This window comes from Candidatus Zixiibacteriota bacterium, from assembly GCA_036480375.1.
Lineage (GTDB): Bacteria > Zixibacteria > MSB-5A5 > GN15 > JAAZOE01 > JAZGGI01.
In genome coordinates, this window is record JAZGGI010000012.1 from 1 (window position 1) to 57,671 (window position 57,671).

Below are 57,671 nucleotides of genomic sequence, written 5' to 3' on the forward strand. Positions count from 1 at the left end.
GTTTAAGACCATCATAGATACGATTCGGCTCATTCTGACCGTATCTGACGACCAACATTCACAATGGGAACCAAGTCTGATAAATATCTAACAACCAAATCGAAAACAGGTGTTTTTCAACAAGCCCCATTGGGTGGGAATTCCTCGGGGTATGAACCTGATTGATAGGTAACAGTTTGAACCGGGCAGATAGGTAACAGGTAGTATAACGGTATAATCGAAGGAGGTTTGATTATGCCGTGGAACGGTGGCCCGTCTGAAAAATAAGCGAAGCGTTTTTCAGGTGGGTTCCCGCATAAACATCAACAATTCTCACATTCATTAATCATTGATTCCGATATTATCCTCATTTGTATAATGGAACAGGCGCATAAACCAAACACACCCGGCCCTGCGGGCACCCTTCTTGAGACAGGCAAAAGCCTGGTTGGGGAACAGGCGTTACCTGTTTTGAGAGTTGCTGGTCATTATTTATCGCAAGAGGCGGGTACATAGCGCGACAGTTGAAAACAGGCTCCGCCTGTCGTAATCACCACCGAGTTGATATGACCAAAAACGTTAATATGAGGAAACAAACCCATTTTCCTACAGCAAGCCGTGAGCCACTCGCTGGTTTTTTTTGTTGAATAATTTTTTGTGTTTATGGTATAAAAATATATCAAAAAAAATGGAGGGCTGGATGCGAAAAAAACAAAGTCTTTTCAAAATTATTTTTATTATGACTGGTTTGGCAGCCTTGCTTTATTGTTTTCCTGCAGCACCATGTATGGGCGAAAAAAAAGCAGATGATTATGGACTATGGATGAAAAAGCCTCAGAGCGAATGGCCGCAAATAACAATGATAAACCAAATCGAATACACAGACAATAACCACCCCATTGCCGGATGTGGTTTTCTGTTAGATACGGGAAATGAGATTCTGGCAGCTACAGCTAAACACATCCTGGTTTATTTTAAGTCCGAAAGCATGAAGTCGGTTGCTTTTAACAATACACTAAAGCTCTGGAAGATGTTTCCAAAGAACAATCCCGATGATGTAGTAATAGTGGATAAATTGATTAATGAGAATCCAAAAGAGCCTCTGGAACATATACCGCCGGCAAAAGACTGGTTGTTATTCACTATTAAAAAGAAATCTCAAAACATTCAGGCTCTCAAATTCCGAACCGGCTCTATGCAAGAGGGCGAAACAGTGTATATCATTGGCTGGCGTTATACCGATAAGGATTGTCCGCAGGTAGTTTATGAGGGTAATTTTGTGCGATCAGAGGATGGATCATTTCTTATAACCACAAAAGAATTATCTGACAATACTATGCCGGGATTGAGCGGCTCGCCTGTGATCGATTCTAACGGTTACTTGATTGGTCTTATGTCTCAAAAGGCTAACAAGATGGAGAGGCCATCTTCTATAGACTATCCTAAAGAGATATTGGAGGAAAGAAAAAAGACTAAGGAGTAAAGAAGCTAACTCTACGAATGTTTGTTACTCAGCTATCTAAATATTCCGCATGGATGCAAGCGTGCGCTGGCATGACATCGAACTGGTTTAACGACAACCCGAGGGTTATCGCTACAACTGCAATTGTTACCATGATTAAACCCAAATTTCGTTAAACAAAAAACCCATAGATGGAATAATCATCCATGGGTTTTTTAGCACAAAATTTCAATGTTTTAATTGCTATACAAAACCAAATCGGGTGTCCAATCGCAGTGGCCGGGGCCGATTTCGCCGTTGTTGTAATCATCGAGGATCGATTTCCAATCATTGACCATCTGCTGATCTTCTTTGGATAAATCACCCCAGTCATTCCAATCGTACATAGCGAGAAACTCATCGGTATCGGAGATGACATCGGCAACATCCGAATCGTCGGCGCCGTTAGCGATATTCAATTTGGCCGCCAAAAGCTGGGCGTATAATTTGGCGATACCGTTTTTGGGCGCGCCGTAAACATGCTGAATCAAAACATCGACCGCGATAGTATCGGTCGTTACGGCCAGACTCTTATCGCCGTCGTCGCTTCCGAGCCATATCGGTAAATATTGCGTCAGCACATCATCCTGGGGGCCGAATCCGGCATGGTTCTTCCAGTAACCCTTGCTATAGGTACAGCCCGGATCGACTTCTTCCATATAAACTCCGGCATCAACGGAAATATCCATCTGGCCCGCTTCCAGGGTCAGGCACATGGTCCATCCGGTTTCGGCATTGATTACATCGCTATCCAATTCGTCGTCGGTGCCCTGGTCGGCCGGACTGAAAACATAGCCATCCGGCAGAACAAAGTGGACAATATATTCACCCGGCTCCAGGTCCGGAAAACCGTAATAACCGCCGGTATCGGATATGGTTTGCGCCAGAACATTCATACCGTCACAATCGAGCAGATTAATTGTCATGTTTTCATAACCCGGCTCGCCTTCGTCCTGAAGTCCGTTCTGATTTTGATCGTTCCAGACATAATTGCCCAGCATCACTGTCTGCTCGAAGACGGGAACATCAAACATAAGCAGGCTTTGCATTTCGGCTTCGGTTTCGGAGATATAGCCGGTGCGCAGGCCTTCACTCATTCCGTAATTCATATCTGGCTCTGACGCGAAAACATATGTGTCCATCATCGGCATCATGGTGTCGCAGATTATTTCGGAGCCGGTATTGTAACACACGACTAATATCGGTTGATTAATCGAACTCTCACCGCTCGCAAAAACAGTTAATGAATTTTCGGCAATATCCTGATCCAGCAATAATCCGAAATTATCATACATGCCGGTTGACCATCCGTTGACAAGGTCGGTAACATCGACAATCTGCCAGCCTATCATATTGACCGTGAAAGTCCCCTTAACCTCCGGAGCATACGCGCCCGCGTAGCTGTTCCAGGTAGCGGACATTTCATCCCAGGATGAAGTGACGCGATGAATATTGACAGTCTGCATGGACGGCATGATGGCGAAAATATGCAATTGCGCCGATTCCAAAACAGCGTCGGCCGGCAACAGGGCGTTTTCGGCGGTCATCAGAGGAGAATTTACAATATTATTATCCTCCGAATTTTGATTTGAACAGCCCGCGATCAACGCTGCAGCAAGGCAAAAGATTAATCCTATCCCCACGTACATTTTCATAATTAATAACCCCTTTCGTATAATCTACTATTAATTGGCGTACTTAATACCAATTGTTTATACGTTTCATTTATTTCAAACCGTTGTCTATTCTTAACGTCGGTATCGCAGTATTATTAAAGCTTTGGCCGTAGTCAACCTTAATATACTTCGGCTGTATTGTCAGCGCAAATTAAAAGTATTTGCGGGTAAATGGAACCTGTGCAATTATTGAACACAAATTGTTATTAAAAAACCCACCCGTTTTATCAGGCGGGTTTCCAAAAATTTGATTCACTATTTTTTCTTATCTCGTATTCTTTCGGCCTTCGTCGGCATTACCCAATCACAATGCCCCGGGCCAATATCACCGTTGTTGTAATCATCGAATAAAGTCTTGAGATCGATAACCATGTCTTTGTCTTCTGAGCTGAGATTTCTCCAGTCAGTCCAGTCATACATCGCCAGGAAAGCGTCTGCCTCAGCCACGGCGTCACCGAGATCGAAAGTGTCGGAACCATCGGCAATATTCAATTTGGTGGCCAATAGCTGGGCGTACAGCTTGGTAATTCCGTTTTTTCTATTGCCGTAGGTTTTCATTGAGAGAATGGCGACAGCCATAGAAGCATCGGTGACTTCCAGACTCTTGTCGCCGCCCGAATCACCCAGCCAGATCGGGAGATACTGAGTTACGACATCATCCTGAGGGCCAAAACCGGCGTGAGTTTTCCAGAATCCGATTGTCAGGGTACAACCCGTGTGAGGCGGCCAATAAAGACCGGCGTCAACCGTAAGATTAACTTCGCCGGCGGCCAGGGTATAACACCCGGTCATCCCGGTTGAGGGATCAGCATCGCTATCTTTGGCGTCATCGGCGCCCTGATCCATCGGGCTAAAAGCGTAACCTTCGGGAGCGACAAAATGAACGCTGTAATCTCCGGGTTCAAGATCGGTAAAGAGGTAGTATCCATCGGCGTTAGTTGTCGTTTCAGCCAGTATATTGCCAAAACAATCCATCAGATGAACAGTGATTCCCTCAATTCCCATTTCGCCTTCATCCTGAACGCCGTTGATATTTTCATCTCGCCAGACATAATCACCCAAAGAAGCGGTTTGCTGGATCTCGGGAGTTTCAAAGGCAAGGAGGGTCTGTTTTTCGGTTCCGGAAACCCATCCGGCCAAAATTTCAGGATTGGTGCCATGATTTCGAGATGGGGCGATTTCCCAGATGAATGAGTCGCCTATAGTTTCAGAAGTTTCGCAAACCGTGGCATCACCGGAAGAGTAACAAATATCGAGATAAGGGTGATTGGCGGCGTTCTCACGGCTGCTCATAGTGATTCTGTCATAATCAGTCTGATCCTGTCTGAGCAAAACACCAAGATTTTCATAAGTTTCCGTCATCCATCCGTTGACCAAATCGGTTACATCTACAGAATACCATCCCGGGGTTGTAGCGGTAAAGGAGCCTAAAACGGTAGCGTCATACGCTTCGCCAAAATTACCCCAGGTCACAACATTTTCTTCCCAGGCGCCGGTAATGCGGTGCAGATAAGTTGTTTCGCCATTTGGCCAATCGACATAGACGTACAGTATGGCTGATTCATAAACGGCCCCGGCCGGAATAGTGACTTTTGATGCAGCCAGTGAAATCGCGGGCTCATTACTCGGTCGGACTATACCGGGATCATCCTGACAGCCTACTAACATAATGGTCAACAATGAAATGCAGACCAGAATTTGCGCAATTGTTTTCATAACAGTTGATTCCTTATGCTAAAATATATCTATTTGATTATATTTATGTCTCCAAACCAATTCGACTTATGAGTCCAATGACATATTAAATGCAAATCGAATACCGAGATTGAGATTTTTATTGACTTAATATTGCCATTGCCAAACACTATAATCAATACGAAGGAACGCCCGAAATTTGAGAGATTTCATTAATCGACATCCACTTGCCTTTGTGCTTCTTATCGCGATTCTGATCCGATTACCGGCGGTAATATGATCGCAGGGATATATACATTCCGATGATCATTTTGATACAGTCGAGGTTTAGTGCATAAAATGAATCCAAAACATAATCCGTCGTTTAAAGCGATAATTTATAGACGAACAGACATTTTATCACAACAAGAAAAGATATGTCCCCGTATTTAATTGTGACGAGATAAAACGACATAAACCAGCGCCACGGTCAGACCTTCAGGTCACAAAGCGAATTAGTATGAAAAGTTGTGACCCCGTCCGGATTGGCGCTGGTTTTTTATTGGATCAAATGCTTGTCCAGAAAGTTCTTGATGCCGTTTCTATAGTGGCTTCCCGAAGAAAGAAATCCCTCATTATGGCCGCCCGATATTTCGAGAAATTCCTTAGGCTCATTAGCCTCCTCAAAAAGCTTTTTCCCCAGGTCATAAGCGACCAGGTCATCGTCGGGGCTATGAATAAATAAAACCGGTGATTTTATGTCCTTAATATATTCCCCGGAATTATAATCAAATCGAGCTATCAGCCTGACAGGGAGATAGGGATATAATTTGGCGGCGATATCCGGAATTGAGGTAAAAGAAGATTCAACAATTAATACTCCCAGATTTTTTTCGCGGGCCAGCCAGCAGGCAACAGCGCCTCCCAATGACCGACCAAAAACAATTATTCTTTCAGGCGGGACATTCTTTTCCTCAATTAAATAATCCCAGGCTGCTTCGGCGTCTTTATATGTGCCCTCTTCGGTTGTTCTGCCTTCGCTTTTGCCATAACCGCGATAATCGAAAATCAATACCGATAAGTTTAATCGATTGAATAGTTCGATAGTCTCAAGACGATGAGAGATATTCCCGCCGTTGCCATGGCATAAAATAATAGTTGCCCGTGATGAATCGGTGGGAACATACCAAGCGTTTATCTTGACTCCGTCATTGGTTGTTAAATATAAATCTTCGTATTCGAGGTTAGCTTCTTGAGGCGTTACGGAAATAGTATACGAGGGGAAGTACACCATTTTATGTTGCATAAAATAGACAAAAATCAAAATTATGAGATACATAACAACAATGGTCCCGAGAATAGTCAAGAACATACGGCGCACGGATATCCTTTTTAATCCCAAATGTGTATTTACGGGTCAAGTTAGTGAATTATTATAATATTGTCAACCGGATGTAATCTTAGGTTTTGGGGATGTTTGGACATGGGTTGCGATTGATTCCGATACTAAGCTGGCGGCCTCATGGTTTGTCGGCTTACGGGACGCTCAACACGCCAGAATATTCTTGAATGACCTAAAAGACAGGCTCGCTAATAAGGTACAATTAACAACCGACGGCCTTAGAATCTATTTAGATGCCGTTGACGATGTTTTTGGAGCCGACGTAGATTATGCAATGCTCATTAAGCTCTACGGCAAAGAAAAGGTCGAAGCGGGCAGATACAGCCCTCCAAAATGCGTCGGGGCAAGAAGGCAATCACTTATAGGCAAGCCGAAAAAAAAGCACGTTTCAACATCTTATGTCGAACGCCAAAACCTGACTATGCGAATGAGCATGAGACGGTTTACTCGATTAACCAATGGATTCTCTAAAAAGATTCAAAATCTTGAGTTTGCGGTTGCCCTACATTTTATGTATTATAACTTCTGCCAGATTCATCGGACTCTAAAAGTTACCCCAGCTATGGAGGCCGGAATAACTAAAAGACTTTGGGATATCGAGGATATTGTTAAGCTTTTGGAGGAAAAAGAGTTAAATTCCGTTGCTTTAAACTAAACTACTTTTTTATCTATCTCGTTAAAGTCAAGTCCTTTTTCTTCTAACACTTTGTTTCTCAAATAGATTCCAAGAACAATTATCATGTCCTCAATGGCCATACCTTCCCTGAATAGATAGTCCTTTATGAAATTAAGGCGCTTATCATCTTTAATCCCTTCAATAACCAACTTTGCCGCCTCTTGAACATCATAAGCAGTTTCGGGATGTGTCATCTCAAGTTTAGATTTAAACTCTTCAAAGTTCTCATCGATAAACTTTTTCCCGCCACTATCGGCCAATACTATTTTACCCCGATCACTTAAATCAATTGGGCTCCCCCTACTAACCAGTGGCTCTCTTTCCTTCAAAGAGGTTGTGCAGGAAACCGCCATATCTCTAACTTCTCTCAACTCAGTCTTAACCTCTTTGAGGTCGTCACAAGCATTATCAACTTTATTCTTATATATCCCAATTCTAAATGAAGATATAAGAAGCGCGATAAGGGCGCTTATAACAACGCCAGCAATGCTAACTACAATTGGTTCCATCATAGTTCCCTAAACTATATCATCATGACAAATTAGTCAATACCTTTAATTATGAATGATACGTTTGTTTTCTGTTAATCGTTCATTTTAAATATCGGCAAAACTTCTTTCTTGCTTAAATCCGGTTTTTGATCAATTTTTTTTCAAACTGACCCACTACCTAATCTTATGTTTTTAAGTTGACGGAAACATTGAACGAGTTTAGTTTTCAGAACATGAAAGGAATGATCCTTAGTCTATCGGTTTTGGCGCTTTTGTGCGGTCAAATTGTCGCGCAAGACTCTGCTCCCGATAAGGAAATCTGTATTACCTTCGATGATTTACCGATTGTGCGGGTGCATGATCCGGTAAAGCGGATGATGATGACTGATGAGATTTTGATCGCACTTGAAGAATTTAAGGCTCCGGCCGCCGGATTTGTCGTCGGTGATAATATCGAAGGCCACTGGGATATTCTCGAATCGTGGCTGGCCGCCGGGCATATTTTGGGAAATCATACTTATATGCATTCAGACCTTAATGATTTGCCCCATAAATTATTTATTGAGGATATCGGACGAGGTCATCAGGCTATCGAGAGTCTGCTCAAAAAGCATAAACAAAAGGGCCGTTATTTTCGCTATCCCTATCTTCATTATGGTCGCAATCATACGATAAAAAAGGCGATAATCGATTATCTGGATGAACAGGATTATATAACCGCCCATGTTTCGATCGACACCGATGATTTCGTATATAACCTGCAATTTGAAAAATTATACGAATCCGCCGATTCGGTAGAGATAATTCGCCTCGGCAATGAATATATCGATAACATTCTGGAGCGGCTGGAGGACGCCGAAAAACTGTCTCAGGATATTTTGGGCCGACAAGCAAAACATATTTTACTTCTTCACGCCAATCGATTGAACAGTTACTTTCTTTATGATTTACTTCTTGAGATAGAAACCCGGGGATATAAATTCATTTCACTTGATAAGGTTCTTACCGATCCTGTTTATACTCTACTGGAGTCATATACCGGACCAAAGGGATTGTCATATTTTGAAAGATTGGCCAAAAGCGATCCCGATATGCTTCCGGCCAAAGAATAGAATAGTTTATTCTTTGAAAAATACCACTTCGTTGACATAACATATTAGATTTCAAAAATCATATCCAACCTGTTGAATAATACTATAGTCACCTAATTTAATCTTGTATTTTTAGACAGGTTAGTATGCGAAATTAAGTGATAAATTTCACAACGAAACTTGACTTTGAACCGGCATTATTAGATATTGTTATCGAAAGACCCGGGAGGCGCAACAGAAGATATCCGGGGCAGCTTTCATTAGTTGAGTTGGTGTATGGCATCAGTGACGTTGACCGTAGCCAATTACGAAGGTAACGCCGTTTTGGATATAAAACATCTCTCTATTACCAGGCAAATAATTATTATAGTTGGCGGTTTCGGCAGCGGCAAAACCGAAGTTTCGGTAAATCTGGCCAAATACTTATACGCCTCGAGCCATCAACCGGTAACCCTGATTGATTTGGATCTGGTAAATCCTTATTTCCGGACCCGCGAAGCGAAAGACGAAATGAAGGAATTGGGGATTGATCTGATCGCTCCCGAAGGCGGGAAATTTTATGCTGATTTGCCGATTTTACTTCCCCAGGTTCGGGGGTTGATTGAGAATCATGAGGGACTTCTGATATTTGACGTGGGGGGAGACGCTCAAGGGGCAAAGGCATTGGGTTCGCTTTCGGATTTATTTGAAGATAGTTCCTACGAAATGCTGATGGTCTTAAACAGCCGACGTCCTCAAACGTCGAGTCGTAAGTCTGCTCTCGAAACGGTGAAGCGAATTGAGGCGACCTCACGGTTGAAATTCACCGGTTTGATTTCCAATAGTCACATGATTGATGATACCGATGCCGATATTGTCCGCGAAGGATATGACCTGAGTTTGGAAATCAAAAAGAAGACGGGTCTGCCGATTCGTTTTGTCAGTTTTAAAAAAACGTTAATTGGCTCTATGGACCTCGGCGATTTTAATTGCCCGATTCTGCCGTTAACCCGATCTTTATTGAAACCCTGGGAACGAAAAGAAGGTTATTCCCGAGAAGAAAATCAATAGCGAAGGGAACGCGATTTATGCCCGGTGTAAGAATAGATAAAAATTACTGCAAAGGCTGCGAATTGTGCGTTGCGGCCTGCCCCATGCAGATATTGAAAATGTCAAAAGATATTAATCTCAAGGGTTATTTTTATGCGCGGTTGCATGAACCGACTAAATGTATCGGCTGCCGTATCTGCGCCATAATCTGCCCCGATGTGGCGATTAATATATTGACCCACGGAACTCACTTTGCCCTATTTGAATATTAACGGAGACAAAAATAGATGGCTAAGAAATTAATGAAAGGAAACGAGGCGATCGGAGAGGCTGCCATTGCGGCCGGAGCGGTAAATTACTTCGCTTATCCGATAACGCCTCAAAGCGAAGTCGCCGAGTATCTCTGCTGGCGATTACCCGAGGTCGGTGGCGTGTTCGTTCAGGCCGAATCGGAAGTTGCCGTCGGCAATATGCTTTTAGGAGCGGCGGCGACGGGGAAACGAATTTTTACGACTTCCTCAAGCCCGGGAATAAGTTTGATGCAGGAGGCCTTATCATATATGGCGGGGGATCATCTGCCGGTGGTGATTGTCAATATCATGCGGGGCGGCCCCGGTCTCGGTGGAATTTTGCCGGCCCAGTCCGATTATAATCAGGCCGTCAAAGGCGGCGGGCATGGCGATTATCGCGTGATAGTCCTGGCGCCTTCTTCGGTTCAGGAAGCGGTTGACCTGACAATTCTGGCCTTTGATTTAGCCGATAAATATCTCAATCCGGTCATGATTATCGGTGACGGAATGATCGGGCAGATGATGGAATCGGTTGAATTTCCCGAAAAATATCGGGCTCAGAACAATCCCGATGACGCCGATTGGACGTTGACCGGAGCCGACGGACGTGAAGCGCGGATAACTCGTTCGCTGTTTTTAAATCCCGAAAAATTGGAAGATAATAGCTTTTTACTGGATAAAAAATACAAGAAGATTAGAAAAAACGAACGCCGCTACGAACTTTATAAAATGTCTGAAAAGACCCGGTTGATGATTGTTTCGTATGGTACCATGGCCCGAATTTGTCAGACCGCTATTGACGAATTAGAAAAAGAGGGGATTCATGTCGGCCTCTTTCGACCCATTACTTTATTCCCCTATCCCGAGCAGGAAATTTACGCTGAAGGCACCAAAAAAAATATTAAGAAAATTTTAACGATTGAGATGAGTACCGGACAGATGGTGGAAGATGTCGAGCGGTGTATCAAAGGTAAAAAACCGATTGAGTTTTTTGGCCGGACGGGCGGAATCGTTCCGACTCCCAATGAGGTCAAGGATAAAGTTCGCCAGATGCTGCGGATAAAAAAGAAAAAATAATATCGAGGACATCATGTCAAATTCGGAAACGACAGTATTCAAACGGCCCGAGTCGCTGAGTGAAAATATTACTCATTATTGCCCCGGGTGCACCCATGGCGTCATTCACCGCATCGTCGCGGAATCATTGGATGAGTTGGGCGTTAAGGGCAAATCGGTCGGCATTGCGCCGGTGGGCTGCTCGGTATTGATATACAATTATTTTAATATTGATTTTCTGGAAGCGCCGCACGGTCGAGCGCCCGCTGTGGCAACCGGCTTTAAGCGGGTTCGACCCGACATGATAGTCTTTACTTATCAGGGCGACGGCGATTTGGCATCGATCGGTATGGCCGAGATAATTCATGCCGCCAATCGAGGAGAGAAATTTACGACAATCTTCGTCAACAATGCGATTTACGGTATGACTGGCGGGCAGATGGCGCCCACGACTATGCCGGGGCAAAAGACGACGACATCTCCGGCGGGGCGCGATGTTAATCTGGCCGGGCATCCAATTCGGATGTCGGAGCTGTTGGCAACTTTGAAAACCCCGTCGTTTATCGCGCGTACTTCGGTACATTCTCCTATGCACGTTATAAACACCAAGAAGATTATTAAAAAGGCGTTTCGTCTTCAAAAAGAGAATAAATGTTTTTCATTAGTCGAAGTGCTCTCGACCTGTCCCACCAACTGGGGAATTCCGCCGTGTGACGCGACCGAATGGGTCGCTTCCGATATGGAGCCGTATTATCCTCTGGCGATTTATAAAGATTATATTGAGGGAGAGAATTAATCATGACCGGGCAAATTGAAGTCGTATTCGCCGGATTCGGCGGGCAGGGTGTTATGACGGCCGGACAGCTTTTGGCCTATACGGCCATGGAGGAAGGTAAAAAAGTTTGCTGGATTCCTTCCTACGGACCGGAGATGCGGGGTGGCACGGCCAACTGCACCGTCGTGGTTTCCGACATTAGCATCGGATCGCCGATTATAAACAATCCCATGTCGGCCTGTGTTTTTAATCGTCCCTCTCTTGATAAATTCGCGCCGCTTCTCAAAGAAAACGGTTTGCTGCTGATAAATAACTCACTGATTGACGTAACGTCCGGACGGGGTGATTTAAACGAACTCTTGGTGCCGGTTAATGATATCGCTATTAAGGTCGGGAGTCCGAAAGTAGCCAATATGGTCATGCTGGCGGCCTTTGTCGGAGCGACCGATATCGTGAAATTCAAATCTTTGAAAGATATGTTTACTAAAAAAATGGGAAAGAAAAAAAGCCTTCTTGAGATTAATCACGCGGCTCTCGATGAAGGCCGCAAATTGGGGAAGAGAATAAAGGTTTAAGGAAATATACATGTCCAAACGCACAGCCAGGTTGGAGACAATTTTAGATCGTAATCCGCGAGATCCGTCTTCGTTAATTACCGTTCTTCAGGATATACAAAAGGAATTTCGTTATTTGCCGGTTGAAGTACTGTCCGATGCCGCCCAAGCTCTCAATGTTCCCTTAAGCAAAATATTCAGCGCTTCTACTTTTTATAAGGCATTCAGCCTTACGCCTCGAGGCGAGACGATTATCAGAATTTGCAAAGGAACCGCATGCCATATCAAAGGCGCCGATTTGCTATTGGAGCAATTGGAGTCCGCTCTTAACATCCGCGCCGGTGAGACAAGTTCGGATTTGAAATTTACGGTTGAAGTCGTCAATTGCGTCGGGGCCTGCGCCATGGCTCCGGTTATGATGGTTAATAACAAATATCATGGACATGTCAGGGTTGACAGGGCGGTCAGATTGGCTAAGAAGGGTTGAGATGCGAATAGGTACGATAGATAAATTGGATAAATTCCGGGCGAAATGCGAAAGGCAATTTAAGGCTCAAAAGAAAAAGATTATAGTTTGCCTTGGGCCGGGCTGCCTTGCCTCCGGCTCCGATAAAATACTCGATGAATTCAAATCGGTATTGAAGAAGAAAAAAATCAAAGGCATAACGGTTGAGACGGTCAAAAAAACCGGGTGCCATGGGTTTTGCGCCTGCGGCCCGCTGGTGGTGATTGAACCGGAAGGCATCTTTTACGCCAAAGTTAAAAAAATACACGTGAAAGATATTATAGAAAAGACTCTTCTCAAGGGAGAGATAATTGAGAAATTACTTTATACTGATCCGCATAAAAAGAGTAAAAAATACACTGACTATAGATCGATTCCTTTTTACAAATATCAGACACGGATTTCGCTTCGTAATCTTGGCCTGATAGATCCCGATGAAATTACCGACTATATCGCCGCAGGGGGGTACGCGGCTCTGGCAAAAGCTCTCACAAAAATGAAGCCCCAAAAAATAATCAATGAAGTCAGTAAATCGGGGTTGCGCGGCCGAGGCGGGGGCGGGTTTTCTACCGGACGAAAATGGGCCACCTGCGCCAAAGTTGATGATGAACCGCGTTTCGTGATTTGCAATGGCGACGAAGGCGATCCCGGCGCCTTTATGGATCGATGTATTATGGAAGGCGATCCCCATTCGATTCTGGAAGGTATGATAATTTGCGCTTTTGCCGTCGGGTCGCATGATGGATATATTTATGTTCGTGAAGAATATCCGCTGGCGGTCGTCAATCTTCAGCGAGCTATCGAAGCCGCGAGAGAACTTGGTTTGCTGGGCGAAAACATTCTGGGCACCGGGTTCAGCTATGATATAAAAATAATTCGTGGTGCAGGAGCCTTTGTCTGCGGCGAATCTTCAGCATTGATGAAATCGGTAGCCGGAGAAATTGGCGAACCTCGCGCCAAATATATCCGTTCCGTCGTCAAAGGCGTCTATGATAAACCGACCGTGCTCAATAATGTCGAAACGTTTGCCACCGTTCCGGTCATAATCGAAAAAGGCTCAAAATGGTTTGCCTCGATCGGCACCGAAAAAAGCGCCGGCACTAAGGCATTCTCATTGGCCGGAAAAGTACGCAATACCGGATTGATTGAAGTGCCGATGGGAATGACCCTCCGAGACATAATCTATAAAATCGGCGGTGGAATTGAAGAAGATCGACAGTTTAAAGCGGTACAGACAGGCGGTCCTTCGGGTGGATGTTTGCCTGAAGGCAAAATTGATTTACCGGTTGATTTTGATACCCTGACAAAAGCCGGTTCGATGATGGGTTCAGGCGGTATGATTGTCATGGACGAACGCACCTGCATGGTCGAACTGGCGCGATATTTCCTCGATTTTCTGGTTTCTGAATCATGCGGCAAATGTGTTCCGTGCCGGGAAGGCTTGCATCAGTTACTAATCTTATGTACGAAGATTACCAGGGGTAAGGCGTCGGAAAACGATCTGGACTTGATGGAAAAATTATCGAAGGTTATCCAGGTCGGCTCACTATGTGGTCTGGGCCAGTCCGGTCCCAATCCATTTATGAGCACGGTTCAGTATTTTCGTGATGAATATCTGAGTCATATCACTGATTGCAAATGTCCCGGGCGCTCATGCCGAGCGCTTATTACTTACACGATAAATGACAAATGTAACGGCTGTGTCGCCTGTATTTCGGTATGTCCGGAAAAAGCAATCACCGGAGAAAAAAAGAAATTGCATGTTATCGACCAGGATAAATGTTCGCAATGCGGTTCCTGCGAAGTGGTGTGCAAATATGACGCGATAGATATTACTTGATGGGTGTTTTATGTTGAATATGCAAATAAATGGAAAGATGGTTAAAGCCGTAGAAGGCGAATATATCCTGAATACAATTAGGCGTGAAGGGATTGATATCCCGGTTCTGTGCGATCATAAGGCATTGGAACCATGTGGAGCCTGCCGCCTGTGTATGGTGGAAATTTCAAAGCCCGAATGGGATGGGTGGACCAGGCATGTGACTTCCTGCTTGTATCCTGCTGAAGAAGGCTTGATAATAAATACGCATACACCGCAAGTGACGGAAATCCGCCGCACTATTCTGGATTTGTATCTGGCTCGATGTCCCAATTCGGATGTCATTCAAAAAATGGCGGGTGAGTATGGGATACAAAAAACGAGCTTTGAAACTATTCCCGACGGCGATAACTGTATTATGTGCTACGCCTGTACTCGGGCCTGTGAAGTCCTTGGCAAAAGCGCTATATCGGCCGTTCAGCGTGGCCCGGATAAAGCGATCGCTCCACCGTTTGATAAAGAGCCGCCTGATTGCATCGGATGTTTAAGTTGCGCTCATGTATGTCCGACCAATGTAATCGAATGGAACGAAAGTAACGGTACCCGGACGATTTGGAATAAGAAATTCGAGATGATTTCTTGTGCAAAATGCGGCAAAACGACAACGACCCGGGAATTTGCCGAATATATCATCGAAAAGCGGGATATACCCAAAGAGTATTTTGATATCTGTGATGACTGTAAACGAACGGAGCTGGCTCAAAAAATGGGCCGTCTCGTTGACGGGGCAAAGGAGGTGGCGATATGATTACTTACAGATTTATCGTCAATCCTTCGCTATGCACCGGATGCCGTACTTGCGAGCTGGCCTGCGCTTTTACCCATACTCAGGATCGCAAACCGGGGAGGAGCAGAATCTATCCGATTGCCTACGGCCCCGACAAATATGTTCCGGTCGCCTGTTTGCAATGCGATGACGCCGCCTGCGTTAAATCATGCATGTTTGATGCCTTAAAGCGCAACGAAATCACCGGCGCGATTGATCTCGACCGTGAACGGTGTGTCAAGTGTATGGCCTGCGTTGCGGCCTGTCCCTTCGGATGCGCCCTGGCCGACGACGTCCACGACGAAGTCGTAAAATGCGATATTTGCCACGGGACTCCGGCGTGTGTTCAGTTTTGCCCGACCAAGGCGCTGGAGTATAAAAAAATAGGTTAATACATTCTCTCAGACCTGGTAAAACAATAACTCATATAAAACCGATTGACAATCAATCGGCTTTTTATTCGGATAACAAAAATATCGTCTTGGTTGACTAAAAAGCGAAATCTTTTTATATAGGTACATTAAAGGGTGATAAATATTGCATTTGTGAGGTGGTTTTGTGATACGATATAGATTCATCGACAAGAAGATCATAGCCTATTTATTTCTATTTGTATTGGCCCTTTTGTTTTTTGGAGGCTGCGAGGAAGAGGAATCGGAAAATTTAATACCTAAGTATCAGGACTGGGCTATCAAAGGGCATGGCCATTTTATTTTCCACATTTCCCCGAAATCAAGATGGACTGCCAAATACAAAGAAATTTCTGAGGGTTATGAAAAGTTCTTAAGAGAAATATGCGTCCTGCTTGAAATGCCCATTCCCAATGATACGATTCATATGTATATCTATAATCCCGGTAAAGAAGCGAAGGAGATAACCGGTCGAGAAACACCCTGGTCAAATAATACGGAAATTCATTGGGGAGATAAGTACCCTTACGGGTATGAATTGACCAAATTCCTCCTGAGAAAAAAGGGGATCAAAGACGGCAAATTTAAAGCAATGAACGAAGGTGTTCCTTTTCTTTTGGATTTTTCTTCAAAAAATTATCATGATAAAACCAATCGCAGATTCAATTCGGGTACTCTTGTCAGCCTGTCAGGTCTGGGCGATAACAATAAACTCGATTCTCTCGATTTTGCGACCAGGCGAGCCGAATCGGCGTCATTCTGCGGTTTCATAATGTTCAATTATGGTCTGGATCGATTATTCATGATCCATCAGACTTCCGCCGATTGGAAGGACGCGATTGAGACTATCTTCCAAATGCCGATTGAACGGTTTGAACAGTTGTGGCTCGATTTTGCCCGCGAAAACAGTAACGATCCGGAAGGTCTGGTTGAGGATGATCCGGACCCGGATATGCGGATAATCAGGAATGAATAAAAAAGAATCGGGGATGATCGCACACACCTTTTAGAGGAAACGGATGAAAAAAATTGCGCGAATTCCCGGCTACGGAAATTTTAAATATGACGGACCGGATGACAGAAAAATTTAGGCGTTAAGTTTTGAACCCGAACGACAATTATATTGTATAAATTATTAAGAGCGACATATCAGGTCGGACGAGTAAATTTCCCCAAAGGAGTAATTGTGAAAAAGATATTTCAACCCGTGTTTTTCATCATTTTTATTCCAATCTTATTGATTGCATGCGGCCCTAAAACCGGCTTAGATTTAAGCGATGGCAAATTATGTAATCCGCATTCACTCGAAATCGATTCCACCGGCAGTCATTATACGCGTATCGCCTGGAATCCGGGATGTCCGGGAGTTCGTATCATGCGGGGATTTAATATCTATCTTTCACCGACTCCGATCGTAAGCGAATATTCAGGACATGAGTTACCTGAATCAATCAAACCGTATAATAACGAAACCTATCCGGGCGATCCGGAAGGAAATGAAAAACATGAAACGTTTGAATTTAAAGACTTACCACTGGCGGAAAGATATTACGCTCATGTCAGGGTGATTAACAGCGATGGCTCATTATCTTTGCCGTCTAATGAAATCGAAATCGTTCAGATGCCCCAGGGAATTATGACTTTGGGCGTATCATATTCCGGAAATAACGAGGGGTTTAGCTTTGAAAATGACGCCTATTGCGGAACTGATGATGTCGAGAATGACCTCTATTTTTATTCAAAGAACGGTTCCGATTATCTTTGTTCGCCAGCCCGAATCAGCGCCGTAAACCGAGCCAATAAAATATATTTTCTGGGACAGGGCGAATCTTTGGGCGATGTCTCAAACATTTCATCCAGGGGAGAGTCAGTCCAAAAAATCGCGATGATCCCCGGAGAAATATTCGTCATTGAAACCGAAGACGGATACTTTGCCAAATTACGTTTGATACGAATGACGGGTTCAGGAGATTATCGAACGGCCGTGTTTGAGTATTTCTATCAGGCTCCGATCAAAAAAGGGGTAGCTTAACCTCAGACGTTTGGGAATAAAAGAAAAAGATACGACGTTACTCCTGCTTTCATGCCTTTTTGCTCCGGCGGTTCTGCGCCGGAATTCAAATATCTAATATGCCATGCTGTTTTAATATTGCCAGCATGGCTTTGGCATGCGAGCCGTGCCAGTAAATTCGTTTGCATTTCGGACACTGGCGGAAATTATCGTGATGCTCATAAGTATAAGGATAAATCAGATTTTTTATAGACTCTTTTGTCACGGATATTGTTGGTATGTTATCTTCAAGGCATCTCTTAAAAAACTTCTCTTTATCTAATATCAAATTAAAGTTCGAAATAACCTGCTTTAATTGCAGCGACCACTGATCGTATTCTATCAGCAAAAATTCGCGAACAAGGGTTTTCTCGATTATTTTTCTGTCGCGCGTAAGAATGGTCCTGTTTTCATCAAGAGAAATTCCAATTAAACGGCTGTTGGAAATATCATTTTCATACATCACATCACAACCGACCAATCGAAGATACCTGGCCAATTTCCCCAGATTGTCGTCGCATATAAATTTCATATTACTTTCAGGATTTGGTGTTTCAGATAATATAATACACTTCGCCAAATATAATACGAATTAAGCTGTTGGATTTATTCTCAATGTAAAATTTAGAAATGACTATTTATCGGAATTATTTTTCTCGGGAAATTCCGGATGCGGGATAAAATTTAGTTTTATTGGCGTTCCATATTCGTCGGAGGGAGGTTCTATCGCCAATTCCCGGGCCAGAATTGCAGCCCCGCAGGCATTGAGAGCATCTATCAGTTCGCCATCCCTGAAAGTCTGCGCCCAGACGGTATGTTTGGCTCTCAAGTTTTCATTGAATTCTCCGGTATATTCCTTTTCAATTCGTTTCTGGAATCGGCGCTCGTCATCCTTCCAGCCGGTATGGACGCATATAATATATGTTTCCCGGGATTTAATATCAAGCGGTTCAAGGATTGATATCAGGTAACGATTGTGCGACGTATAGAATTTAACCGATAACCTCACTTTCGTCCCCGAAGTAGGAATGTCTTCCGACGGTTCTTCTGCGGACAAATAGATCCAATCTTCCCAGCTATCGACTTGACCGTATCCCGGAAATTTCATTTGATTTAGCCAGGCGAGAAATTCATTCCGGGTTTTCTCGATATCCATCAACGGCAGCTCCTGCTGAAGCTGATCCGCTACCGCTTTTTTTGCTTCTTTGCTTACCGACATAGATTAATCAATCCCAGCGCATTATTTCTTGACCATTTTTTTTAAAGCCATTGAATTATCCCATTTATTGCCAAGATATTCTGAAATTGCCATATCAATTAACTTTTGGACCGGTTTCTTTTCGAAATGGGATATAACTTCCAGTTTACCCAGATGTTCTTTACGCAGCCAGATCGATTTCTTTTTCCAGGCTTGTCCTTTGCGGTCGATTTTTTCATCGGCGATATACATTGTTTTATCCACCGGAGCGGATTTGTTTTTCTCAAATTCTTCCTGTTTTATAATACCCATTTTTCCTCCGCCTGAATTTTCCTCATTATTTTATTATCGGCAAATACTAATTTTTTATATATATGACCGGAGTAATATCGGAGAGAGGAAAGTTGATGATACAGATTTTTGGAACTCGAAAATGTAAAAATACGCGAAAGGCAGATAGGTTTTTTAGGGAGCGTGGCGTCAAAATTCACTTTGTGGATTTAAGGGAAAAGGGAATAAGCCCGGGAGAATTAAAATCCATATCGAATTCAATCTCGCTGGAAGATTTAATTGATACCAAGGGGAGAGAATATGAAAAGAACAATCTTAAATATATGAAATTCAATATTGCCGAAGAACTTCTTAATAATCCATTATTATTTAAAACTCCTATCGCTCGATTTAAAGGAAGAGCCACAGTTGGCAACCAGCCCGAAACCTGGAAAGAGTGGATTAAAGAAATAGATTAAATAATTCGCCTAATAAGAAGTAGTATGGTCAATTATGTGTAGCGTCAATCTGTGAGCCGTATGCGTTCCCCCTTGGGATTGACCTTATAAAACTGTCCTGATTCCCAAAGTAATCCTTGAAAATAACCAAGCTCATCAAGAGGAATATGAATCGCATAAATTTTCCCATTGCGCAATCGTGTAATTTCATCCACATGAGTGTGCCCGACTATCACCGAATTAACGCCATAAAATTCTAAGATTCCGTCGATTTCATCATTGCTAACCATTGGGTATCTATTTTCCTTCCCATAATGAAAACCCCGATACCAAAAGGGACCAAGACTTCCGAACATTATCATTGCCCGGGGATGAAATGCTCTCTGACTTGATCGTAGCTCCAGAAAATCCCTCGCCATTCTGTTAATCGCACTTATTGTCCATCCAGAATCAACAAGAGGCGGATAAAGACCGCCATGAACAAATAGAATATCATTGATTTTTATCACAGTATTTTTACTTCTTATCCATCTGCCAATTTCCATATCGGGTCCGTATAAATCCTGATGCCTGATTCTTGATTTTTTGACAATCCCTTTTTTATACTTGTTATTGACGTATCGATTATCGTCAATTAAAATCATCAGCTCGTGATTACCGAGGAGAAAATGGACTTTTCCGCCCTGTTGATTGGCTTCCCGTTCAAGGTTATAAATCAGCCACAAACATTCGGTAACATACTCGCCCCTGTCAAAAACATCTCCATTTATGACCAGATGCCCGTTACCCCAAATCCAGTGATTAAGAGAATCTATTATCTCCGCTCCTCGCAATAATTCAACAAGATAGAAATACTCGCCATGGATATCGCTAACGGCGAATATTTTCGCAACATCCCTGTAAGTTTCAGGAGGGGGCTTATGCAGGCCGTTAAATATTGTATATGTTGTGAGGGAATCGTAATATAAGCCCTTGAACGTAATGCTGTCATTGACTATCCGCCTGGAGCTAACATAATTATTTTCAGAAACATAAAGGATCATTATTGTTGTGTCGTTTTCCCAGCAGATATAGGGGCCATCGTTTATATTAACTTCAGAGTTAAGTGAATCATAATTGTTTTCCGCATTCGCGTAATAAGGAAACAGGGATATGGTAAAAAGAAAGCAAATAATCGCGATTGTTCGGAGAGCAAAATTATAATTCACACATCACCTCGTCAAATAACAGGATGACCTTGTCGTGCCTCAAGTTAATCTCTAATCCAGTTAGTGACAAGCAATTTAATAAACGCAACGGGAAAAATGTTAGATTATATAGCTCAAGGAACCGACAGGTTTTCCGATAAATTTATTATAGGAATTATATTTCGGGGGCATAGGATTTATACTGCCACCTGGACTTCGCCAGTGGGATCTTATATGGGAAAATCACATAAATCACGCAAAGGCGTGTATTATCTATATTTAAAGATAGCTTTGGCGAGCCTTATCATCGCCTCTTTGACAGCCTATGGTCTGCAAATTGGAAAAAGATTGGGCTATAATTATTTGCCATTAATTGATGCTTCCATGGAAATCAAGTTGGAAATCACCAACGCTCACCTCTGGCTTGAAGAAATTCTCAGCGGAGACCGCGATAAAGATATAGAAATTGTACGGTCATCGTTGGCAAAAGCTGATTGGTATGTTACGGCAATGCTTGAGGGGGGAGAGAACAATGAAGAGAAGTTCATTCCTATTGAAGACAAAACTTTGAGAATAACCTTAACTTCCATTCAAACAAAATTAATAGAATTTAAACGAATTTCTGAACTAAGATATAATATCCGAGACGGTTCGGAACCGGGAACAGAAATTGATAGGCAATTCGACCGAGTATTTCACGAAATTGTGGCGGTTACGGACAAAGCCGAAACATATCTGCAGAGTTTGTATCAAAAAGAGCTATTTACTTTCCGTATTATCCAGGTCGCTCTAATGCTTTCATACATTATCCTGGCGATGTGGGTGGCCTATATTCTGAATCGATATGAAGCAACTAAGAGAAGAGATTTTGACGCTTTAAACAATATTAAGGAGTCGCTTGACGAGGAATTATCATGCAGAAAAAATATTGAGACCGCTTTGCGGGAATCTGAAACCCGCTATCGTAATTTGATAGAAAGCGCGGATGATGTTATCTTTACGCTCTCGCGGGAAGGAAAAATTCTATCGCTTAACAGAGCCTTTGAAAAGATAACCGGATGGCATCGGAAAGAGTGGATTGGTAAAAGCTATGAAAAATTAATTCATCCCGAGGACCTGGAAGTTTCAGGCAAAGCACTCATTGATAGTTTTGAAGGCAAAACGGTCCCAACTCATGAACTGCGTATCATGACCAAGAAAGGCGATTATTTAGTCGGCGAATTCCGGATTTCGGTAATTGTGGATAATAAGGGTCGAGTAAGCATTTTGGGAATTGCACGCGATATTATGGAACGTAAGAGAATACAAAAGGCCTTAGATCAAACGGAAAAGAAATACCGGACACTTATAGAAAATCTACCTATCGGGGCTTTCCGTTCAACCGTAGATGGAAAAGTGCTCTCTGCCAATCCGGCTCTGGTAAATATGCTGGGATATGAATCTGCAGATGAGTATAAAGATATTCCCGCACAGGTGTCTTATTTAAATCCCGAACGGAGAGATATATTTATAGACGAATTGAAGAAAACAGGCCGAGTTGAGAATTATGAAAGCCAGATGGTTCGCAAGGATGGTTCGGTGATCTGGGTGTCATCAAGCGTTCATGCAGTCCATGATGAAGATGGCAAAATCATATATTTTGACGGCATCGAAAGAGATATTACAGAGCGGAAGCGTATTGAGACCGAACAAAATATCCTCTTTGACATTTCTCGATTATATTTAACATCCGAGAAAAGTGAGAGCTTTTACAATGAAATCGCCGAAATGCTCACGACCAGACTACAATTTCCCATATCCTTTATAGAATTATTGGATGAGGAAAAAGGTGAAATGGTTATTATGGGATCTTCGGGATTCGAACCGGACAAAACTACTCCGCTGCGTTTACCAATTGAAAAATCCCCTTCCGGTGAAGTGGTAATTCGCGGTATCGTGTCAAAACAGAATAATCTTGGTCCTCAATCTTGCCATCATATCGATTCACTAAACAATTCAGAGATTAAATCCTTAGTTTCCGTACCGATAAAGATGCGTCACGAAATAATAGGAACGTTATCGGTTGCCAGTCCTTTCGACCGGATATTGAATGATTCGTTGGTTAGGTCGCTCAAAGTAATTGCCGATTTTATCGGCCTTATCATCGACCGCTCTCACACCGAAGACGCTCTCATGCAATCTGAGTCTAATTTCCAGGAACTGTTTAATTCGGTTACGGAAGGAATTGGCATCGTCGATGAAAATGAAGTTGTCCGGTTTTGTAATCCCGCGTATGTGCAATTATTTGAAGAAGATTCAATTGAAAAAGTAATCGGGAAATCGCTCCTTGAATATATACCCGATGGACATAAGCAATTTCTTCAGAAGCAAACGAATAGAAGGAAACAGAATACGTCGTCACAATACGAAATGGAAATTATTACCGCAAAAAATAATTTAAAAACAGTTTATGCATCGGTCTCTCCTCGCTTTGACTCAGACGGAAATTATATCGGGGCGTTTGGAGCGGTTTTTGATATTACCGATCTCAAAAGGGCGGAAGAAGAAATTCGAAAGTTCAAAGCCATTTCGGATAATGCATCATTTGGGGTAATTATTACAGATTCAGAAGGAGATATTCAATACACAAATAAAAGTTTTGCATCAATGCATGGCTATCCTGACAGAGATGTCCTTAATAGAAACATAAATATATTTTTATCACAACATGAACTGGAAAAATTTCGTGATGCGATAACGAATTTGATGAAATCCGGGAATTTTGAATCGCTTGAGTTCAATCATACGCACGCGGACGGTCGATCGTTTGCTACCTTAATGAACGGCGTCGTGATTAAGGGTAGAGGCGGTCACGTAAAAAATGTCGCATTATTTACGACTGATATCAGCAGCACTAAGCAATTACAGGAATTTGCCGAGCGGGCTAAACGTCTTGAGTCCGCGGGAAGAATAGCCGGTCAGGTAGCTCATGATTTTAATAATTTGCTGGGCCCGCTGCTTGCTTATCCCGAGTTAATGAAAGATGAGTTGCCGTCTAATCATCCGGTTTTGGAAATGGCGGAAGCAATGGAAAGCGCCGCCGCGCAAATCGCCGCGATAAACCAACAGTTATTGACCTTAAGTCGGCGAGGACATTATAATTTGGAACCGATTAATCTAAATGATATAATTAATCGGGTTCTCGATCAAAACACTGAAATTATTAAGGGTATTTATATTGAGACGCTTCTGGAAAAAGGGCTGAATTATATAAACGGCGGAGAATCTCAAATTTTCAGAGTCCTCTCAAACTTAATCAGCAATGCGACCGATGCCATAATTAACCGCGGTAAAATATCAATCAAATCGGAAAACTGGTACACTGATTCTTATTCGGGTCGTTTGACAAAGATTCCCAAAGGGGATTATGTTAAGATTACAATTTATGATACAGGCTGTGGCATTCCTGAAAATATTATTTCAAAAATATTTGAGCCTTTCTTTTCGACCAAGGCCGCTGACAAAAAAAAAGGTTCAGGTTTGGGTTTGAGCGTGGTTCATAATGTCGTTACCGATCATAATGGGTTTATTGATATCCAAAGCTCCGAAGAAAAGGGTACGATATTCTATCTCTATTTCCCCGCCTTAAAAGAAGTTATAATTAAGCGTGATAATGATGAGGTTATCGGAGGGGGGGAAAAGATATTAATTATTGACGACGATGATTTGCAAAGAGAAGTCACCTCCAGACTATTAAGGAAACTGGGATATTATTCCAGTTCCGCCGGAAGTGGTGAAGAAGCCATAGAAATATTAAAGAAAGAATCCTCGGATCTGTTGATTATAGATATGGTTATGCCTAACGGTATGGACGGCACGAAAACATTGAAGGAAGCCTTAAAAATAAATCCCCATCAAAAAGCGATTATCGTATCAGGATTTTCCGAATCGAATCGGGTGAAAAAAGCCCTGGAACTTGGGGCCGGTACATTTGTCAAAAAACCCTTGCTTTTAAAAACGCTTGCCAATGCGGTACGCAAAGAACTCGATCGAAAAATCGAAACTCCCTCCAAACATGCGGAAGCAATTATAAGATAAATTTATACTTGAGGCATATGTTTTGCGAGGATGTCGAGATACTTATATCCGCTTCCGGTTACAAATATCACGACCCGATCAGTCCTTTTAATAAAATTCTCCGACAATAGTCGCTTCAATCCGGCCAGGCAGGCTCCTCCCTCGGGGGATGAAAAGATGCCTTCCCTTTGGGCCAGGTTTATTGTTTCGGTCATAATGCTTTCATCCGATACCGCTATCGCCATACCGTTGCTTTCACGAACCGCATGCAGTATCAGAAAATCCCCGACAGCTCCCGGCACTCGAAGGCCGGCCGCCAGGGTTTGGGGATTTTGCCATTCGTCGGCCGAGTTTTTCCCTTCAGCAAAAGCCTTTGGAATTGGCGCACAGCCTTCGGATTGAACCGCAATCATTTTGGGACGCCTGGAGCCGATCCAACCCATTTTTTCCATTTCATCGAAAGCCTTCCACATTCCAATAAGCCCGGTTCCTCCTCCGGTCGGATAGATTACTACCTCAGGAAGGTCAAATAAAAAATGCTCGACCAGTTCATATCCCATCGTTTTTTTGCCTTCGATTCGGTATGGCTCTTTCAAAGTTGCGATGGAAAACCAGTTTTCCTCTTTGACCAGTTGCGCGGCCCGGAGCCCGCAATCTTTAATTGATCCTTCAACCTGCTCTATTTCGGCGCCATGATAAACGGCATCAACCAAAAAAGGCGCCGGAACATCCATGGGCATGATTATTTTGCACTTTATTCCAGCTTTCGCGGAATAAGCGGCCAGAGCGGACCCGGCATTCCCGGCGGTAGGAATAATAACCTTGTCAATGCCAAGTTCTTTGGCTCGTGAAACCGCCATACCCAGACCGCGAGCCTTGAAAGAGCCGGTTGGATTCACAGTTTCATCTTTTAGATACAGGCCGTCAAGTCCCAGTTCACGCCCAATATTCAACGCCGGTATTAAAGGTGTCCCGCCTTCTCCAAGATTAATACAATTGAGGCTATCCTGAACCGGCAACATTTCTTGAAATCTCCACATATCAGGATTGCGTTCCGTGAGCATGGATGGCTTTAGGAGTTTTGCCGCTTTGTCACAATCATATTCAACCAGAAGCGGTCCTCCGCACGGGCAAAGATTCATAATAGTGTTTAATTCAAATTGCGATTGGCACTTAGGACATTGTAAATATTTTGCGGCTGAATTGGTCTGCGACATTATAACCTCAAGTTTGGAATGTACAGATGTATTTCAATGATTAAATCTTATTGCCTAAAATAAAAATGGAAAGGGAAGGAGCGTTTCCTTCCCTTCCTGTTCAATTAATTTGATTAAAGAGCGATAACTTCACCCAGGTTTAGCTCCTTAAGGCCTTCTTCGATCTTTTCTCTATCGCCGACTACGACAATAATCAGTTTATCGGGATGGATATACTTTTTGGCCAAAGTCTTGGCATCATCCAGGGTAATATCCTCAACTCGTTGATTATAAGTCTTCCATGAATCAAGAGGTCTGCCAAAAGTTATCAGGTTTTGAAGTCGACGAGTAATGCCACGTAGCGATTCAAATCCCTGGGGATAGCTTTTAATGCTACCCTGCTTGCTATTGGCAAGTTCATCGTTTGATAGAGGACGGGATTCATTGATGTCGGTTATCTCTTTTACCATTTCAAAAACCGATTCTTTGGTGTATTGCGAATGAACCTGGGTTGACGCCACAAATATACCCGTTTCCCGGTTAATTTGAAATCTTGAAGAAGCCCCATAGGTATAGCCTTTATCTTCACGAAGATTCAAATTTATTCGGCTCGTAAATTGCCCTCCCAGGGGACGATTCAAGATGTTAATAGGAGTCAATAATTCAAAATCATCAAGTTCGACAGTGTTTCCCATCACAATTGCCGATTGCGCCGCGCCCGGTTTATCGACGATGTAAATTTTGGTTTCTCCAATGGGATTCGGTGTGGGAAGCTTAGATATTGAAGCATCGCCCTTCTTCCAATCCTTAAGTACGTTATTGAGTTTCTGCTGGGCTTCACTCAGGCTGATATCACCGGCAATCACAATAGTCGCCGCATCAGCCGTATAGTAGTCATTACAAAAATTAACGATATCGTCACGGGTTATATTCTCAAGCGTTTCCTTCGTACCGGTCCCTGAAGTGGGTTGACCGAATGGATGTGATTCGCCATATATAAGCTTTGCGAAAGTGTTATTCGCCACCGTCGTCGGGCGCGATTTCGATTGCCTTATTCGACCGAGATAGTTTTTCTTTTTGCGCTCCAATTCTTCCTCGGGGAATGATGGATTCAAAATAATATCGGCCATCAGGTCAAGTGCCGGATTAAGATTCTTCTTGAGGACATTTAGCGATATTGTCGTATTGGTTTGGCCGGAGCTGGTTCGTAAATTGGCGGCCAACATATTTATTTCATCGCTGATCTGCAAAGATGTGCGAGAAGAAGTTCCCTCATCCAATAAATCCGCGGTTAGATTGGCCAGGCCAAATTTATCAGTCGGATCGAGATTTCTTCCTCGAATGATAGAGACGCTCATTTGAATCAGGGGCAAACGATTATCCTCGACCAGATAAATTTCGATTCCGTTTGAAAGCGTCCCCTTTTGGATTTCAGGGGGAGTAAACGATACGTCACCATCCGGTCCGGGATGGGCAGAGCGCTCGGGTAATGTTTCGGACGCCTTTAATTCACCCTGCGGAACAATATGCAACACAACTCGGTTATTTAAATCGATATATTTTCGGGCAACTTCGTTAACACCCTCGATAGTAGCGTTTGCGTATCTATCCATATCGTATTTCAGCATATCGGGTGAACCCAAAAATGTATTATAGCTGTTCAGCGTATTGGCTCTTCCTCTAAAACCGCCTACATTTTCGAGCCTTCTAATGAAACCCGCTTCAAATGTTATTTGCGCTTTTTTTAGTTCATCAGCAGTGATGCCTTGTTCCAGAAAAATTCTCAGTTCTTCGTTGATCGCCTGTTCCAACTCCTCAAGAGTGTGTCCGGCGCGTGCCGTAGCAATGATTTCAAAACTACTGCCTAAAGTCCGAGAGGCTTGAAAGGCAACAATGTCCTGAGCGATTTGTTTTTCATATACCAGAGATTTGTATAGTCGCGAAGTTCTTCCGCTGCTCAGAGCCGATGCAATAATGTCCATCTCTCCGTCTCCCGGAGCGTAATAAGGCGGAGAAAACCACGCATAATAAAGGCGGGGTAATTGCACATTATCTTCATATACCGTCCTTTTTTCACCGTTCAATATGGGCGTATATATTTGCAGGCGTTCAATCGGAGGGCCGGGGGGGATAGGAGCGAAATACTTCTCTACCAATGCCCTGGCTTTATCCTGAGAAAAATCTCCGGCTATACATAATGAGGCGTTGTTGGGAGCGTAATACATTCTGAAGAATTCTTTGGCATTCTCCAGCGTCGCGGCAGTTAGGTCATCCAGACTTCCGATAACCGTCCAGGAATACGGGTGGTCGGGCGGGTAGAGCATACTGAGTTTTATTTCATTGGCTCGGCCATAAGGCTGATTATCAACGCCCTGACGTCTTTCATTCTTAACGACATCCTTTTGAGTATCCATACGTTCCTGTGTCAAAGCGTCGAGCAAATAACCCATGCGATCGGATTCCATCGCCAGGGCCAACTCCAGATAATTGCTGGGGACATTTTCCCAGTAATTCGTACGGTCATTTGATGTTGATCCGTTGACGGCCCCACCAATTGACTGCAAAGGTTCGAAATACTCATCGTCAAATTGAGGGCTGCCTTGAAACATCAAATGCTCAAAAAGATGGGCAAAGCCGGTTCTTCCGGGTTTCTCATTTTTGGATGCGACATTGTACCAGATATTTACGGAGACCATTGGGATGGCATGATCCTCGTGCAGGATCACATCAAGTCCGTTGGGCAGAGTGTATTTCTCGAATTTTAGTTCCGGTGTATCACCGGCGAACACGGAAACTGAGAATAGCATCAAACAGATAATTAATGCTGAGAACTTAAACTTTACCATGATGACTCCTTGCCGTTAAATTAATCCTGGTATGGGTCTGAACAGATTGTTTATATATCGATATGTCCATAATAAAACTATGCCAACGTGTCAAAGTGCATTATACAAATCAAGAAAATATTAAGGAAAGAATGTAGCAAATTATCCATAAAATTGCAAAGAGTATATGGAATTTTTGACGGCTTTTTGGGGATTTAATTTAAATCCTATGAACGATTCTCGGACCATTCGGTTTGAATTTCCACGCTTAAGAGCTTATCAAGTCGGGAAATATATGGCAGGAGTCTTGACTTAATCGTCCGCCGCTCCTGCCCAACTTTACCATATCTTATAGAAACAAGTGGTCAAAATGTCGATATCCAGTTTCTCAATTCTTGCCACTCCTGATATTCCTTATCGTTTATGATTATACGGGGTATTTTTCCGTCATGAATATCTGAATACCCTGAAGCGCCCCCAGCTTCGGGTTTCTTGAAAAATGACGAAACTCTTTTTGAACCTATTAACAGCCATGTGTTAGATAAAATCCATACAATACCGATTATTATGTCTATTACCTGATATGACACCGGTGTCATGTCCATGAGGAATTCAAATATTCCTTGGATCCCCAATTTAATAATTGATTCAAAGATGGCAAACGACATTGCCGATGTTCCGATCCCGAGCCCGAGCAGTAATGATACAAACTTCTTCTTGATCTTCCACTTCCTGATAACAAATTGATACAATGTTTCGACGATACCGTCGTAAAAAACTCCTCTTCTCTTAAGAATTAGACTGTCATCCGTGTTTTCAATATCAAATTTACTCGGGCATTCTCCGGCAACACGGAGAAAGACTTCTTTAATTCTGTCTTCGGGAAATCCCGTATCCGATGCGAGCCATCTCGAAGACAGCCATCTTTTCCTGCGATTCTCATAATAGTTATCGATAATTTTGATAATGATGAAATCCCCGGGGTATTTGTCGGCCAGTGTGAAGAGTCCTTTGATTTTTGGCATGTCTTTGAAATGTATTAACTGGAGAACGGCGTGATCCTCATAGACCTCATCGACGAATTTCTGTGGATTTGTCTCAGCAATGATATGAAATACCTTCTTGATTTTGCTTTCCTGCAACGCCGTGGCAAAGGCAAAAACGCCCGAATGCAGCCTGGTCTTTTCCTGCTTGGTAATATAATAATCAACCAAGGAAATAATGATGCGATCATCGGGATAGAGTATACACATATTACTTAGCTCCAACGTTGTACAGGTTTCCAGATTCACGCCTCTGAAGAGTAATAAGTGGTTGGACTCGTCTGGCTCAGTGATGAACTTTTCTGGGTAATTTATGGCGGTGCGCATTGTCCAAGCGAATTATCCATACTTTTGGATTTACCCTTACACTATGTTGATCAACTCGTAAAGGATATGGTGGCGGAGGGTATTCTTGAAAGATTTGATGAAAAACTCCCTCATGGCATCCAATATAGGGAAAACCAAAAGCCAGTTCGAATTGCTAAGTCATCGCCGATTGAATACATTGGTTTACTTGCCGGATAGATATTTTCCTCAGTCATTTAAAATTGCATTATCCCTGAAGAGGAGGGGGAAATTAGCGTGGCAATTCCATATGTTCCGTTTGTTGGGATTTTTATTGGTGCGGTATTGGGCTTATTATATGACTTCAAAACAAATCCCGAGGAAAATATATCCGGTTTTAGTTTTACTCAATTAGTAATTAGAGATCCATTCGCGATACTCCTTTTTTCTTTCAGAAGGGCAGGTTTACCAATTATTGTTTTATTTATCTCGCTTATAATTAAGGATGGACTCATTGAATGGCCACATTGGAATAATCTATTAGTTTTGATGCCCGGTGCCGTGGCAGGATTCTACCAATCGCCGTTATTATTTCGAATTATCAATCTGTTTATAAAATTTAAAAAACCAAAATCGCATTCCTATATAACAAAGAGCTTAACCGATTATGTTTATCGTGAACGCAAATACCTAATCCAGAAAGCCTATGAATTACGCAGGTATGAGGTCATGAAAGTTTATGGTATGCCGGGAGATATTGGACGAGAAAAAAGAAAAAAGGCCAGACAGTTATATGAATTGAATAAGGTTCACCTTGCTCAAAGATTCGGCAAAGACCGGATTCGCAAAACAAATGAATTTACCGAACAATTGGATTTGTTATTTGGGCATCTGGGATGTGTTGAATTTTCTAAAAGAATGGAAGACGAAATCGACTTTGCCTGGGATGGCATAGAAAGACGATCCAATTCTGATCCGGATGAAGACTCACCCAAGAGACGAAAACTTGACGATTAAACCAACCGATGGTCTATGGCATTTAACAATCACGCATTTTTTGTTGATGAGGGCACGATTTGACAACGTGAAGAATCCCCCTTTTCCCCAGGCCCACGCTGATAATAGAAATTAAATAGATCGGTTCGAGGAGTGGATATTATATTTTAAACCGCCCGCATGGAGGAATGGACGGTTTGGATATTAAAGGCAAATATTTCCACACACATTATGCCACATAGTAACTCTGTGGCAATAAAAACTTTAAATAGTACCTTTAAGTATCCATTGCAATTTATTGTATATCAATAATTTAAATGCGGAAGGGGGGATTTGAACCCCCACGAGTTTCCCCGCCACCCCCTCAAGATGGTGCGTCTACCGATTCCGCCACTTCCGCATTAATATAATCTTATCTTACTGGGAATCAGGCACCGGGTCTTCCGCGGGGGGAATATTGAAAATATCCTCGGCCGCCTCGCCCTGCTGTTGTACTGCCTCAGTCGCCTGCTGCTGCGCGGCCGCTTCCTGCTGACGTTGCATATCTTCCTGGGCCTCTCGGGTTACGGCCGATTCGCCGGGAAGAACCGTCGAAGCTCCGCCACGCCCGGCCGACATCAACGACAGCCCCAGGCATGATACCATATAAAATACCGCCAGAAACGTCGTCGCCCTGGATAAAAACGAAGCGGCGCCGCGACCGCCGAACACCGCTCCCGAAAGAGCGCCGCCGCCGAACGCGCCGGCCAGTCCTTCACCCTTCGCCGACTGCATCAAAACCACGATAATTAGCAGAATGCAGATTACCACATGAATCATAATCATAATTGTAAACACCGTTTGTACCTCCGGTTATTTCATCATCGCCTTGACAATCGCCGCGAATTCATCCGCTTTCAAACTGGCTCCGCCTATCAGCGCGCCGTCAATATTTTCTTTGGCAAATAATCCTTCGGCGTTCGATGATTTCACCGACCCGCCATACAGAATCGACACCTCTTCAGCAATCGTCTTATCGAATTTATCGGCCAGAAGCTTACGGATATGAACGTGAACTTCTTCAGCCTGCTCCGGCGACGCCGTCTTGCCGGTTCCTATAGCCCAAACCGGTTCATACGCAATCACCGTCTTTTCCAAATCTTTCTCAGAAAAAGAATCGAGCGAGCCGTAAATTTGCTCCTCGATCACGTTTTCCATTTTCCCCGCTTCTCTCTGCTCCAGAGTCTCACCAACGCAAACAATCGGAATCAGTCCCGCTTCCAAAGCCTTTTTGGCCTTGCCATTAACCGCTTTATCCGTTTCCGCAAACAGAATCCGTCTCTCAGAGTGGCCCAATATAACATAGGTGCATCCGCTTGTCAACAGCATTTCAGCCGAGATCTCGCCGGTATAAGCCCCCGAATCGGCTTCGTGCATTGTTTGTCCGCCAACTTTTATCTCACTGTCCTTGAGTAGCATAGAAACTTCAGTTAAAGCAGTGAATGCAGGACAAACAAGGACGATCGGGTCTTTGACCAGACCCACTTCACTTTTGATACCATCCGCCAGCGCCCTGGCTTCGACGATGGTTTTATTCATTTTCCAGTTACCGGCTATTATTTTCTGTCTCACATCAAACTCCTTTTACGGCTATTTAGGCGTCGGTCAGAGCGGCTATTCCGGGTAGAGTTTTGCCTTCCAGAAATTCGAGCGAAGCCCCTCCCCCGGTCGATATATGCGAAATCCTGTCTTTGACGCCGGCCTTGATAGCCGCCGCCGAAGAGTCGCCTCCCCCGATTATTGAAACCGCTCCGTTATCGGTCGCCTGCGCCAATTGACCCGCCAATCCTATCGTACCCAACGAAAACTTCTCAACCTCAAAAACACCCATAGGACCGTTCCAGACGATGGTTTTGGATGACGCGATAATCTCGGAAAACTTCTTCAATGTTTCCGGCCCGATATCGAGTCCTTTCATTCCGGTCGGGATATCATCGACATTGACGACCATCACATCGGCATCTTCGGCCAGTTCATCGGCAACGATACAATCGGTGGGAATCACAAAATTGACAGAGCTATTTTTGGCTTTTTCCAGAATGTTTTTGGCCAGGTCGAGTTTATTTTCTTCGAGGAGCGAATCACCGATTTCTTCGCCCATTGCTTTTAAAAAAGTAAACATCATGCCGCCGCCGATTAATAAATTATCGACTTTGTTAAAGAGATTATTGATGACATCTATTTTGCCCGAAATTTTGGCTCCTCCGAGAATAGCGGTAAAGGGCTTTTCCGGTGACGCTAACGCTTGCCCCAGATATTTCAATTCCTTTTCAATTAAAAACCCCGCCGCCGCTTTTTCGAAGAATTTGGCAACGCCTTCGGTTGAGGCGTGAGCTCGATGAGCGGTTCCAAAAGCGTCATTTACATACATATCCGCCAGCGCGGCCAGCTTTTTGGCAAAATCGGAATCATTTTCGGTTTCTTCTTTATGATAACGGAGGTTTTCCAGCAGGAGACATTGGCCGTCCTGAAGATCGGATGCCTTTTGATCGGCTTCAGTTCCAATACAATCGGATGCGAATTTTACCGGCTTGCCCAAAAGGTCAGCCAGATGTTCGGCCACGGGACGCAGGCTCATTTCCGGAACGATTTTTCCCCTGGGGCGCCCCAGATGGCTGCACAGGATGACCCGTCCGCTATCGCCCAAAATTTTCTTTACGGTTGGAAGCGAGGCGACAATTCGGGTATCATCGGTTATTTTTTGATTGGCATCCAGGGGAACATTATAATCGACCCGAACGAGTACTTTTTTCCCCGAATAGTCTATATCCCTGATTGTCAGCTTATTCATAACCACCTCATACAAACCGCCCGACGTATCATACGTCAGGCGGCTTTATGTATTATTTCACGGAGGAAAAGACTAGCCCATCATGCGGGCGACCATCTCGACCATGCGATTGGAAAAGCCCCACTCATTATCGTACCAACTGAACACTTTGGCGAATTTTCCGGAGACCATTGTCATTGGCGCATCAAATATCGAGGAATGCGGATTTCCGGCAATGTCTATCGAAACGATTGGCTCCTCGGTGTATTCGAGAATGCCTTTTAGCGGTCCTGCCGCGGCCTTCTTGACAGCCGCGTTAAGTTCTTCTTTAGTTGTTTCTTTTTCGAGAATTACAACCAGATCCACAATGGAACCGGTTGGGGTTGGAACACGAATGGAGCAACCATCCATCTTCCCTTTCAATTGGGGCAATGCCAATGCGATAGCCTTAGCTGCACCGGTTGTCGTCGGAATCATTGACAACGCCGCTGAGCGAGCCCGCCTGAGGTCCTTATGCGGCGCGTCAAGCAAACGCTGGTCGCTGGTATAAGCATGCGTCGTTGTCATAAATCCCTTTTCGATACCGAAATTATCCACCAGCACTTTGCATACGGGAGCGAGGCAATTGGTTGTGCACGACCCGATCGTAATAACATCATGATTTTTCGGATCGTAGTCGCTATCATTGACACCCAAAATAAACGTACCGTCAATTTCCTTGCCCGGGGCCGAAATTAATACCTTTTTGGCTCCGGCTGTGATATGCCTGGAGGCATCGGCTTTGCTTCTGAATAAACCGGTCGACTCAACGACAATATCGGCGCCCAGTTTCCCCCACGGTAGTTTGGCCGGATCTCTCTCGGCGCTTAGAGGAATCCTCTTGCCATCAACAATGATTATCCCGTTTTCGCTGGAAACGTTTTTTGAGAATTTTCCCTGCGATGAGTCGTATTTCAAAAGATGCGCCATTGTTTCGGCGCTGGCAATATCATTTATTCCAACGACATCAATGTCGTTATTATCGCAGGCGGCGCGAAACACCAGGCGGCCAATCCTGCCAAATCCATTAATCCCAACCTTTACAGGCATATTACCCTCCGTTTTTGGATTCCTTATTCTTTTTGAAAAGATGATATGAAAAACCAAAATTAATTGATATTCCTGTGTTATCTTTTACTCCCGCCAAACCGTTCTTGAATTTAATTGAATAATACTTGGCTGAAAGATTAAGTCCGAACTGTTCGGACACCGCGAAATCCATGCCTCCGCCAAAAACGCCGACAAAATCGGTTTCGGTACGGTCCGCAAAATACGGATCGTAGTAAGGGTCATCAGACCGAATTATCTGGCTATTATGCCGTCCGAAGACAAAACCTGCGCCCCCTAAAATATACGGCTGATAGACTCGGCTAAGTCCGGAAAGAGGTGAAAACTTTAGTTGAACCATAACCGGATACAAATTTATGGTTCCGATATATCTGTCATCGAAATGGAGTACTTCCGCCTCGCCCCGGCTGGCGATTCCCAATGAAATTTCGGTCATTAGAGTTCTTGCGAATCGATGGCAATAAAAGATCTCGGTAAAAAACCCGGCATCGGGCAAATCCGCTTCAATATCCGGGTCTGGAATAGTAACTCCCCCACCCTGATCAACCCACGTACCGAGGCGAACCCCAATCATCGAATATTCAGCCTCAAGTCGTTTATCATGATTGGCAGGTTCTTCCTGCGCCATAGAAAAATTTGAGAAGAACAGCAACACGGCAATCAGGCTTAATCTGAAAATACGATTATCCAAAAAAGACCTCAGCCATTTCGTACAAATCATTATCGACCATCCTCGTTTTTCCAGCCGCTTCTTCGAGCGAAACCGGGACAATATTATTGCCGTGAAGGGCGGTAAAATAACCGAATTTTTCCTGATTAATCATGTCAATGGCGCTAATGCCATACCGGGTAGCCAGCATCCGGTCGAACGCGGTCGGCGAACCTCCCCGCTGAATATGACCGAGAATGACAACTCGTGATTCATATCCCAGTTGTTTTTCCAATTCATGAGCGATATAATTGGAAATTCCTCCCAGTCTGATATTCCCAAATTGATCCAAAGAATCATCCTGCGTTACAAATTGGCCTTCCGGGTGTTCGGCAGTTTTAACCTTGGCGCCCTCCGCCACGACCACGATCGAAAAATCTTTTCCGCGCCCATGCCGCCGTTGAATCAAAGTCGCCACGGCATCAACGTCCACTGGTCGTTCCGGAATCAGGATTACGTCGGCTCCGCCAGCCATACCTGATTCGAGAGCTATCCACCCGGCGTGTCGTCCCATTACCTCAACGACCATGACGCGGTTATGCGCCTCCGCAGTCGTATGAATGCGGTCAATGGCTTCGGTGGCGATGCTGACAGCCGTATCAAAACCAAAAGTGCGATCGGTCCCGACAATGTCATTATCAATAGTTTTGGGAACGCCGACAACCTTAACGCCCATACCATGTAATTTTGCCGCGACGCTCAGAGTATCGTCGCCGCCGATAGCTATAAGCGCGTCGATATCATTTTTCTTTAGCATCTCGATAACTTTTTCCGGACCGCCATCAACCCTAAATGGATTGGTTCGAGACGTTTTTAGAATCGTTCCGCCTGTATGCAAAATGCCGCTGGTTGCCGCGAGGTCGAGCGTCTCAATATGCCCCTCCTCCAATAGACCTTTCCAGCCCTGATAAATTCCGTAAATAACATAGCCGTATCTTATAATACCTTTTCTGGCAATGGCCCGAATTACCGCATTAAGTCCCGGACAATCACCGCCGCCTGTTAACACACCTACCTTCAATTATTCCTCCGTTGCTGAATTTCGCAGGCAAATAAGTCAGCTTAAAGCTGTCTGTCAAGTGAAATCCCCACCAGCAAATTTGAAGCTCTAATTTAAATCAGTTTTTTGGCTCACTCCTATTTTCGAAATATATTTTCCTCTGATTGTAATCGAAAAACAGATTAAAATCATCGAGCAGTTCCAGGCCGATCAAACCCTCAATATAATCAGGTAAGGGGAACGCAATTCCTGTCTCAAATAATAAAATTTTCGGGTTCATGAAAACGAGTCGATCGATTTTTATCGAGTCAAGTCGGGCCGTTTTTACCCGTTCTACGCCGCCAATCCCGGTTATACTTGATTTTAGGTTCAACGAATCGAATTTATTTTTCAAGCCGGGATATACTTTCGAATTTTCTCTTAATACATATTCAACCTGCGCCCCAAGATCAATTGCCGTTCGAGTAATTATTCCATTGACTTCGACATTAATCAAAGGCAATTGAAATTGAATTTCCAGATTGACAGGTATTCCTCCTGGATTTTTGGGAGCAGAATCTTCTTGATACACAGTTATAATGCCGCGATCAAAATCAATTTTAAGAGGGAATCGAGAAATGAAATCATACCCCAGAATACCATCGATTCTCTTAAATAATTGCTCGGTTTTGGATTCAGAGTTAAAAATCCCAATACGGTTATAATTTAGAGTAAGATTTTCAATATTAATCGAATCGATCTCTACGATATTAATACTGTTCAGTCCGCCCACTCCCCTGGCCGGCAATGCGCCAAAAGGTTTCAATCCCAGCGCACTTACCATTCCGGGCGACAAAAGACTGCTACCAGCCCCGCTATCGAGCATAAAATCAAAAGGCCCCTGTCCATTCACATAAGTCTTTATTGTAATATGCCCCCGGTTGAGAGAAAATGGTACTTCCGCGTAGTTCTTATCATTTCCAAAACCGTAAATATCATCGTTTCCGGATGGATTTGAAAAAATGGTGTCGGGAATCTCAACATTCAGAAAAACCGAATCCAATCGAGAATTGATTTGAAAAGGTGTACCGACAGCTTCAGAAACGGATTCAAAAGCCATCATAATACCATCTACTTTGCGGTAGTCTTTATAGGAGGTTTGCATCTTCAATCCGGATAAAAATCCCAAACGATAGTCTATTAATCCCGATTTGTGATTTATAAAAATAAAAATCGAGTCTCCCCCTTCCGGGAATAATCCGAAGTGATGATAATTTGCACCATTGATTAAAGTATCGCCTCGATATTCAGTTCGACCCGGATTGCGATTGGGGAAAAGATATGAATATGTGCTGATATAGGCGTCATTGTAGAACGGCTTAAGCTCTTCGGGCGAATTGGCTCTTATGGCTCCGTTAATATCGGTCGTCCAACCCTGAATTCCGTCAGTCGCCACTATAATCGAGGCCGACCCCATATCATATTGGATTAAGGATTGGTATGGAAATTTAATGAACACTTTTAGTTTGGCCGGGTTCCCCATATACTCAACGGTAGCGTATCCCTTCATTGAGTATATTGGGGCGACATTTTCTCTGCCCCCCATCGCGTCTAAATGCAATTTGAGAATATCTTCGGCGTTATCGGCAAATATCCCGCTTGCAAGACATGCAAACATGGATACTAATTTTATGATCATATAAGGAAAACGTTTCAAATTACTACTTCCAATCATGAGTATTTATTCCGTTAATAATCCTGCCAGCGTCGATCCGCGAGGACCAAAAGCCCGATAATAACCCAGAAAAATACAAGGGATGTCCCGCCATAACTAACAAACGGCAGGGGCAAACCGGTTACGGGCATAAGCCCCAGAGTCATTCCGAGATTAACCAGCATTTGGAAAAATATTATCGTCACCGCTCCCCAGGAAACCATGCCCATAAACATAGATCGGCATTTTATGGCTATCCGCATCCCCCTGATTAGAATAAATCCAAAAAGTATTAACATCACCAGGCCTCCCACAAAGCCCAGTTCTTCGCCAAGCACTGAAAAAACAAAATCCGTATGCCTGACGGGTAAATATTCCAGACGGGTTTGAGAGCCGTCAAGATATCCTTTGCCGAGAATTCCTCCGGAGCCGATAGAAATTATCGATTGGATAATTTGATAACCGGCACGATGCGGATCGCGACCCGGATCAAGAAATATTAAAATTCTCATTTTTTGATACTCAGCCAGTTTATTCCAGACCAGGGGGGTCATCACCCCGAAAGCCAAATTGATTATTGTCATCAGAACGCTGAATAGCAATCCGGGACGACCGAATATCAAAATTATTAATAGAATCGTCAGATAAATTACCCATGCAATCCAGTGAAATGCGGCCACAAGCGAAATCAACGGAGAAATTACCAGAAATAAATAAAGCGGGGATAAACCGGAAAAAAACCATAGGGAGAAAAGCAATACAAAAAATACAAGTGACGTTCCCAAATCCGGTTGCTTTAATATTAGAGCAACTGGCACGGCAACAATTATAAATGAAAAGAACAATCGTTTGACCGATTCAGGGGGCAATTTGGAATAAGCGAAATATCGAGCTAAAGCCAAAAGAACCGCCACCTTCGCAAATTCGGATGGTTGAAAATTAATCGGACCAATTGAAAACCAGCGCGACACCCCCGTTTTTGCTCCAACTAATAACACCGTGATAAGCAATAAAACAATTACGGCGTAAAAAATGTATGCTCCGAAATCATAAAATCGTTGAGGAAGATTCACGACTATGGCAAACGCGATGAGCGCAATAACAAGCCAAATCATTTGTTTGATATAAAAATCCCGTGCGCCGGGATCATCGCTGTAATATTGCGCCGAAAATATAAGTAAAAGGCCAAACAATGATAGAAGCATTGCCGCGGCGACGAGCTTCCAGTCAAACTCATATGATTTTATCACCGGAATGGCCATTATCAATTTGCCTTTGTCAATTTATAGTCATCTGTCAGCAAATTATGTTTTTCCAGATATGTTTGAATAATCTTTTTTACGGCGGGAGCGGCATGATCGGAACCGTGCCCCGCGTTTTCAATGATGACACAAGCTACAATCGCGGGATTGTCCGCTGGCGCGAACCCGACAAACCAGGAATGATTTTCACCATGTGGATTTTGAGCGGTACCGGTTTTCCCGGCCATGGTTGTTCCCTTAATTTTCGATCCCCGTGCGGTTCCTTTTTCGCCATGAACGACTCCGACGATTGCTTCATTTAATATATCAAGAGTATTTTGAGAAAACGGAAGATAAAATGAAAATTCTCCGCCCCGTGAAGTCTCCCGGCCATCCGGACCGATTTCCGATTTTAGCATATGCGGTTTATAAACTCGACCGTTATTGGCTATTCCGCAATAAAACTGGGCCAATTGCAACGGCGTCGCCAGAATCTCACCCTGTCCGATAGCCAGATTCAATAGTACCGCCAGCGTCCATTGGTCCTTTCCGATGCGATTATCATACCATTCTTTATTGGGAGTATTTCCCGCGGCTTCAATCGGTAAATCGATCCCTGTCTTTTTTCCAAACCCGCATGCCTGCGAAAAACGAAAATATTCTTCCAATCCCAGTTGATAGCCGAGTTGATAAAAATAGACATCGCACGATTGCTCTATAGCCTGAACTATATTTGTTTTCGCATGACCGGACTTATTCCAGCATCCAAAGGGCCTGATTCCGAATTGATACCAGCCGTTACAGCTTGACGGAAAAACCGAAATTTTATCTATGAGGCCAAGCTCCAAACCGGCTCCCGCGATAACCAGCTTATAAATCGAACCGGGGGGATACAACCCTGCCAGGGGGCGATTCAGGAGGGGATTATTGCTATCAGACACAATTGAGTTCCAGACATCGGAAGGTATCACTGAGGAAAAAATATTGGCGTCATTGGATGGCTTGGAAACCATTGCTAAAACTTCACCATTCCGGGGATCGATAACAACAGCCGCGCCACAGCAAAACTCACCGAATGACTCTACGGCAACCTTTTGAATATCGATGTCGATAGTCAAGATCAGATCACTCCCAGGTTCCTCGGGAACGCCCGATTGACTCTCTAAAACCCCCAAAATCTGTCCGGAGGCTGCGATTTCCAAATATTCGGTGCCCTCAATACCTCGTAATTCCCGGTCATAATATTTTTCAATTCCCGCTTTACCGATAACAGTACCGGCGCGATAAATCGAACGATCCAACCGCTCAATTTCCTCAGAAGAAATCTCGCCAACGTATCCGGTAAAGCATTCGCTTCCCAAATCGGTTGTATATTTTCGCGCCTGATCCTTACGATAAACCGCTCCGGGGAAAATCTCATTTTGCTCTTCTAAAATTGCGACCTTTTCAAAAGCAAGATCCCGTTTGACCAGTGCCGGCTGGAATCGACCGGTAATATTCTTGCGAATACGACGATTTAGTTCCCCTTCGCTTATCTCCAGAACGTCGGCGATTAAATTCGCCGTTTGAGTGTTATTAATCTCGGATGGAACCAACTCCAAAGTATATGAAGCCCTGTTATCAATAATCACGCGCCGTTCCCTATCCATCACCACACCTCGTTTGGGGACAACCGACTGAATTCGAATTCGATTATTTTCCGATTGAGTATATAATTCATTATGACGGAAAGTCTGCAGATAAAACATTCGTGCCGCTAATAAACTAAGCAGAAGAGATATAACAATGACTCCTATTATAAATCTCTGCTGTTTGCTGGTGCGGCCCGGTGTCATTTTAGAATAGCGATTTAAGTTTTTTAAATGATATACGACCCGAATGTATCATAAAATAAAGCCATGCGGCTACCAACGTATAGAATATGCTGGGAATTGTGGAGCGCAGAAATACTCCGCCGAATTCGGAGATTCCGGAAGTAGCGTAGATTAATGTGTAAGGAATCGAAAAGATAGCCAGTCCGAGAGCGACCAAAAAGATCAGGCTTTTTAATGATTCAAGATTAAATCGTTCTTTAGCCTGAGCGGTGCCGATACCAATCAATGAAAGAATGATTATTTGCACCCCTAAATAAGAAGGATTCAAGGCATCAAATACTATTCCGGCGGCAAAGCCAAACCACAATGCTGTAAGATAATTTTTGTTCAGGCTCAGCACAATGACTATCAATGCCGTCAAATATAATTGGGCTCCTCCAATTGTTAAAAAATCAACCAACAAAGTGCGGTATAAGCCGATCAATAATAAATATATGACAAAGGGGATATATCTCATGCCCCCTCCTGCCTTGCCAGAACATACAATTCATCGAGACCGTTAAAGTTCACGGCCGGATCAATTTGTATATCGTAGAAAAATTCTTTTTCCGGCGTTTCGATTTCCTTAATTATGCCGATCACCAAACCCTCTGGAAATATTCCACCCAAACCTGAAGTTATTACCGTATCACCCACCGCGACGTCGCCTTGCTGAGGTAAGTTATCGAGATATAATCCTTTACTGAGGCTGTATCTAATTATCCCCTGCTCTCGGCTCCGCTTAACGCGAGCCGCGACGCGGCAACGCGGCTCGGTTAATAAATAAACCGTTGCGTAATCTTCAAGTACTTCGCCAACTCGACCGGCAACACCGTTTTGATTGATAATTGTCTGGTTTACCTTAATCGAATCGGACGCACCCAGATTAATAAGAACCGTGTTAGGTATATTAGAACCGGAAACGCCGATTATTTCGGCAGGAATGATCCTGAAAGACGGTGGCGGAACAAAGCCAAGCAAGGATCGCAAACGCCGGTTTTCCTCGGTCGTTTCATTGAATAGTTGCAATTGTACCGATAGCTCAGCCAATTTTATATTGAGGGCCTCATTTATATTCTGTTTATCGGCAAGAATTGTCAGACTATTTTTGATTTGTTGAAAAGGATAATAAAAAATCGAGGAAGTGACATTACAGATAAATATCGAAACTCCGCCGCTGGTTATTAATAAGAAAATGGCTATCAATAATATGGCGACGGTATGAACCGCGGCTTGTTTTTCTTTTAACCAGGACGACTGCCAGTCCATTGGCGGAATTCCCTGCAGGTATTATTCTACCGAATCAAGAATTGCTAATAATTCTCCCGGAGAATTTACGTTCATAAGTTTTTGACGATTATCCTCGGACTTCATGATATAAGATAACCGGGCCATGACGTTCAGATGCGCGCCAATGGCGTCTTCGGGAGCCGCGATAAGGAAGAACACATGAACCGGCTTCTTATCCATCGCCTTAAAATCTATTCCCCCATTATGACGACCATAGGCTATTACGATTCCCTTGGTCGCTTTTGTTTTGGCATGAGGAAACGCGACTCCATACCCGATGCCGGTTGTCACCATCTGTTCCCGATGATATATATCAGCCAATAATTGATCACGATCCTTGACAAGTGTAGATGCCGAAGCCAGATCCACTAATTCCTCAATTACGGTATTCTTGTCGGTTGATTTTAGATCAAATGTTATCAGATTTTCATCACAGAATTTGGATAGTTTCATTTTACTCGTCTTCCTTTATCTTATCTATAATTTCGATATTCCGAAATCCAAAATTAACAGTTTTTATTGCTCCCGAAAAACTCCCATGGCCCGATATTTATTAATTCGCTCCTTTATCATCTCTTCCGGAGACATGTCTTTCATTTCGTCCAAAGCAGTCAAAACCTGTTCCTTCAGGCTCACCGCCGCCATTTCGGGATCTCGATGAGCTCCGCCTTTAGGCTCAGGGATAATGCCGTCAATTAGATTTAGTTTTTTAACGTCTTCAGCAGTCAGCTTCAATGCTTCAGCCGCCTGCGGCGCCTTAGAGGCGTCACGCCATAGAATCGCGGCGCAGCCTTCGGGAGATATAACCGAGTACCATGAGTTTTCCATCATGTAAATTCGGTTTCCGAGTCCGATACCCAATGCCCCGCCTGAAGCTCCCTCACCAATAATTACGATTATGATCGGTACTTCAAGAGTCGTCATTTCCCTTAGATTTCTGGCGATTGATTCGGCCTGTCCGCGTTCCTCAGCGCCGATACCGGGAAAAGCTCCGGGAGTGTCGATTAGAATTATAATCGGACGGCCATATTTAGAAGCCATTTCCATTAAACGAAGAGCTTTGCGATATCCTTCGGGATTCGCCATCCCGAAATTTCTAAATAGCTTGCTTTTGGTATCCCGTCCTTTTTGCTGACCCAAAATCATAATCGGCAGCCCATCCAATTTCGCGAACCCTCCGACCATGGCGCTGTCATCGGCAAAGCATCTATCGCCGTGAAGTTCCACAAAATCGGTGGTAATCGACTTGATATAATCGAGAGTATAAGGACGCCTGGGATGGCGCGCCAGTTGAACCCTCTGCCAGCGCGTCAGGTTGGAGAAAATGCCATCCTGCATTTTCCTTAATTTATTTTTCAGCGATTTAATTTCGCTATCAAGCTCGATATTTTCAACCCGACTGAACTCCTGCATATCAGAAATTTTCTTCTGGAGTTCCAAAATTGGTTTTTCAAATTCCAAATGCGGTCCGTCTGCCATAATTACTCGTCTTCCGTTAATTTCTTGTTATACGCGAGCCTAAATCTAAACAAAATCGCGAAAATTACAACCATAAAAATGACCAAAATCGTCGTAACTAACCGTTTGTCGAAAATTATCATGGCCCCGGATAATATGGCGAAAACAGAAGACGTAAGATAAAACAGCCAGACCACTTTTGATTTCGAAAAGCCGTAGGCCGTTAAATAGTGAAATAAATGACGAGTATCAGCCCGGTAAAAGCTTTTGCCGGTGGCAACCCGGCGGGTAAATGAAATTAAGGTCTCGATAATGGGAACCGCCAGGGCAATTAACGGAATAAATACCGCCGCCGTCGTGTAAGACTTGATAGGAAATATTATCGATATGATTGCGAAGAGATAACCCAGAAATAATGAACCGCTGTCACCCATAAATATTTTCGCGGGGTAATGATTAAAGTACAAAAACGCCAGGCAGGAGCCCATAATACCTATGGAAAAGACCATAACCGACGATAAACTAAAAACGATGCCGATAAATAAAATTGCCAGGGCTGCAATAGCGGAAACTCCGGCGGCAAGCCCGTCAAGTCCATCGATAAGGTTTATGCAATTGGTTACGCCCACTATCCAGATTAAGGTTACCGGTAAAGCCCATCCGTTCAATTCAATCGCCCCGTAAAGAGGAATAAAGAGTATTGAGATTTTGAGTCCGCCAAGATAAACGATTAATCCCGCGATAACCTGTCCCGTCAATTTAACCGGGGCCGACAATCCGCTGATATCATCGACAATCCCAATCAGAAAAATCAGGACGCCTCCCGCAACAACATAGTTCAAAATTCCGGAAAGTTCTTCGGACAAAAAATGAAATTGAATATTAGAATAGATGACGGCCGCGCAAAATCCGACAAATATCGCCAGACCGCCCAGATTGGGAGTTGGAAATCGGTGCCGCTTGTGCTGTCCCGGCATATCAAGCAGGCCTAATCGGAAGCATAAACGACTGATTACAGGAACTAAAATCGCGGTAACGGCGGCCGCTACGGCGAAAATTTTTGCCAGATCAAACCAGTTCACCTGCGAAATCTAAATAATTCAACGGATAAAGACAAGAAGCAGTTAATCGAAAGAATCGGAAACAGAATTATTGCGGTTCGAAATCTACTGAAATGCTTAAAAAAATATAAAAGTGCCGAACGATGTTGCCAAAAGATGCGCCGGAAACGATACCGTTTTGTAGAATAACCCCAATAATGTTTGCCGGATGCCCATGGCACATATAGAACTTTACCGCCTAATTTAGACACACGATAGCAAAGATCGGTATCTTCAAAATACATAAAGAATGATTCGTCAAAACCGGACAGCTTTTCGAAAACATCTCGTGAAATCATCATCAGCGCCGCCGCCGCCGCTTCCATCTCCATAATTTCATCGGAGTCGGGATAAGTATAAATTGATTGCGCGGGATTTAAGAATTTCCGCAAAATCGATCCCCGGGAAAATAAAACATTTTTCAAGGTCGGAAATCGGCGGCATGAAGGTTGAAATTCACCATCCCGTCCAATCAGCTTTCCTGTAACGATACCGTTGGCAGCGTATTTAATCAAAGCTTGATATAACGCTTCAATGGTGTTATCCGATACTAATAAATCCGGATTCAAAAAGAGTAAATAATCCCCCGATGAATTTGACGCTCCAAGATTACAGGCCGTGGCAAAACCGATGTTTTTTTGAGTTGAAACTCTTGCAATCCTAAAATCAAACATTCCCGAATAATCTTTGGGTGATGAAATTGGTGGATTATCAATTATGATAATTTCCAAAATGAGATTACCGGCACCAGCGGCGATATGCTTCAGACATTCATCCAGGATATCATCGGCGCGATGATTGACGATAATAATTGAAATAGTTTGAGAGTCTGTCACGGGATACTCAATTTAAATTACAGCTTCCCGAATATCCTGGCCAGGCGCAACCACCAGACCATCCAGATTGCCTCACGGACAATTTTCTTAGACATTTTGGAAGCGCCTGCCTGACGTTCATAGAAAATAATCGGGATTTCCTTGATTCTGAATTTCCTGATCGCCGCTCGCATCGTCATTTCGATTTGAAATGTATATCCATTCGATTTAACCTCATCGAGATTAATCGCTTCGAGCACTTCTCGGCGGAAACATTTGAAACCGCCGGTCGCGTCTTTAATTTTTAGACCCGTCACAAATCCGGCATATTTATTCGCGAAATACGATAACAATAGCCGCGACATCGGCCAGTTGATAACATTGACGCCGCTGATGTAACGCGATCCCAATACTAAATCATTATCTTTTATCGCCTCCAGAAAATCGGGCAGAAATTCCGGGCTGTGTGAAAAATCGGCATCCATCTCGAAGATGTAATCATATTTATTCTCAATAGCCCATTTGAATCCGTGCAGATAAGCCTTACCCAAACCGGCTTTCCCCGGTCGATGCTCAACATTTATCCGATCGTTTTGCGAAACCAGATTATCGGCAATCGGGCCGGTACCGTCGGGGGAATTATCATCGACAATCAGGATATGAATCCTATCATCCATATCAAGCGTGGCAGATACAATCTCTTCGATATTATCTTTCTCGTTGTAAGTGGGGAAAATTACCAGCGCCCGTTTATCCCGATCATCCATCCTGCTGTCCTTCCGCAATTATGTTCTTATTTCGAGTAATAACGCCTCCTACCGCAATCCCGGCCAAAGCGGTAATCAATCCGAATAGAGTCAGCATCTTACCGGTGGCATAAGCTTCGGAGATATACATAAATTCTACTGTATGCTCACCGGCCGATAGAACTACCCCCCGAAAGGCAGCGTTGGCCATCATCACTTCGACTTCATTGCCGTCAACAAACGCCTTCCAGGCCGGATACCAGTTATCCGCCAATACTAAAATCCCATCGACCGATGACGATACTGTGACGGATATATAATCATTTTTATACTCGGTAATCTCTACCCTGTCCGCAGAGAATGATGTTGTATCCAAAGTCGGTGATATTCCTGGGTCTTCAAAAAGCGCGACCTGCGATTTGGGATTGAATGATCGCATCAAAACAAGACTATCAATTCTCGCCGTATCAGGTTCAACAACCCAATTATGAACCAGGTGCGCCCGATTATTGGCAAATGGGTTTTCAAAAATTTCAAAATTCTGCCATTGGTATGCAGGAATAAATCCGACCCTTTCAAGTTGATTGCCTTTAACTGCTGATGCCGGCGAAATCAATAGATAGCGGGTATTGGTCATATTCATCAGGTTAAAATTGAAAATATTCCGCATGGCTGTCCCGCCCAGCAATTTGTGAAACCAATTTGGTTGACTGCCATGATACGATGTCATTTCTTCCACGCCGTAATACGGCAAATAATTGGTTGGCAAAAAACGCTGCCCGGTAGTATCTAAGACTCTAAACTTATCCGGTTTCGATTTGAAGAAATCCACAATTGGATTTTTTGCAAATATCGTTGCCGGGTCATACGTCTTTATGAACTGCCTGTCAAATCGATAAACATCTATAAATGCTACCAAAACTACAACCCATAACAGAACGACTTTTATTTTCTTCTGAGCATAGAGCCAAATAAATACAGCGGCGATGGTCGTAAACAAAAACGTCGTCCAGAATCCGGCCGCAATGGTTCCCAGATGACTGCGCAATGCAATTGCATTCTGCGAAGGTATCACATTATAAAAAATCGATTTATATATATTGATGGCAGATTCGGGAGCCCCGGAAAACATCAGGCCTCCCAAAAATGTCAAAGTCGGAATACTAAACAGCGTCAATACAAACAGGCGCCTGTCTTTGACTTTCAATTTTTGACCCTGCTCGATTATAAAATCTAAAGCAAAGGCGGCCAATAAGGCTGCTGAAAATGAAAACAAGAACATTATCATCGACCACGATCGAGTCGATTTCATATTGGGTATCAGATGATAGAATAAATAGAAAAACCAGGTATTGCCAGCCAGAGCATGTATCAGTGCGAATATTGCCAGTCCGCCGAAAAACCATGTTTTGCGATTGCGGATTAGCGCTACCGCCACAATAGCCAGCATCAGAGGAATTACTCCGGTATATTCAGAATTGTCCTTAAAGCCGTTGCGCCCCCAATAGCTGTTGCCCGCTTCCCCCGATACTCCGCAAAACTCAGGTACGATAAGCGAAAACGTTTCTTCAGGATGCATCGAAAAGGACCGGGCCCATTCCTCTCCCCGCTTTTCATCACTGCGAGGCGAGTATTTTTTGACATATTGATAGCCGGGATAAAAATGAATGGCAGATATTGCCAATCCGATTACAACAGCTCCGACAAATAACGAAGTCGGCTTAATAAGCCGAGGAATAGATTTGGTATCGATATATAAAAAGACCAATTTATATGCCGTATAAAAGGCGCATGCCCAAAGCGAATAATAAGCCATCTGCGGATGAGGAGTCAGAATAATAAGTCCGATAGTGAGGCCTAAACAAGAAAAGCAGATTAGCGGTTTTTTGGAGAACCCAAGCTCGATTAACATTATCGTCAACGGAAAGAGAGCCGTAACGAACATCTTGCCATCGTGTCCGGGAGCCACCTGAGATATAAAACAAGCGGCAAACATATAAGATACTGCCGCCAATGCAGAAGCCATTTGCGATCTTCGAAAAACACGAGCGCAGAAAAACATTGTTATCCCGGCAATAAATACATGAATGAAAAGATTCCAGCCCCAGGCCCGAAAAACACTCATATAGAATTTCAGAGCAGTGAAAGGAAAATAAAAGGTATCACCGTGAAAACATTCTATATACGGTATCCCACAAAACTGATAAGGATTCCAGACCGGAACCGATCCGGTTTGTTGGTAATAATCGGCGTAGAATCCTCGGAAAAACATCCCGGCCTGAATCGTATCCGATCCCCAGAGGCCCTTGTCGGAAAATACAAATGAGTGAAAGAGGATAATTACGGCAATTAGCAAAACCGCGAACAGACAAATATTAAAGAACATTGAATTGGATGTCAGATTTCCGGTATTAGTTATTTTCGATTTTGCCATTTGTCTTCTCCGATGATTTTATTGTCAATGCAATAAGCGCCGAAATTGCCTCCGCGGTAATTAACCACAACCGGGCCGCGATTGCGATCGCGGCCGCCACTCCCGTCCCAAAAAATGGCGCCAGCATAATCTCCATCATTGCCTCGCGAGGCCCCACACCTCCGGGAGCAAAGAGCATCAAATAACCGATCTGGTAGGCAATAATAAAAATCCCCGCCATCGGGAATAATAAGGCTTCCTGCGTCGTTATTCCTTTTAGAAATAACCAGAACGAAAAGCCGTACATGCTCCAGGCCAAAAAATAACCCCCATATATCGTTGCCGCAAGCGATTTATTCATGCCCAGTTTGATGGAACGACGTTTTAACAATTTGAGTAATCGGTTAACAATTTTCTCAATCGGATTCGGAAAAAATACAATCGCCAAAGAAATTGCGAACACCACCAGTCCTATGGCGATTATTCCACTGGTCAATAGCGATGTAAAAGAATATTTATTGTAAATTTGCGGATATACTCCGAGAAACAAAATTCCAGACAGGAAACATGAAGGAATCGCGAATACCTGTGAAAGGGCAAATACGGTAATTGCTTCTTCCTCAGTTATACCTTCCTTTTTTGCCAGATAAATCGTTCCGAACATTTGCCAAATTTTACCGGGTATATATCTTCCTAAATTAGACAAGTATGCTATCTTAAAAGCCGCAAGGTACCTAATATCTCTACCAAGTGTTCCAACAAATATTTTCCAAACACAGGAAAACGCAAAAAAAGTTGCGATTATTGAAATAAAAGAACATATCAGCCAGAAATAATTAATCTCCCATTGAAATTCGGACACCCGATCCCAGTTGGCATAAATCTGTTTTCCCAGAAAATAAAAAACCAGGCCGATTATAATAACCTGTAAAAGCCTCCATAGAAATTTTTTAACTGCCTGATTCACAATATTTATTTCCGTTTCCAATAATTTACTGTCGATTCAAAGAGATTATACATTTTATCGACGAGATCCGGAGTCGCGAATTTGTCCCGGGCCGTTTGATATGCGCCTTCTCCCAGCCGGTTTCGCAATTGCCTATCGGTAATTATCGACTTCATGCCTTCGGCCAAAGCCTTATGGTCACCGACTTCTATTAATAATCCGTTCCTGTTATGCTTAATAAAATCGACAATTCCTCCGGAATTGGCTCCAATTGTGGGCCGTCCGGTAAGACCGGCTTCAACAAGAACCAATCCAAATCCCTCATTTTCGCTGACGAGCAAAACCGCATCGCACTCCTGATATAATTTCGCCAGTTTTTGCTGGGCCACCAACGGTCCCAACTTTATTCTATTCTCAAGATTTTTTTCGGTTATTAAATTCTTCAATTCCCCTTCAAGAGGTCCTTCGCCAACCATATCAATTTTGAATTCGAAGCCCGCTTTATTAAGTATGTCGGCCGCTTCGATGACGCTATCCAAATGCTTCTGTTTTGTGTAACGAGCGACGGACAAAAAGACCGGAACGCCCTCGTCATTAAAAGGTTTCCTGAGAAATGTTTCCATCCCGACCGGCATTGGAATCACTTCAACTTTCTCTTTAGAAAATACAGGCAAGCTATTAATTAATTTATTTTTGAGGAAATTTGATACAACCGTTGCTCGTTGAGTTCGGTTGTAAACGTATCTTGATAATCTTTGAGTAATTCCAGGCTTATCAAGCAGTGCAATATCCGTACCGTGAGATGAAATAATCAGCGGAAGGTTTAGCTTTGATGCTATTTTCGAGGCTGCCAATCCCGGCGGGATCCACCAATTAGCCCAGATTAGATCTGGTTTTTCATCAAGACAAACCTGCAGTCCAAAGCGATACATCGAATACAATAAACCGACAAATATCAATTTGGCGAATAAAGATCGGGATACAATCTCATGCATATTTCCGGTATAAGCCAGCGGCCTTTTACCGGAAAACGGATAAGTGAACCGTTTAATACGTACGCCATCGATAGTATCTTCTTTAAGAAGCCCTGAGGCGTGGGGACATACTACCGTGATTTCGATCCCTTTTGAAATTAATCCTGACGATAATCGGTGGAGATACAGGGCGGTCAAATCTCCCTGTCGGCGGATATAATTATGGGTAATTACGACGACTTTCAATGGCCGCTATTATCCTTATTGTTATTCCCGAGTTTATTTTCCAGGCGTCTCACGGACTGCCTGACTCCCGACAATTCATCTTTGATTGAGGCCAGCCCTTCGGCCAATAATCCGAGAATAAATGATAAAGCCCCCAGCACCATCAGTAAGATTACAAGATATAACAAAGGTCGAAGTCCGATATCATAAACGAATCTCAAATATATGGCGCCCAGTCCAACCAATAAGCCGAGACTAATAAGAAGACCGCCGATAAATCCAAAAAACAGCAATGGTTTTCGAAGTAAGGTCAATTGTGATTTAACGGCCAGCATATCGAGAATCCCAATCGGGATTCGCCCCAAACCGGAAAATTTGGATGACCCGCTATGACGGTCATAAAGAGGTATTTTCACTTCATCAACGCGATACCCCTGCTCAACGGCGAGGGCAACCAGATACCTATGCCAGTCTTTGCGCAGGAAAATATCTTCGACGATATTCCGACGGAAGGCCTTGACAGAATTCAAATCATGCACTTTAAGTCCGAATAATTTTCTTGATAGGCTATTAAAAACTCGGGATACCAATCGTTTGCTGTATTTACCCTGTTTCCACCCCGTCACGAGATCGTTGCCTTCATCGATTTTTTCGATCATCTCGGGAATATTTTCAGGCTTATATTGCAAATCCGCCGGATAAAAAACAAAGATATCTCCTCGGGCCATTGAAAATCCTGTCTGCAAGGCCTGAGTCAATCCGCGGTTGTTTCCATGCGAGGCCGTACGGAGGAATTTATGGGTTTGAGACATTTGCGCCAAAACCTGAGGGGTTGTATCGGTCGAGCCGTCATCGATAATAATCACTTCAAACGAAAATCGTGCCCTTTCGCCCATTAGTGCAAACTGGCGGCATAATTCCTCAATATTGCCTTCTTCGTTGAAAGCGGGAATTATTATCGACACGTATGGATTTTTCCCCATCGTCGTCATTTCCATATCCTATTGCCCCAAATTATCTTTATAAAACCTTTCGTCAAATTAAGCCGAACCTGTAATTAATATTAACTATTTCTATTTGCCCATAACCTTAAAACGGTAAATGTACTAACTTTATTGTTCGCAGGCAATATATAGCCTTTCAAATAAAGAATGAATATAAAAATCCAGGCAAAAAATATCCAATATCAATTGCTTCAATAATCCTCTTTTTATTTTCCATAATGAGCTTATAGCTTATACGGCAATCGCTTAATTAAGACCCTTTGATTTTTCGATTAGAACATAAAAAATATTGAACTTATACCGATATAATACGAAAGGATAGAAAGGAGATTTTTGCAATTTATTCCCTCGAAAAGACATATTACGGGTACCGGTTAACTCTTTCCGGCAAAGTCACCGATGATGAGATGCAAAGCTGGCTTAACGAATCACGGGAAATATTTTCGGAGCAGGACGGTGAATTCTGTGTCTTTGTGGATATGCGCAGATTAATTCCGGTTTCCGAGGGTCCCAGAATGAGTATCAGCGAAGGGCAGAAACTATATAAAGCTCACGGTATGCAAAGATCGATTGTCATTCTCGACAATCCGGTTTTAACCATGCAGTTTAAGCAGATTGCTCATGAAACCGGAATTTATCAATGGGAACGATATATTGACGCCTCTGCGAATCCAAACTGGGAAAAGGCGGGTTTAGATTGGCTGGAAAAGTCTATAGATCCCGATAAAAAGGTGCCAGATATATCAAAATCGTCAATTGTTAAGCCCGCTAATCATTTGAAATAATAATTCCATTTTCATAAACCGGAACAACTTTCAGACAATTTAACTCAATCGCCAACTTAATATCTTTATTATATCCCAATTCCCTCAATTCAATTCCGCTTTGACAATTAGATATTTCGGTTTTAAAATCTTTCTGACGCTCTATAAAACAATTTTCACAAAGTAAGGCTTCATTAGTTTTTCCGCATTGCAACTGTGATATAATGGCTCCCGCCCCCAAATAATCTTCCTCGGCCCGTCTAAGAATGCCGTCATAACTTCCATATTCACGCTCTCCGCAAGCAATCACCGTTACGGATTTTTCGAATATTTTCATAAATTCGGCAACATAATCCGCAATCGCCTGAGCGTTTACAAGTCCTCCAATGATTACTTTATACGCCCCATTTGAATTCAGGCAGCATCTGGCTCCATTGGGAGAAACCAGTATTACTCTTTCACCGGCTTTGATATCCAGGAAAGTCGCAGGTGAGAGAGAGTACTTTCCTTTAGATGACACATCCGGACGCGAAACAGAAATTACAGCTTTTTCACGGAAGGCTATCTCTTCCGCCATATTCGGATGAGAACATGGAATAATAATCGCTCTGTTACTTACGGCATAGGCTACCGATGTCGAAAAACTCAAGACATCGACAATAATGACAATATCTCCTCGGTCCGCTGCCCTTAAAGCTCCTTCAGGATACCAATCAAAATGACATTTAAATTCGGACATACTTAAGTAATAAAGACTGGACTCAAAAATCCTTATCCAGCCTTTTCAGGAAAAATCAAGTGCTAATTTTTTGACGATAAAATTCTATTTTCCCATTTTCGGGTTGCCATGTATTGCAGAATATGCATAGCCAGAAAAACGACGACAAATAGCGAATTTATCACGATCATAACACTATCGGACAGAGATAAAAAAGCACTGAATATCATCCCAATAATCCAGGCCCCGACTCCAGCCAGAGCCGGTTGATATACTTTATTTTCATTTTTTAGATAACCGTATATCGCCCCGAAAATCAGGGATATATAATAAGCCAAAAGTGTTGGAATCAGAAGTACGTCCGGGGCTGATTCCAACCAGCCGATTTCCATTACCTTGCCCATAAAACCAAAGATTATCATAATGCCCAAAAGAGGCATGGGCACATAAGTCATAAATGCCAATAATCTAAAAGGTCTTGTTTTATCCATAATTCTATATCCAATACGTTATTTGGCCCTAAAGGTTACGCGTCCGTTCATTATAGTCACGAGGATTTTTCCTTTGAGCTTTCTCTCGACAAACGGAGAATTTTTGCATTTTGATTTGAACTTCTTTTCTTTTACAATCCAGGCAGCATCCGGATTAAATATTGTTAAATCGGCGATTTCGCCCTCCTGCAGCTTATTTGAGGTCAAGCCCATGATATGCGCCGGATTGGCGCTCATTTTGGCCAGCATATCGGGAAGCGAAAGATAACCTTTGCCAACTAATTCCGTAATCGCCAGTCCCAACGATGTTTCCAGACCGATAATACCCGGGGGCGCTTCATCAAAGACGGTATCCTTTTCTTCTTCGGTGTGCGGAGCATGGTCGGTCGCGATACAATCAATGGTGCCGTCTATCAGACCCTCAATAATTGCCTGCCGGTCAGCTTCCGTCCTCAGAGGAGGATTTACACGCAAATTAGTATCAAACCGTTCAGCTATCAAATCATCGGTTAGAGTAAAGTGATGCGGAGCCGCTTCGGCGGTCACTTTGACGCCTTCCGCCTTACCCCGGCGAATTGCCTCAACTCCGCCAACGGTTGAAACGTGGGCTACATGCAACCGGCTATCGGTCAACCCGGCCAGCTTTATATCGCGAATAACGGCAATCTCTTCGGCTACGGCAGGAGTTCCCGGCATACCCAGTTTGGTCGACTGAAATGACTCATTCATTACACCGCCTGCGGCCAAAAATTCGTCCTCGGCATGTGTTATAACAGGAAGGTCAAACATGCGGGCATATTCCAGCGCACGCCTCATCAAATCCGGATTCTGGACATAATCGCCGTCATCAGAAATCGCCACAATACCCGCTTTGACCAGATCGCCGATTTCCGAAAGCTCCTTGCCTTCGCGGTTTTTTGTAATAGCCCCGATACAGTAAACACGGCAATCGGCATTCTCGGCCAGAGAAGTTACGAACTTGACCGTTTCCTGATTATCAATAGCCGGTTGTGTATTGGGCATGCAGCAAAGCGAGGTAAATCCTCCGGCCGCCGCGGATTCACATCCGGAGACAACCGTTTCCTCATCTTCTCGGCCCGGTTCACGAAGATGAACATGAATATCAACAAGCCCGGGAGTCACCACCGCACCATTGGCGTCGAGAATGGATTCTTTCGGAAAAGTGGAAATGACTTTTGGGGTCAGCTTTCCCGGAGCATAAATTTTCTCGATCTTTCCATCTTTGATACCAATATCACCTTTTTTTGAAAATCCAAAAGCAGGGTCAATCAGTTTTCCATTTATTATTAATAAGTCGAATTTCATCTTGTACCCTTTTCTATTCAGAGTCTTCCGAAGAATCACGCTCGTCCACGCCGGATAATAAATACAATACCGCCATCCGCACCGCCTGTCCATTGGTAACCTGGTCAAGGATTACCGACGCGGGACCATCGGCAACATCGTTGGTAATCTCAACGCCTCGATTCATCGGGCCGGGATGCATTATCGTGAAATTTTTATTTAAGCGTTTCAACCTCTCACGCGAGATGCCAAATAAATTAGTATATTCACGCTGAGATGGAAACAGTCCGGCCTTTTGCCGTTCAAGTTGAATGCGGAGAATATTAACGACGTCCACGCCTTCCATGGCTTCATTAATGTCGGTATAGATATCAATCCCGAATCGCTCCGCCTCGTATGGCAAAAGCGTTGTCGGTCCGCAGATCGCCACCGAGGCGCCCAGTGTTTTCAGCCCCCAGATATTCGACCGGGCTACCCGGGAATGTTTGATATCTCCAACCAATAATACTCGAAGTCCTTTAATCCTTTTATATTTTTGGCGAATGGTAAATATATCGAGTAATCCCTGCGTGGGGTGCTCGTGCGTCCCGTCTCCGGCGTTTATGATATTGGCGTCAAGGCATTGAGTCAGATAATACGGCACTCCCGGCGAGCGGTGACGAACAACTACCATATCAATCTTCATCGCCTCAATATTTCTTACCGTATCCTTGAGAGACTCCCCCTTTTTTACCGACGAGGCCGATGCCGAAAAACTAATGGTATCGGCCGAGAGGCGCTTTTCGGCCAAATCAAATGATATTCTCGTTCTTGTTGAAGGCTCATAAAATACATTGACGACTGTTTTGCCCCGCAACGGTGGAACCTTTTTAATCGGTCGATCGAGGATTTCCCGAAAGCTTACAGCCGAGTCCAAAATCAATTCCAAATCCTTTTTGGGAACACCCTCAAGCTGCAATAAATGTCGTGATGATAATTTCATTTGCCGTCCCCTCCTTCTGGTTCCGAATTCTTTTCCCCGGCCGGGTATAAAACGACTTCGTCAATATCGTCGCTATCCTGAAAATATACTCTCACATTATCATCGAAATTGGTGGGAATATTTTTTCCGACATAATCGGCGCGGATCGGTAATTGACGATGACCGCGATCAACCAAAACGGCCAATTGAATTGTCCGTGAACGGCCAAATTCTACCAATTGTGACAACGCCGCTCGAATAGTCCGACCCGTAAATAGCACATCATCGACTAAGATTAAATTCTTATCGCTGATATCAAATAATATCTCCGTCGTGCGCACAATAGGTTGATCCGGATTGGAATTTACATCATCCCGATAAAGGCTTATATCCATTAATCCGACCGGAAGGTCCACTCCTTCGATGTCCTTAATAATAGCCGCCAATCGCTTGGCCAGGATCGCTCCCCGGGTCAGGATACCGACTATGACCAGCGATTCCGCTCCGGAATTTCTCTCCAGAATCTCATGCGCTATGCGAGTAACCGCCCGCGAAATTTTGCTCTTGTCGAGGATTTCTCTCTTTTTCTTATTTTTCAAGACTACCTCTCAGATAAAAAAATATCGGGCCTTATTCTCTCCCGATAATTTATTTTAAGACTATGATGCTTCAAATTCAATGTCCTTTATGGCCTCACCGGACCACCTTAAAAGGTTGCACCTAAAATATTC

54 protein-coding genes, 1 tRNA gene and 1 pseudogene are annotated in these 57,671 nt (G+C 43.5%); 19 read left to right on the forward strand and 37 right to left on the reverse strand.

Going from position 1 to position 57,671, the window contains the following annotated elements; all coding sequences use genetic code 11:
- The first annotated feature begins 679 nt into the window (after positions 1–679).
- On the forward strand, positions 680–1,462 hold the full coding sequence (locus V3V99_02430; GenBank protein ID MEE9441509.1) for a serine protease: 783 nt from the start codon (positions 680–682) through the stop codon (positions 1,460–1,462).
- A 215-nt stretch (positions 1,463–1,677) separates the two neighbouring features.
- Here the strand turns inward: V3V99_02430 and V3V99_02435 are convergent, their stop codons facing one another.
- The 3 genes from V3V99_02435 to V3V99_02445 form a co-directional block, all read right to left on the reverse strand.
- On the reverse strand, positions 1,678–3,135 hold the full coding sequence (locus V3V99_02435) for an SdrD B-like domain-containing protein (GenBank protein ID MEE9441510.1): 1,458 nt from the start codon (positions 3,133–3,135) through the stop codon (positions 1,678–1,680).
- Between the two features lie 276 nt (positions 3,136–3,411).
- Entirely contained in the window at positions 3,412–4,872 is a 1,461-nt protein-coding gene (locus V3V99_02440) for an SdrD B-like domain-containing protein (protein MEE9441511.1), read from the reverse strand.
- Between the two features lie 517 nt (positions 4,873–5,389).
- A complete protein-coding gene (locus tag V3V99_02445; GenBank protein MEE9441512.1) occupies positions 5,390–6,169 on the reverse strand; it encodes an alpha/beta hydrolase in 780 nt (259 codons plus the stop codon).
- Between the two features lie 130 nt (positions 6,170–6,299).
- On the opposite strand from V3V99_02445, the pseudogene V3V99_02450 reads away from it, so the two are divergent.
- Positions 6,300–6,934 (forward strand): annotated as a pseudogene (locus tag V3V99_02450) (hypothetical protein).
- Here the strand turns inward: V3V99_02450 and V3V99_02455 are convergent.
- Positions 6,884–7,420 (reverse strand): hypothetical protein, encoded by a 537-nt coding sequence (locus V3V99_02455; GenBank protein ID MEE9441513.1) that lies wholly within the window; start codon positions 7,418–7,420, stop codon positions 6,884–6,886. The pseudogene V3V99_02450 and the gene V3V99_02455 sit on opposite strands and share 51 nt — an antisense overlap.
- Before the next feature lie 212 nt (positions 7,421–7,632).
- Here V3V99_02455 and V3V99_02460 point away from each other — a divergent pair, with 212 nt between their 5' ends.
- The 12 genes from V3V99_02460 (at position 7,633) to V3V99_02515 (ending at position 17,786) form a co-directional block, all read left to right on the forward strand.
- Positions 7,633–8,511, forward strand: coding sequence for a polysaccharide deacetylase family protein (locus tag V3V99_02460; protein MEE9441514.1), 879 nt, complete (start codon positions 7,633–7,635; stop codon positions 8,509–8,511).
- A 255-nt stretch (positions 8,512–8,766) separates the two neighbouring features.
- Positions 8,767–9,540, forward strand: a complete 774-nt coding sequence (locus V3V99_02465) for a cobalamin biosynthesis protein CbiA (protein MEE9441515.1) — start codon at positions 8,767–8,769, stop codon at positions 9,538–9,540.
- A gap of 17 nt (positions 9,541–9,557) precedes the next feature.
- Positions 9,558–9,791 carry a 4Fe-4S binding protein gene (locus tag V3V99_02470; GenBank protein ID MEE9441516.1) on the forward strand — a complete coding sequence of 78 codons (234 nt, stop codon included), beginning with the start codon at positions 9,558–9,560 and terminating at the stop codon, positions 9,789–9,791.
- Between the two features lie 15 nt (positions 9,792–9,806).
- Complete coding sequence (gene vorB / locus V3V99_02475) at positions 9,807–10,886, forward strand: 3-methyl-2-oxobutanoate dehydrogenase subunit VorB (protein ID MEE9441517.1); 1,080 nt, start codon at positions 9,807–9,809, stop codon at positions 10,884–10,886.
- A gap of 13 nt (positions 10,887–10,899) precedes the next feature.
- On the forward strand, positions 10,900–11,661 hold the full coding sequence (locus tag V3V99_02480) for a thiamine pyrophosphate-dependent enzyme (protein MEE9441518.1): 762 nt from the start codon (positions 10,900–10,902) through the stop codon (positions 11,659–11,661).
- A gap of 2 nt (positions 11,662–11,663) precedes the next feature.
- Positions 11,664–12,215 (forward strand): 2-oxoacid:acceptor oxidoreductase family protein, encoded by a 552-nt coding sequence (locus V3V99_02485; GenBank protein MEE9441519.1) that lies wholly within the window; start codon positions 11,664–11,666, stop codon positions 12,213–12,215.
- Positions 12,216–12,225: 10 nt separating this feature from the next.
- The gene (locus V3V99_02490) at positions 12,226–12,681 is read left to right on the forward strand and encodes an NAD(P)H-dependent oxidoreductase subunit E (GenBank protein MEE9441520.1); all 456 of its coding nucleotides are present in this window, start codon (positions 12,226–12,228) and stop codon (positions 12,679–12,681) included.
- Position 12,682: 1 nt separating this feature from the next.
- Positions 12,683–14,539, forward strand: a complete 1,857-nt coding sequence (locus tag V3V99_02495; GenBank protein ID MEE9441521.1) for an NADH-ubiquinone oxidoreductase-F iron-sulfur binding region domain-containing protein — start codon at positions 12,683–12,685, stop codon at positions 14,537–14,539.
- A 10-nt stretch (positions 14,540–14,549) separates the two neighbouring features.
- The gene (locus V3V99_02500; protein MEE9441522.1) at positions 14,550–15,326 is read left to right on the forward strand and encodes a 2Fe-2S iron-sulfur cluster-binding protein; all 777 of its coding nucleotides are present in this window, start codon (positions 14,550–14,552) and stop codon (positions 15,324–15,326) included.
- Positions 15,323–15,736 carry a 4Fe-4S dicluster domain-containing protein gene (locus V3V99_02505; GenBank protein MEE9441523.1) on the forward strand — a complete coding sequence of 138 codons (414 nt, stop codon included), beginning with the start codon at positions 15,323–15,325 and terminating at the stop codon, positions 15,734–15,736. The genes V3V99_02500 and V3V99_02505 overlap by 4 nt, the downstream gene beginning before the upstream one ends.
- Before the next feature lie 166 nt (positions 15,737–15,902).
- Positions 15,903–16,730: a hypothetical protein gene (locus V3V99_02510; protein ID MEE9441524.1), complete on the forward strand. Its 828-nt coding sequence runs from the start codon at positions 15,903–15,905 to the stop codon at positions 16,728–16,730.
- A gap of 210 nt (positions 16,731–16,940) precedes the next feature.
- Positions 16,941–17,786 carry a hypothetical protein gene (locus V3V99_02515; protein MEE9441525.1) on the forward strand — a complete coding sequence of 282 codons (846 nt, stop codon included), beginning with the start codon at positions 16,941–16,943 and terminating at the stop codon, positions 17,784–17,786.
- Positions 17,787–17,871: 85 nt separating this feature from the next.
- Here V3V99_02515 and V3V99_02520 read toward each other — a convergent pair whose 3' ends face one another.
- From V3V99_02520 to V3V99_02530, 3 genes are all read right to left on the reverse strand, one after another.
- Entirely contained in the window at positions 17,872–18,336 is a 465-nt protein-coding gene (locus V3V99_02520; protein MEE9441526.1) for a Mut7-C RNAse domain-containing protein, read from the reverse strand.
- Between the two features lie 102 nt (positions 18,337–18,438).
- Complete coding sequence (locus V3V99_02525; protein MEE9441527.1) at positions 18,439–19,023, reverse strand: hypothetical protein; 585 nt, start codon at positions 19,021–19,023, stop codon at positions 18,439–18,441.
- 21 nt (positions 19,024–19,044) lie between these two features.
- A complete protein-coding gene (locus V3V99_02530) occupies positions 19,045–19,314 on the reverse strand; it encodes a hypothetical protein (protein MEE9441528.1) in 270 nt (89 codons plus the stop codon).
- A gap of 92 nt (positions 19,315–19,406) precedes the next feature.
- On the opposite strand from V3V99_02530, the gene V3V99_02535 reads away from it, so the two are divergent.
- Entirely contained in the window at positions 19,407–19,751 is a 345-nt protein-coding gene (locus V3V99_02535; protein ID MEE9441529.1) for an arsenate reductase family protein, read from the forward strand.
- Positions 19,752–19,795: 44 nt separating this feature from the next.
- On the opposite strand, the gene V3V99_02540 is transcribed toward V3V99_02535, so the two are convergent.
- On the reverse strand, positions 19,796–20,938 hold the full coding sequence (locus tag V3V99_02540) for a metallophosphoesterase (protein ID MEE9441530.1): 1,143 nt from the start codon (positions 20,936–20,938) through the stop codon (positions 19,796–19,798).
- Positions 20,939–21,151: 213 nt separating this feature from the next.
- Here V3V99_02540 and V3V99_02545 point away from each other — a divergent pair, with 213 nt between their 5' ends.
- A complete protein-coding gene (locus tag V3V99_02545) occupies positions 21,152–24,994 on the forward strand; it encodes a PAS domain S-box protein (protein ID MEE9441531.1) in 3,843 nt (1,280 codons plus the stop codon).
- A gap of 2 nt (positions 24,995–24,996) precedes the next feature.
- Here V3V99_02545 and V3V99_02550 read toward each other — a convergent pair whose 3' ends face one another.
- The 3 genes from V3V99_02550 to V3V99_02560 all read right to left on the reverse strand — a co-directional run bounded on the left by V3V99_02550 (position 24,997) and on the right by V3V99_02560 (position 30,247).
- Positions 24,997–26,190 carry a threonine synthase gene (locus tag V3V99_02550; protein ID MEE9441532.1) on the reverse strand — a complete coding sequence of 398 codons (1,194 nt, stop codon included), beginning with the start codon at positions 26,188–26,190 and terminating at the stop codon, positions 24,997–24,999.
- Between the two features lie 113 nt (positions 26,191–26,303).
- Positions 26,304–29,015, reverse strand: coding sequence for a pitrilysin family protein (locus tag V3V99_02555; GenBank protein MEE9441533.1), 2,712 nt, complete (start codon positions 29,013–29,015; stop codon positions 26,304–26,306).
- A gap of 344 nt (positions 29,016–29,359) precedes the next feature.
- Positions 29,360–30,247 (reverse strand): hypothetical protein, encoded by an 888-nt coding sequence (locus V3V99_02560; protein MEE9441534.1) that lies wholly within the window; start codon positions 30,245–30,247, stop codon positions 29,360–29,362.
- Positions 30,248–30,304: 57 nt separating this feature from the next.
- On the opposite strand from V3V99_02560, the gene V3V99_02565 reads away from it, so the two are divergent.
- The gene (locus V3V99_02565; protein ID MEE9441535.1) at positions 30,305–30,562 is read left to right on the forward strand and encodes a hypothetical protein; all 258 of its coding nucleotides are present in this window, start codon (positions 30,305–30,307) and stop codon (positions 30,560–30,562) included.
- A gap of 57 nt (positions 30,563–30,619) precedes the next feature.
- Positions 30,620–31,339, forward strand: coding sequence for a hypothetical protein (locus V3V99_02570; protein MEE9441536.1), 720 nt, complete (start codon positions 30,620–30,622; stop codon positions 31,337–31,339).
- Positions 31,340–31,636: 297 nt separating this feature from the next.
- On the opposite strand, the gene V3V99_02575 is transcribed toward V3V99_02570, so the two are convergent.
- The 21 genes from V3V99_02575 to V3V99_02675 all read right to left on the reverse strand — a co-directional run bounded on the left by V3V99_02575 (position 31,637) and on the right by V3V99_02675 (position 52,695).
- A tRNA-Leu gene (locus V3V99_02575) sits at positions 31,637–31,718 on the reverse strand.
- A 17-nt stretch (positions 31,719–31,735) separates the two neighbouring features.
- Positions 31,736–32,155: a preprotein translocase subunit SecG gene (secG, locus tag V3V99_02580; protein ID MEE9441537.1), complete on the reverse strand. Its 420-nt coding sequence runs from the start codon at positions 32,153–32,155 to the stop codon at positions 31,736–31,738.
- 15 nt (positions 32,156–32,170) lie between these two features.
- Positions 32,171–32,929, reverse strand: coding sequence for a triose-phosphate isomerase (gene tpiA / locus V3V99_02585; protein MEE9441538.1), 759 nt, complete (start codon positions 32,927–32,929; stop codon positions 32,171–32,173).
- A gap of 22 nt (positions 32,930–32,951) precedes the next feature.
- A complete protein-coding gene (locus V3V99_02590) occupies positions 32,952–34,148 on the reverse strand; it encodes a phosphoglycerate kinase (protein MEE9441539.1) in 1,197 nt (398 codons plus the stop codon).
- A 72-nt stretch (positions 34,149–34,220) separates the two neighbouring features.
- A complete protein-coding gene (gene gap, locus V3V99_02595) occupies positions 34,221–35,216 on the reverse strand; it encodes a type I glyceraldehyde-3-phosphate dehydrogenase (protein ID MEE9441540.1) in 996 nt (331 codons plus the stop codon).
- Between the two features lies 1 nt (position 35,217).
- Entirely contained in the window at positions 35,218–35,955 is a 738-nt protein-coding gene (locus V3V99_02600) for an outer membrane beta-barrel protein (GenBank protein MEE9441541.1), read from the reverse strand.
- Positions 35,918–36,964, reverse strand: a complete 1,047-nt coding sequence (locus V3V99_02605; GenBank protein ID MEE9441542.1) for a 6-phosphofructokinase — start codon at positions 36,962–36,964, stop codon at positions 35,918–35,920. Before V3V99_02605 ends, V3V99_02600 begins: the two co-directional genes overlap by 38 nt.
- Positions 36,965–37,061: 97 nt before the next feature.
- A complete protein-coding gene (locus V3V99_02610; GenBank protein MEE9441543.1) occupies positions 37,062–38,639 on the reverse strand; it encodes a retropepsin-like aspartic protease in 1,578 nt (525 codons plus the stop codon).
- Positions 38,640–38,671: 32 nt separating this feature from the next.
- Positions 38,672–39,898: a rod shape-determining protein RodA gene (gene rodA / locus V3V99_02615; GenBank protein MEE9441544.1), complete on the reverse strand. Its 1,227-nt coding sequence runs from the start codon at positions 39,896–39,898 to the stop codon at positions 38,672–38,674.
- Positions 39,899–39,900: 2 nt separating this feature from the next.
- The gene (gene mrdA / locus V3V99_02620; GenBank protein MEE9441545.1) at positions 39,901–41,712 is read right to left on the reverse strand and encodes a penicillin-binding protein 2; all 1,812 of its coding nucleotides are present in this window, start codon (positions 41,710–41,712) and stop codon (positions 39,901–39,903) included.
- Position 41,713: 1 nt separating this feature from the next.
- On the reverse strand, positions 41,714–42,208 hold the full coding sequence (gene mreD, locus V3V99_02625) for a rod shape-determining protein MreD (GenBank protein MEE9441546.1): 495 nt from the start codon (positions 42,206–42,208) through the stop codon (positions 41,714–41,716).
- Positions 42,205–42,999 carry a rod shape-determining protein MreC gene (gene mreC, locus V3V99_02630; GenBank protein MEE9441547.1) on the reverse strand — a complete coding sequence of 265 codons (795 nt, stop codon included), beginning with the start codon at positions 42,997–42,999 and terminating at the stop codon, positions 42,205–42,207. The genes mreD and mreC overlap by 4 nt, the downstream gene beginning before the upstream one ends.
- Positions 43,000–43,020: 21 nt before the next feature.
- Positions 43,021–43,473 (reverse strand): PTS sugar transporter subunit IIA, encoded by a 453-nt coding sequence (locus V3V99_02635; protein ID MEE9441548.1) that lies wholly within the window; start codon positions 43,471–43,473, stop codon positions 43,021–43,023.
- A gap of 63 nt (positions 43,474–43,536) precedes the next feature.
- On the reverse strand, positions 43,537–44,499 hold the full coding sequence (locus V3V99_02640) for an acetyl-CoA carboxylase carboxyltransferase subunit alpha (protein MEE9441549.1): 963 nt from the start codon (positions 44,497–44,499) through the stop codon (positions 43,537–43,539).
- A 2-nt stretch (positions 44,500–44,501) separates the two neighbouring features.
- Entirely contained in the window at positions 44,502–45,560 is a 1,059-nt protein-coding gene (locus V3V99_02645; protein ID MEE9441550.1) for an MraY family glycosyltransferase, read from the reverse strand.
- On the reverse strand, positions 45,557–46,414 hold the full coding sequence (locus V3V99_02650; GenBank protein ID MEE9441551.1) for a glycosyltransferase family 2 protein: 858 nt from the start codon (positions 46,412–46,414) through the stop codon (positions 45,557–45,559). The genes V3V99_02645 and V3V99_02650 overlap by 4 nt, the downstream gene beginning before the upstream one ends.
- A gap of 17 nt (positions 46,415–46,431) precedes the next feature.
- Positions 46,432–47,160 carry a polyprenol monophosphomannose synthase gene (locus tag V3V99_02655; GenBank protein MEE9441552.1) on the reverse strand — a complete coding sequence of 243 codons (729 nt, stop codon included), beginning with the start codon at positions 47,158–47,160 and terminating at the stop codon, positions 46,432–46,434.
- Entirely contained in the window at positions 47,153–49,573 is a 2,421-nt protein-coding gene (locus V3V99_02660) for a YfhO family protein (GenBank protein MEE9441553.1), read from the reverse strand. Before V3V99_02660 ends, V3V99_02655 begins: the two co-directional genes overlap by 8 nt.
- Positions 49,551–50,519 (reverse strand): lysylphosphatidylglycerol synthase transmembrane domain-containing protein, encoded by a 969-nt coding sequence (locus V3V99_02665; protein MEE9441554.1) that lies wholly within the window; start codon positions 50,517–50,519, stop codon positions 49,551–49,553. Before V3V99_02665 ends, V3V99_02660 begins: the two co-directional genes overlap by 23 nt.
- Positions 50,520–50,524: 5 nt before the next feature.
- The gene (locus V3V99_02670; GenBank protein MEE9441555.1) at positions 50,525–51,718 is read right to left on the reverse strand and encodes a glycosyltransferase family 4 protein; all 1,194 of its coding nucleotides are present in this window, start codon (positions 51,716–51,718) and stop codon (positions 50,525–50,527) included.
- On the reverse strand, positions 51,715–52,695 hold the full coding sequence (locus tag V3V99_02675; GenBank protein MEE9441556.1) for a glycosyltransferase family 2 protein: 981 nt from the start codon (positions 52,693–52,695) through the stop codon (positions 51,715–51,717). Before V3V99_02675 ends, V3V99_02670 begins: the two co-directional genes overlap by 4 nt.
- Positions 52,696–53,108: 413 nt before the next feature.
- On the opposite strand from V3V99_02675, the gene V3V99_02680 reads away from it, so the two are divergent.
- Positions 53,109–53,486 (forward strand): hypothetical protein, encoded by a 378-nt coding sequence (locus tag V3V99_02680; protein ID MEE9441557.1) that lies wholly within the window; start codon positions 53,109–53,111, stop codon positions 53,484–53,486.
- Here V3V99_02680 and V3V99_02685 read toward each other — a convergent pair.
- From V3V99_02685 to pyrR, 5 genes are all read right to left on the reverse strand, one after another.
- The gene (locus V3V99_02685; GenBank protein MEE9441558.1) at positions 53,470–54,204 is read right to left on the reverse strand and encodes a 2-phosphosulfolactate phosphatase; all 735 of its coding nucleotides are present in this window, start codon (positions 54,202–54,204) and stop codon (positions 53,470–53,472) included. The two genes, V3V99_02680 and V3V99_02685, sit on opposite strands and share 17 nt — an antisense overlap.
- Before the next feature lie 62 nt (positions 54,205–54,266).
- A complete protein-coding gene (locus V3V99_02690; protein ID MEE9441559.1) occupies positions 54,267–54,674 on the reverse strand; it encodes a hypothetical protein in 408 nt (135 codons plus the stop codon).
- A gap of 18 nt (positions 54,675–54,692) precedes the next feature.
- A complete protein-coding gene (locus V3V99_02695) occupies positions 54,693–56,000 on the reverse strand; it encodes a dihydroorotase (protein ID MEE9441560.1) in 1,308 nt (435 codons plus the stop codon).
- Between the two features lie 13 nt (positions 56,001–56,013).
- The gene (locus V3V99_02700; protein MEE9441561.1) at positions 56,014–56,961 is read right to left on the reverse strand and encodes an aspartate carbamoyltransferase catalytic subunit; all 948 of its coding nucleotides are present in this window, start codon (positions 56,959–56,961) and stop codon (positions 56,014–56,016) included.
- Positions 56,958–57,539, reverse strand: coding sequence for a bifunctional pyr operon transcriptional regulator/uracil phosphoribosyltransferase PyrR (pyrR, locus tag V3V99_02705; protein MEE9441562.1), 582 nt, complete (start codon positions 57,537–57,539; stop codon positions 56,958–56,960). The genes V3V99_02700 and pyrR overlap by 4 nt, the downstream gene beginning before the upstream one ends.
- Positions 57,540–57,671: the final 132 nt, after the last annotated feature.

What these genes read in the sequence shown, in the direction of transcription:
- mrdA (MEE9441545.1), bottom strand. Translation starts at nt 41,712, where the DNA reads ATGACACCGGGCCGCACCAGCAAACAGCAGAGATTTATAATAGGAGTC.
- V3V99_02655 (MEE9441552.1), bottom strand. Translation starts at nt 47,160, where the DNA reads ATGGATGATCGGGATAAACGGGCGCTGGTAATTTTCCCCACTTACAAC.
- V3V99_02465 (MEE9441515.1), top strand. Translation starts at nt 8,767, where the DNA reads ATGGCATCAGTGACGTTGACCGTAGCCAATTACGAAGGTAACGCCGTT.
- V3V99_02530 (MEE9441528.1), bottom strand. Translation starts at nt 19,314, where the DNA reads ATGGGTATTATAAAACAGGAAGAATTTGAGAAAAACAAATCCGCTCCG.
- V3V99_02455 (MEE9441513.1), bottom strand. Translation starts at nt 7,420, where the DNA reads ATGATGGAACCAATTGTAGTTAGCATTGCTGGCGTTGTTATAAGCGCC.
- V3V99_02505 (MEE9441523.1), top strand. Translation starts at nt 15,323, where the DNA reads ATGATTACTTACAGATTTATCGTCAATCCTTCGCTATGCACCGGATGC.
- V3V99_02500 (MEE9441522.1), top strand. Translation starts at nt 14,550, where the DNA reads ATGTTGAATATGCAAATAAATGGAAAGATGGTTAAAGCCGTAGAAGGC.
- V3V99_02640 (MEE9441549.1), bottom strand. Translation starts at nt 44,499, where the DNA reads ATGGCAGACGGACCGCATTTGGAATTTGAAAAACCAATTTTGGAACTC.
- V3V99_02660 (MEE9441553.1), bottom strand. Translation starts at nt 49,573, where the DNA reads ATGGCAAAATCGAAAATAACTAATACCGGAAATCTGACATCCAATTCA.
- gap (MEE9441540.1), bottom strand. Translation starts at nt 35,216, where the DNA reads ATGCCTGTAAAGGTTGGGATTAATGGATTTGGCAGGATTGGCCGCCTG.
- V3V99_02560 (MEE9441534.1), bottom strand. Translation starts at nt 30,247, where the DNA reads ATGTGTATACTCTATCCCGATGATCGCATCATTATTTCCTTGGTTGAT.
- V3V99_02430 (MEE9441509.1), top strand. Translation starts at nt 680, where the DNA reads ATGCGAAAAAAACAAAGTCTTTTCAAAATTATTTTTATTATGACTGGT.
- V3V99_02495 (MEE9441521.1), top strand. Translation starts at nt 12,683, where the DNA reads ATGCGAATAGGTACGATAGATAAATTGGATAAATTCCGGGCGAAATGC.
- V3V99_02470 (MEE9441516.1), top strand. Translation starts at nt 9,558, where the DNA reads ATGCCCGGTGTAAGAATAGATAAAAATTACTGCAAAGGCTGCGAATTG.
- V3V99_02555 (MEE9441533.1), bottom strand. Translation starts at nt 29,015, where the DNA reads ATGGTAAAGTTTAAGTTCTCAGCATTAATTATCTGTTTGATGCTATTC.
- V3V99_02480 (MEE9441518.1), top strand. Translation starts at nt 10,900, where the DNA reads ATGTCAAATTCGGAAACGACAGTATTCAAACGGCCCGAGTCGCTGAGT.
- V3V99_02525 (MEE9441527.1), bottom strand. Translation starts at nt 19,023, where the DNA reads ATGTCGGTAAGCAAAGAAGCAAAAAAAGCGGTAGCGGATCAGCTTCAG.
- V3V99_02600 (MEE9441541.1), bottom strand. Translation starts at nt 35,955, where the DNA reads ATGATTTGTACGAAATGGCTGAGGTCTTTTTTGGATAATCGTATTTTC.
- V3V99_02435 (MEE9441510.1), bottom strand. Translation starts at nt 3,135, where the DNA reads ATGAAAATGTACGTGGGGATAGGATTAATCTTTTGCCTTGCTGCAGCG.
- V3V99_02440 (MEE9441511.1), bottom strand. Translation starts at nt 4,872, where the DNA reads ATGAAAACAATTGCGCAAATTCTGGTCTGCATTTCATTGTTGACCATT.
- V3V99_02490 (MEE9441520.1), top strand. Translation starts at nt 12,226, where the DNA reads ATGTCCAAACGCACAGCCAGGTTGGAGACAATTTTAGATCGTAATCCG.
- V3V99_02695 (MEE9441560.1), bottom strand. Translation starts at nt 56,000, where the DNA reads ATGAAATTCGACTTATTAATAATAAATGGAAAACTGATTGACCCTGCT.
- rodA (MEE9441544.1), bottom strand. Translation starts at nt 39,898, where the DNA reads ATGGCCATTCCGGTGATAAAATCATATGAGTTTGACTGGAAGCTCGTC.
- mreD (MEE9441546.1), bottom strand. Translation starts at nt 42,208, where the DNA reads ATGAGATATATCCCCTTTGTCATATATTTATTATTGATCGGCTTATAC.
- V3V99_02685 (MEE9441558.1), bottom strand. Translation starts at nt 54,204, where the DNA reads ATGTCCGAATTTAAATGTCATTTTGATTGGTATCCTGAAGGAGCTTTA.
- V3V99_02485 (MEE9441519.1), top strand. Translation starts at nt 11,664, where the DNA reads ATGACCGGGCAAATTGAAGTCGTATTCGCCGGATTCGGCGGGCAGGGT.
- V3V99_02445 (MEE9441512.1), bottom strand. Translation starts at nt 6,169, where the DNA reads ATGTATCTCATAATTTTGATTTTTGTCTATTTTATGCAACATAAAATG.
- V3V99_02550 (MEE9441532.1), bottom strand. Translation starts at nt 26,190, where the DNA reads ATGTCGCAGACCAATTCAGCCGCAAAATATTTACAATGTCCTAAGTGC.
- vorB (MEE9441517.1), top strand. Translation starts at nt 9,807, where the DNA reads ATGGCTAAGAAATTAATGAAAGGAAACGAGGCGATCGGAGAGGCTGCC.
- V3V99_02460 (MEE9441514.1), top strand. Translation starts at nt 7,633, where the DNA reads ATGAAAGGAATGATCCTTAGTCTATCGGTTTTGGCGCTTTTGTGCGGT.
- V3V99_02690 (MEE9441559.1), bottom strand. Translation starts at nt 54,674, where the DNA reads ATGGATAAAACAAGACCTTTTAGATTATTGGCATTTATGACTTATGTG.
- V3V99_02590 (MEE9441539.1), bottom strand. Translation starts at nt 34,148, where the DNA reads ATGAATAAGCTGACAATCAGGGATATAGACTATTCGGGGAAAAAAGTA.
- V3V99_02635 (MEE9441548.1), bottom strand. Translation starts at nt 43,473, where the DNA reads ATGAAACTATCCAAATTCTGTGATGAAAATCTGATAACATTTGATCTA.
- V3V99_02520 (MEE9441526.1), bottom strand. Translation starts at nt 18,336, where the DNA reads ATGAAATTTATATGCGACGACAATCTGGGGAAATTGGCCAGGTATCTT.
- V3V99_02545 (MEE9441531.1), top strand. Translation starts at nt 21,152, where the DNA reads ATGGGAAAATCACATAAATCACGCAAAGGCGTGTATTATCTATATTTA.
- mreC (MEE9441547.1), bottom strand. Translation starts at nt 42,999, where the DNA reads ATGGACTGGCAGTCGTCCTGGTTAAAAGAAAAACAAGCCGCGGTTCAT.
- V3V99_02675 (MEE9441556.1), bottom strand. Translation starts at nt 52,695, where the DNA reads ATGGAAATGACGACGATGGGGAAAAATCCATACGTGTCGATAATAATT.
- V3V99_02680 (MEE9441557.1), top strand. Translation starts at nt 53,109, where the DNA reads ATGCAAAGCTGGCTTAACGAATCACGGGAAATATTTTCGGAGCAGGAC.
- V3V99_02700 (MEE9441561.1), bottom strand. Translation starts at nt 56,961, where the DNA reads ATGAAATTATCATCACGACATTTATTGCAGCTTGAGGGTGTTCCCAAA.